General features: G+C 60.9%; 54 protein-coding genes and 1 tRNA gene (1 of these 55 only partly in view). 24 read left to right on the top strand and 31 right to left on the bottom strand.

The features are described from left to right. Positions 1-680 carry the 3' portion of a DNA glycosylase AlkZ-like family protein gene (locus FNU79_RS08800; RefSeq protein ID WP_185974654.1) on the top strand. The gene continues 412 nt to the left of window position 1, outside the view, so 680 of the gene's 1,092 nt are visible here — the last part of the coding sequence; its start codon lies off the left edge, out of view; its stop codon occupies positions 678-680. Continuing rightward, the gene (locus tag FNU79_RS08795) at positions 658-1,845 is read left to right on the top strand and encodes a S41 family peptidase (protein ID WP_143720485.1); all 1,188 of its coding nucleotides are present in this window, start codon (positions 658-660) and stop codon (positions 1,843-1,845) included. Before FNU79_RS08800 ends, FNU79_RS08795 begins: the two co-directional genes overlap by 23 nt. A gap of 127 nt (positions 1,846-1,972) precedes the next feature. On the opposite strand, the gene FNU79_RS08790 is transcribed toward FNU79_RS08795, so the two are convergent. Next, the gene (locus tag FNU79_RS08790; RefSeq protein WP_143720484.1) at positions 1,973-2,779 is read right to left on the bottom strand and encodes a GNAT family N-acetyltransferase; all 807 of its coding nucleotides are present in this window, start codon (positions 2,777-2,779) and stop codon (positions 1,973-1,975) included. Positions 2,780-2,938: 159 nt separating this feature from the next. Here FNU79_RS08790 and FNU79_RS08785 point away from each other — a divergent pair, with 159 nt between their 5' ends. Then, complete coding sequence (locus FNU79_RS08785; protein ID WP_143720483.1) at positions 2,939-3,280, top strand: nicotinamide mononucleotide transporter; 342 nt, start codon at positions 2,939-2,941, stop codon at positions 3,278-3,280. On the opposite strand, the gene fni is transcribed toward FNU79_RS08785, so the two are convergent. The 4 genes from fni to FNU79_RS08770 form a co-directional block, all read right to left on the bottom strand. Then, positions 3,205-4,212, bottom strand: coding sequence for a type 2 isopentenyl-diphosphate Delta-isomerase (gene fni / locus FNU79_RS08780; RefSeq protein ID WP_143720482.1), 1,008 nt, complete (start codon positions 4,210-4,212; stop codon positions 3,205-3,207). The two genes, FNU79_RS08785 and fni, sit on opposite strands and share 76 nt — an antisense overlap. Next, positions 4,209-4,397, bottom strand: coding sequence for a hypothetical protein (locus FNU79_RS08775; RefSeq protein ID WP_143720481.1), 189 nt, complete (start codon positions 4,395-4,397; stop codon positions 4,209-4,211). Before FNU79_RS08775 ends, fni begins: the two co-directional genes overlap by 4 nt. Positions 4,398-4,518: 121 nt before the next feature. Further along, positions 4,519-4,692, bottom strand: coding sequence for a hypothetical protein (locus FNU79_RS19090; RefSeq protein ID WP_164473415.1), 174 nt, complete (start codon positions 4,690-4,692; stop codon positions 4,519-4,521). A gap of 127 nt (positions 4,693-4,819) precedes the next feature. Further along, positions 4,820-7,075, bottom strand: coding sequence for an alpha-amylase family glycosyl hydrolase (locus FNU79_RS08770; RefSeq protein WP_404825778.1), 2,256 nt, complete (start codon positions 7,073-7,075; stop codon positions 4,820-4,822). Positions 7,076-7,291: 216 nt separating this feature from the next. Between FNU79_RS08770 and FNU79_RS08765 the strand changes: the two genes are divergently transcribed. Beyond that, positions 7,292-10,087, top strand: coding sequence for a M16 family metallopeptidase (locus FNU79_RS08765; RefSeq protein ID WP_225429981.1), 2,796 nt, complete (start codon positions 7,292-7,294; stop codon positions 10,085-10,087). 106 nt (positions 10,088-10,193) lie between these two features. Here the strand turns inward: FNU79_RS08765 and FNU79_RS08760 are convergent, their stop codons facing one another. The 3 genes from FNU79_RS08760 to FNU79_RS08750 all read right to left on the bottom strand — a co-directional run bounded on the left by FNU79_RS08760 (position 10,194) and on the right by FNU79_RS08750 (position 11,815). Further along, positions 10,194-10,778 carry an SCO family protein gene (locus FNU79_RS08760; protein WP_143720480.1) on the bottom strand — a complete coding sequence of 195 codons (585 nt, stop codon included), beginning with the start codon at positions 10,776-10,778 and terminating at the stop codon, positions 10,194-10,196. Between the two features lie 59 nt (positions 10,779-10,837). Then, positions 10,838-11,275, bottom strand: a complete 438-nt coding sequence (locus tag FNU79_RS08755; protein ID WP_143720479.1) for a hypothetical protein — start codon at positions 11,273-11,275, stop codon at positions 10,838-10,840. Positions 11,276-11,344: 69 nt separating this feature from the next. After that, a complete protein-coding gene (locus FNU79_RS08750) occupies positions 11,345-11,815 on the bottom strand; it encodes an Lrp/AsnC family transcriptional regulator (RefSeq protein ID WP_143720478.1) in 471 nt (156 codons plus the stop codon). A 147-nt stretch (positions 11,816-11,962) separates the two neighbouring features. On the opposite strand from FNU79_RS08750, the gene ald reads away from it, so the two are divergent. After that, a complete protein-coding gene (ald, locus tag FNU79_RS08745) occupies positions 11,963-13,087 on the top strand; it encodes an alanine dehydrogenase (RefSeq protein ID WP_143720477.1) in 1,125 nt (374 codons plus the stop codon). An 88-nt stretch (positions 13,088-13,175) separates the two neighbouring features. Here ald and FNU79_RS08740 read toward each other — a convergent pair whose 3' ends face one another. The 3 genes from FNU79_RS08740 to FNU79_RS08730 form a co-directional block, all read right to left on the bottom strand. Continuing rightward, entirely contained in the window at positions 13,176-13,571 is a 396-nt protein-coding gene (locus tag FNU79_RS08740) for a carboxymuconolactone decarboxylase family protein (RefSeq protein ID WP_143720476.1), read from the bottom strand. A gap of 65 nt (positions 13,572-13,636) precedes the next feature. Next, complete coding sequence (locus FNU79_RS08735; protein ID WP_143720475.1) at positions 13,637-14,140, bottom strand: OmpH family outer membrane protein; 504 nt, start codon at positions 14,138-14,140, stop codon at positions 13,637-13,639. A gap of 148 nt (positions 14,141-14,288) precedes the next feature. Next, positions 14,289-14,783 carry an OmpH family outer membrane protein gene (locus FNU79_RS08730; protein WP_143720474.1) on the bottom strand — a complete coding sequence of 165 codons (495 nt, stop codon included), beginning with the start codon at positions 14,781-14,783 and terminating at the stop codon, positions 14,289-14,291. 92 nt (positions 14,784-14,875) lie between these two features. Between FNU79_RS08730 and FNU79_RS08725 the strand changes: the two genes are divergently transcribed. Next, positions 14,876-15,499 carry a CBS domain-containing protein gene (locus tag FNU79_RS08725; protein ID WP_143720473.1) on the top strand — a complete coding sequence of 208 codons (624 nt, stop codon included), beginning with the start codon at positions 14,876-14,878 and terminating at the stop codon, positions 15,497-15,499. A gap of 101 nt (positions 15,500-15,600) precedes the next feature. Here the strand turns inward: FNU79_RS08725 and FNU79_RS08720 are convergent, their stop codons facing one another. Next, positions 15,601-16,299 carry a TrmB family transcriptional regulator gene (locus FNU79_RS08720; protein ID WP_143720472.1) on the bottom strand — a complete coding sequence of 233 codons (699 nt, stop codon included), beginning with the start codon at positions 16,297-16,299 and terminating at the stop codon, positions 15,601-15,603. 148 nt (positions 16,300-16,447) lie between these two features. Further along, positions 16,448-17,761 carry a S41 family peptidase gene (locus tag FNU79_RS08715; RefSeq protein ID WP_225429980.1) on the bottom strand — a complete coding sequence of 438 codons (1,314 nt, stop codon included), beginning with the start codon at positions 17,759-17,761 and terminating at the stop codon, positions 16,448-16,450. Between the two features lie 234 nt (positions 17,762-17,995). Between FNU79_RS08715 and ftsE the strand changes: the two genes are divergently transcribed. Genes ftsE through FNU79_RS08700 form a run of 3 tightly spaced genes read left to right on the top strand, consistent with a single transcriptional unit; the run spans position 17,996 to position 21,134 of the window. Further along, entirely contained in the window at positions 17,996-18,679 is a 684-nt protein-coding gene (gene ftsE, locus FNU79_RS08710) for a cell division ATP-binding protein FtsE (RefSeq protein ID WP_124868670.1), read from the top strand. Beyond that, positions 18,676-19,539, top strand: coding sequence for a cell division protein FtsX (locus FNU79_RS08705; protein WP_124868668.1), 864 nt, complete (start codon positions 18,676-18,678; stop codon positions 19,537-19,539). Before ftsE ends, FNU79_RS08705 begins: the two co-directional genes overlap by 4 nt. Further along, positions 19,536-21,134 (top strand): murein hydrolase activator EnvC family protein, encoded by a 1,599-nt coding sequence (locus FNU79_RS08700; RefSeq protein ID WP_143720471.1) that lies wholly within the window; start codon positions 19,536-19,538, stop codon positions 21,132-21,134. Before FNU79_RS08705 ends, FNU79_RS08700 begins: the two co-directional genes overlap by 4 nt. Positions 21,135-21,159: 25 nt before the next feature. Here FNU79_RS08700 and ubiE read toward each other — a convergent pair whose 3' ends face one another. Next, on the bottom strand, positions 21,160-21,933 hold the full coding sequence (gene ubiE / locus FNU79_RS08695) for a bifunctional demethylmenaquinone methyltransferase/2-methoxy-6-polyprenyl-1,4-benzoquinol methylase UbiE (protein ID WP_143720470.1): 774 nt from the start codon (positions 21,931-21,933) through the stop codon (positions 21,160-21,162). A 391-nt stretch (positions 21,934-22,324) separates the two neighbouring features. Here ubiE and rny point away from each other — a divergent pair, with 391 nt between their 5' ends. The 3 genes from rny to FNU79_RS08680 all read left to right on the top strand — a co-directional run bounded on the left by rny (position 22,325) and on the right by FNU79_RS08680 (position 25,241). After that, the gene (gene rny / locus FNU79_RS08690) at positions 22,325-24,016 is read left to right on the top strand and encodes a ribonuclease Y (protein ID WP_124868662.1); all 1,692 of its coding nucleotides are present in this window, start codon (positions 22,325-22,327) and stop codon (positions 24,014-24,016) included. Positions 24,017-24,144: 128 nt separating this feature from the next. After that, positions 24,145-24,630 carry a hypothetical protein gene (locus tag FNU79_RS08685; RefSeq protein ID WP_143720469.1) on the top strand — a complete coding sequence of 162 codons (486 nt, stop codon included), beginning with the start codon at positions 24,145-24,147 and terminating at the stop codon, positions 24,628-24,630. Positions 24,631-24,689: 59 nt separating this feature from the next. Further along, positions 24,690-25,241 carry a hypothetical protein gene (locus FNU79_RS08680; protein ID WP_143720468.1) on the top strand — a complete coding sequence of 184 codons (552 nt, stop codon included), beginning with the start codon at positions 24,690-24,692 and terminating at the stop codon, positions 25,239-25,241. 33 nt (positions 25,242-25,274) lie between these two features. Here the strand turns inward: FNU79_RS08680 and FNU79_RS19890 are convergent, their stop codons facing one another. The 4 genes from FNU79_RS19890 to FNU79_RS08660 all read right to left on the bottom strand — a co-directional run bounded on the left by FNU79_RS19890 (position 25,275) and on the right by FNU79_RS08660 (position 30,823). After that, positions 25,275-26,639 carry a S41 family peptidase gene (locus tag FNU79_RS19890; RefSeq protein WP_143720467.1) on the bottom strand — a complete coding sequence of 455 codons (1,365 nt, stop codon included), beginning with the start codon at positions 26,637-26,639 and terminating at the stop codon, positions 25,275-25,277. Positions 26,640-26,764: 125 nt separating this feature from the next. Beyond that, positions 26,765-27,772 carry an ABC transporter permease gene (locus tag FNU79_RS08670; protein ID WP_143720466.1) on the bottom strand — a complete coding sequence of 336 codons (1,008 nt, stop codon included), beginning with the start codon at positions 27,770-27,772 and terminating at the stop codon, positions 26,765-26,767. Positions 27,773-27,823: 51 nt separating this feature from the next. Next, positions 27,824-28,852 (bottom strand): ABC transporter permease, encoded by a 1,029-nt coding sequence (locus tag FNU79_RS08665; RefSeq protein ID WP_124868652.1) that lies wholly within the window; start codon positions 28,850-28,852, stop codon positions 27,824-27,826. Between the two features lie 234 nt (positions 28,853-29,086). Next, positions 29,087-30,823: an ABC transporter substrate-binding protein gene (locus tag FNU79_RS08660; RefSeq protein ID WP_225429979.1), complete on the bottom strand. Its 1,737-nt coding sequence runs from the start codon at positions 30,821-30,823 to the stop codon at positions 29,087-29,089. Between the two features lie 428 nt (positions 30,824-31,251). Here FNU79_RS08660 and FNU79_RS08655 point away from each other — a divergent pair, with 428 nt between their 5' ends. The 3 genes from FNU79_RS08655 to FNU79_RS08645 all read left to right on the top strand — a co-directional run bounded on the left by FNU79_RS08655 (position 31,252) and on the right by FNU79_RS08645 (position 33,900). Then, positions 31,252-32,211 carry a D-alanine--D-alanine ligase family protein gene (locus tag FNU79_RS08655; protein WP_404825780.1) on the top strand — a complete coding sequence of 320 codons (960 nt, stop codon included), beginning with the start codon at positions 31,252-31,254 and terminating at the stop codon, positions 32,209-32,211. 69 nt (positions 32,212-32,280) lie between these two features. Continuing rightward, positions 32,281-32,904: a hypothetical protein gene (locus FNU79_RS08650; RefSeq protein ID WP_143720464.1), complete on the top strand. Its 624-nt coding sequence runs from the start codon at positions 32,281-32,283 to the stop codon at positions 32,902-32,904. A gap of 78 nt (positions 32,905-32,982) precedes the next feature. Continuing rightward, complete coding sequence (locus FNU79_RS08645) at positions 32,983-33,900, top strand: phosphatase domain-containing protein (protein ID WP_143720463.1); 918 nt, start codon at positions 32,983-32,985, stop codon at positions 33,898-33,900. Here the strand turns inward: FNU79_RS08645 and FNU79_RS08640 are convergent. From FNU79_RS08640 to ddrC, 6 genes are all read right to left on the bottom strand, one after another. Further along, a complete protein-coding gene (locus FNU79_RS08640) occupies positions 33,886-34,485 on the bottom strand; it encodes a mycothiol transferase (protein WP_143720462.1) in 600 nt (199 codons plus the stop codon). The genes FNU79_RS08645 and FNU79_RS08640 overlap by 15 nt on opposite strands. Positions 34,486-34,582: 97 nt before the next feature. Further along, entirely contained in the window at positions 34,583-35,671 is a 1,089-nt protein-coding gene (recA, locus tag FNU79_RS08635; RefSeq protein WP_143720461.1) for a recombinase RecA, read from the bottom strand. After that, positions 35,668-36,609, bottom strand: coding sequence for an RNA 2',3'-cyclic phosphodiesterase (thpR, locus tag FNU79_RS08630; protein WP_143720460.1), 942 nt, complete (start codon positions 36,607-36,609; stop codon positions 35,668-35,670). The genes recA and thpR overlap by 4 nt, the downstream gene beginning before the upstream one ends. Beyond that, the gene (locus FNU79_RS08625) at positions 36,606-37,889 is read right to left on the bottom strand and encodes a CinA family nicotinamide mononucleotide deamidase-related protein (RefSeq protein ID WP_225429978.1); all 1,284 of its coding nucleotides are present in this window, start codon (positions 37,887-37,889) and stop codon (positions 36,606-36,608) included. The genes thpR and FNU79_RS08625 overlap by 4 nt, the downstream gene beginning before the upstream one ends. A gap of 201 nt (positions 37,890-38,090) precedes the next feature. Beyond that, positions 38,091-38,576, bottom strand: a complete 486-nt coding sequence (locus FNU79_RS08620; RefSeq protein WP_143720459.1) for a (4Fe-4S)-binding protein — start codon at positions 38,574-38,576, stop codon at positions 38,091-38,093. Positions 38,577-38,672: 96 nt separating this feature from the next. Next, complete coding sequence (gene ddrC, locus FNU79_RS08615) at positions 38,673-39,422, bottom strand: DNA damage response protein DdrC (RefSeq protein ID WP_143720458.1); 750 nt, start codon at positions 39,420-39,422, stop codon at positions 38,673-38,675. 164 nt (positions 39,423-39,586) lie between these two features. On the opposite strand from ddrC, the gene FNU79_RS08610 reads away from it, so the two are divergent. The 4 genes from FNU79_RS08610 (at position 39,587) to FNU79_RS08595 (ending at position 44,371) form a co-directional block, all read left to right on the top strand. After that, positions 39,587-39,663: transfer RNA gene (locus tag FNU79_RS08610), tRNA-Arg, on the top strand. 329 nt (positions 39,664-39,992) lie between these two features. Next, complete coding sequence (locus FNU79_RS08605; protein WP_143720457.1) at positions 39,993-43,598, top strand: ATP-binding protein; 3,606 nt, start codon at positions 39,993-39,995, stop codon at positions 43,596-43,598. Positions 43,599-43,895: 297 nt separating this feature from the next. Further along, complete coding sequence (locus FNU79_RS08600; RefSeq protein ID WP_143720456.1) at positions 43,896-44,093, top strand: hypothetical protein; 198 nt, start codon at positions 43,896-43,898, stop codon at positions 44,091-44,093. Positions 44,094-44,170: 77 nt separating this feature from the next. Next, entirely contained in the window at positions 44,171-44,371 is a 201-nt protein-coding gene (locus tag FNU79_RS08595; protein ID WP_185974653.1) for a hypothetical protein, read from the top strand. 12 nt (positions 44,372-44,383) lie between these two features. On the opposite strand, the gene FNU79_RS08590 is transcribed toward FNU79_RS08595, so the two are convergent. Then, entirely contained in the window at positions 44,384-44,800 is a 417-nt protein-coding gene (locus FNU79_RS08590; protein ID WP_143720454.1) for a pyridoxamine 5'-phosphate oxidase family protein, read from the bottom strand. Positions 44,801-45,075: 275 nt separating this feature from the next. On the opposite strand from FNU79_RS08590, the gene FNU79_RS08585 reads away from it, so the two are divergent. Next, positions 45,076-45,585, top strand: coding sequence for a hypothetical protein (locus FNU79_RS08585; RefSeq protein ID WP_143720453.1), 510 nt, complete (start codon positions 45,076-45,078; stop codon positions 45,583-45,585). Between the two features lie 108 nt (positions 45,586-45,693). Here FNU79_RS08585 and infB read toward each other — a convergent pair whose 3' ends face one another. The 4 genes from infB to rimP form a co-directional block, all read right to left on the bottom strand. Then, positions 45,694-47,499, bottom strand: coding sequence for a translation initiation factor IF-2 (gene infB / locus FNU79_RS08580; RefSeq protein ID WP_143720452.1), 1,806 nt, complete (start codon positions 47,497-47,499; stop codon positions 45,694-45,696). A gap of 85 nt (positions 47,500-47,584) precedes the next feature. After that, positions 47,585-47,914 carry a YlxR family protein gene (locus FNU79_RS08575; RefSeq protein ID WP_225429977.1) on the bottom strand — a complete coding sequence of 110 codons (330 nt, stop codon included), beginning with the start codon at positions 47,912-47,914 and terminating at the stop codon, positions 47,585-47,587. Positions 47,915-47,919: 5 nt separating this feature from the next. Next, positions 47,920-49,113: a transcription termination factor NusA gene (gene nusA / locus FNU79_RS08570; RefSeq protein ID WP_124868606.1), complete on the bottom strand. Its 1,194-nt coding sequence runs from the start codon at positions 49,111-49,113 to the stop codon at positions 47,920-47,922. A gap of 60 nt (positions 49,114-49,173) precedes the next feature. Then, on the bottom strand, positions 49,174-49,659 hold the full coding sequence (rimP, locus tag FNU79_RS08565; RefSeq protein WP_143720451.1) for a ribosome maturation factor RimP: 486 nt from the start codon (positions 49,657-49,659) through the stop codon (positions 49,174-49,176). 218 nt (positions 49,660-49,877) lie between these two features. Here rimP and ispG point away from each other — a divergent pair, with 218 nt between their 5' ends. The 3 genes from ispG to FNU79_RS08550 all read left to right on the top strand — a co-directional run bounded on the left by ispG (position 49,878) and on the right by FNU79_RS08550 (position 52,122). Beyond that, positions 49,878-51,113, top strand: coding sequence for a flavodoxin-dependent (E)-4-hydroxy-3-methylbut-2-enyl-diphosphate synthase (ispG, locus tag FNU79_RS08560; protein WP_143720450.1), 1,236 nt, complete (start codon positions 49,878-49,880; stop codon positions 51,111-51,113). 170 nt (positions 51,114-51,283) lie between these two features. Continuing rightward, positions 51,284-51,724: a hypothetical protein gene (locus FNU79_RS08555; RefSeq protein ID WP_143720449.1), complete on the top strand. Its 441-nt coding sequence runs from the start codon at positions 51,284-51,286 to the stop codon at positions 51,722-51,724. Beyond that, the gene (locus tag FNU79_RS08550) at positions 51,721-52,122 is read left to right on the top strand and encodes a DUF4259 domain-containing protein (protein ID WP_143720448.1); all 402 of its coding nucleotides are present in this window, start codon (positions 51,721-51,723) and stop codon (positions 52,120-52,122) included. The genes FNU79_RS08555 and FNU79_RS08550 overlap by 4 nt, the downstream gene beginning before the upstream one ends. A 238-nt stretch (positions 52,123-52,360) precedes the next feature. Here the strand turns inward: FNU79_RS08550 and FNU79_RS08545 are convergent, their stop codons facing one another. Beyond that, entirely contained in the window at positions 52,361-53,074 is a 714-nt protein-coding gene (locus tag FNU79_RS08545) for a protein-methionine-sulfoxide reductase heme-binding subunit MsrQ (protein ID WP_143720447.1), read from the bottom strand. Between the two features lie 4 nt (positions 53,075-53,078). Further along, positions 53,079-54,053, bottom strand: a complete 975-nt coding sequence (gene msrP / locus FNU79_RS08540) for a protein-methionine-sulfoxide reductase catalytic subunit MsrP (RefSeq protein ID WP_143720446.1) — start codon at positions 54,051-54,053, stop codon at positions 53,079-53,081. Between the two features lie 272 nt (positions 54,054-54,325). On the opposite strand from msrP, the gene map reads away from it, so the two are divergent. Next, complete coding sequence (map, locus tag FNU79_RS08535; RefSeq protein ID WP_124868592.1) at positions 54,326-55,087, top strand: type I methionyl aminopeptidase; 762 nt, start codon at positions 54,326-54,328, stop codon at positions 55,085-55,087. The last annotated feature ends 104 nt before the right edge of the window (positions 55,088-55,191 follow it).

The raw sequence follows: 55,191 nt of genomic DNA, 5'->3' as shown, positions 1-55,191 counted from the left end.
CTTGGGGCGGCCAGAGCAGTGCCAGCACCCGCGCCCTCGACGGCCTGCACTATCAGGGCCTGCTGAGAATCTCGCGGCGAATCAGCGGCGTGCGGCTCTATAGCCCCGCGCCGCATCTGGCTGAGCTGCGGGCCGCGCCCCCCCAAACCGAGAGCGAGCGTGCCCGCGCTGTCGTTCGTTTGCTGGCGCAGCTCTACGGGCCACTGCCGCAGGCTAGTCTCAGCTATTTACTCAGTCTCAGCGGTTACGGCCTGCCGCACCTGCGAAGCGAACTGCGGGCGGCACTCAAATCGGCTCTGGATGAAGAACTGAGCAGCGCCAGCATCGACGGCCTCAAGTACGTCTGGCTTGCCGGCACGGATTTAGAAGCGTGCGTGCCCAGCGGCGTGCGAATGGTCGGTCCGTTTGATCCGTTGGTGTGGGATCGCCGCCGCTTTGCTCACCTTCACGGCTGGATCTACAAGCTTGAAGCCTACACGCCGCCGGCCAAACGGGTGCTGGGCTACTACGCTCTGCCGCTGTTTTGGAATGAGCGGGCGGTGGGCTGGGCTAACCTCAAGGTGGAGCAGGGCGAACTGAAAAGCGAACTCCATTTCGTGAGCGGCGTGCGGCAAACGGCGGCGCTGAAAAGGGGAGTGGCGGCGGAGTTGGAGCGCTATGAAAGCTTTCTACAACTCTAAAGGCGTACTTGATCATCACCGCCTCAAACGAAATCTAAACAGTCCGATGGGAGTGTATATGCAGAGAAAGCGAATAGTATTTGGCATAACAACAGTGTTTTTCGTGGGTACAGTCGCTTTCGGTCAAACGCCACTTTCGTTTGGGCTGAGAGCACTGAGTATCATAAAGACTAGAGCGCTTATGTCTGAAAATGTGAATTGGGATGCTCAAAGAGCAGAGTTGATCAGAAATAGCGGAAAAATGAAAAGCGATCAGGATATTCTTCCATATTTGGGCGAGATACTGCTCAAACTCAATGATAATCACAGTTTCTATATTTTGGGTCACGGAAAGGTAAATTTATATCAACTGGCGATGTTTTATAAGGTAAAAGTAGATTCTTCAGGTTTGGTCACTGTATTAGACCAACGCTTTCCAACTGGTCTGAAAATTGGAGACAGAATCCTAAATCTCGGAACGACCTCTGGCGTGACTTTGGATGTCCAGCGAGCGGGTGCAGATATTCAGGTTCGACTCCCCGATCTACCGTTGGGTAATAGTAGTGGGTTTTCTGTAGATGACGAGAATGGAGTAGCCTCTCTGAAAGTACCCAATCAAATGGATAGTCGTAACTTGGACACTTATTATGAGTCTGGAATAGCTGCTATTAAAAATCACGGCAAATCCTGCGCCTGGGTGATTGATTTGAGAGATAACACGGGCGGCAATCTCTATGCGCTCATTGCGGCGCTTTCGCCACTCTTGCCAAATGGTGAGCTTTTATCACTGCAGGAAAAACAGGGACAACCTATAGCAATCAGTATTGATGATAGGGGAGTTGACTTCGGTGATAACAGAGCTATTGAGTTCAAAACCCGGCGATATATTTCCACGACTCAAAACATTTCATTGATCGTCAACAGAAATACCAAGAGTGCTGCCGAGATGATGGCGCTGATCTTCAAAAAATTGCATCACCGACTCTATGGAGAATCAACTTTTGGAGCGATAGGCTACCAAACAATCATTCAGCTCAATCAGCAGACTTCTTTGGAGTTGGTGACTGGCGGAGCGCTCAACGAGAGCGGACAGGTACAGGAAGGGGCTGTGATTCCCGATGAAGAAGACAACTCTCTCCAGAGCGTTCTAGCTAAAATGAGCCAAAAGGGAAGCTGCCAAAAGTAGTCGGTATTCGTGAGCGGCGTGCGGCAAACGGCGGCGCTGAAAAGGGGAGTGGCGGCAGAGTTGGAGCGCTACCGGGCCTTTCTGGGTTTAGGAACGTAGACTCCGCAAGTAATTTCAGTCAACCGCTTCAGCCTTGCGCTTTTTTGAAATACATCTGCGTGCTGGTGTGGCGCGATCCGTTCTTGGCGAAGACGCGGCGCATAGCGTGGTTGTCCGCTTCAGTGCCGCCGCCATGATGGCTGTACTGCTCCGCCGCCACGCCCAGCAGATGAGCATGCAATCGTGTTCCCAGACCTTGCCCACGCGCCTGAGACTGAACACCGATCAAATTGATGCTGGCCCAGCCCGGGCGTCCGCTTGGGCCCACCGCGCCGAGGGCGGCCAGTGAGCCGCTGGCGTCCGGTAGGCCAATCAGCGTCCAGCCTTCAGCGAGCTTTAACTCTGCTTGCCCCAACGCGCCGAGCAAGTCGCGGACATCGGGGCGATCAGCGTCCACCATCTGCGCCAGCGGATCGGGCGGGGAGGGGCAGGCAACCAAATCGGTTTCGTAGACCATCTGATGATCGTCCAGCAGCCACCCGGCAGCCTCCAACGGAGCCGGTTGGAGCGGCGCGAGAGCACCATCCAGTAAAAGGAGTTGCTGCGGGGCGGCCCGCTCATGAAGGGCGCGGGCTAGGGCAGTCACGGCTTCCGGCGACGTGTCTGCCCGGTAAGTCGGTATGAGGGGAACGCGGGAATTGCTGGGCAGAATTATGCTGCCTTCCACACCGCGCTCCGAGCGCAGCAGCAAGGTCTGTTTCAGGGTCAGCTGCCCACTGGCGAGGCGTTCTTTCAAAGCGGTCAGCCGCGTTGCGGCGTCCACTCGGTCGTGCAGCAGAGCCAGCAAATCCGGCAACGTCTCGAGGGTGGCGGGCTGAAGGGTGAAGGTGTGCAAGTTGGGACCTCCCCGTCGTCTCACCTGTCAACCGGGACCAAGTTGAGTGAGGTTGGCGGGAGCGTATCAGCAACAGAAGGGCTATTTCTGAAGTTCTTTAACCCGCTTTTGACAGCATTTTGACGCCCTCCCCACTAGCCTACGCCGTGAGGTGAGGGTGTGAATGCAGCTGTCTGGCCGTACTGGTCCTGGGTTTTGCCGATTTTGGGCGTCACGGCGCTGTGGGCCAGTGGCTCAGGCAAGCGCTGGGGCTGGTTGGTGGGCTTCGTCGGTCAACTGCTGTGGGTGGCGTACGCCCTTGCCAGCCGTCAGTACGGCTTTTTGCTGAGCGCCTTGGCTTTTGCCGCCATTTACGCCCGCAACTACTTGCACTGGCGCGGCGACATTCCCGCCCGGAGGCTGAGCGGCCAGCCCTGTTTGCCGGCTCAGTCCGCTGACTTGCCCGACACCGCCGCCACGTCCTTAAAGCCCCCCACGAACAAAGCCACCCGCAACTCGTGAATGAACTTCTCCAGCCACGCCTCCACCGCTTCGGCGCTGATGAGGGCAGGCTCCAGAAGAGGCCGCGCCACTGCCACCACGTCCGCGCCGAGCATCAGGGCCTTGGCGGCGTCGAGTCCGGTGCGAATGCCGCCCGAAGCGATCAGCGGGATCTGCGGCGCGGCGGCGCGAACTTCACGCAGCGCCTGAGCCGTTGGAATGCCGATCTCGCACAAATCCAGCGTGCGCACCTCGCCGCAGCGCACCAGTTCTTCTACCCTCGCCCAACTGGTGCCGCCCGCGCCCGCCACATCCAGCGCCGCCAGTCCTGCGCCCAGCGCCATTCGGGCCACCTCGGCGCTCAGACCGTGCCCGACTTCTTTGAGCAGCAGCGGATACGGCACGGCCCCCACCACCTCGCTCAGCCGCGCCGCGATTCCGGCCCAGTGGGTATCTCCGCCGAGTTGCAGGGCTTCTTGCAGGGGGTTGGCGTGAATGGCCAAGGCGTCCGCGCCGATCAGCTCAATGGCCCGCGTGATCTGATCCGCGCCGTAACCCTTAAGGAGTTGCGCCGCGCCCAAATTGCCGATCAGCAAGACGTCGGGGGCAAACGGGCGTACTTCGAAGCTGCTCAGTGCGGCGGGGTGTTCCAGCATCACCCGCTGACTGCCCAGCATCAGCCCCACGCCGAGGCGCTGTGCCGCCTGTGCCAGATGCCGGTTGATCAGCGCCGCTTTCTCGGCCCCACCGGTCATCGCGCCGATCAGCAGGGGCGCTCGCAGGGGCTTCCCCAAAAAGGTGGTGGACAGATCAACCGCGTCCAAATCCAGTTCCGGCAGCGCATGATAAGGCCACACCACATTTTCTAGTCCGGTCGTGACCCGCTGATACTGGCTCTCTGGGCGCAGGCAGGCCTCAATGTGGCGCAGCTTGCGGGTTTCGAGGGTGCTCACTGGCTTGGCTCCGGCTGGACTGGCCTGAGCTGAAAATTATGACTCAGCAGCGCGGAGTGGTCGGTGTGTTCAGCGTAGTGGCCTTCTTTGGGTTCGCCCAATCCTGCGCTCCACACGTTGCAGACCAGCCCAGCGTGGTCGGTGATCGGCGTGCCGAATGGGTTGTTGAGATCCGTGATGAGCATGGTCAGTTCTGGGCCCTCGTTGCCCCGTTTGCCGCCGCAGCGCTTAAAAGTTCTGGCGAAGCTGCCCTGCCGTCCAATTTGCCGCCGTAAGCTTCGCCTATCCGTAGCCTGAACACCACGCTCAGCGCGGCTTGGACGCCCGAATGGCCTGCATCAGGCGCTGCAAGGCGTCGGCGACGTGCACGGCTTCCTCGCGGACTTTGGGATCTTTGCTCAGTGCGCCTAGGCGGGCGGTGGCCACTTTCGCCAGTTCCAGCACGGCGGCGGTGGGCAGCTTCAGCGGTTTACGGGTCATACTCGCTATTTTGCCGCTAAATACATTGAGAAATGCGAGTCGTCCCCACCGTTGCTCACGCGCTCCAAGTGGAGGAACCAAAAAAACGCGCCCAAAGCTGGACGCGCTCTTGGCGTTGGGCTTGCTTTCAGTGCGCTTGCTCGATCAGCCAGTAGGCCCCGTAAGGCTCCAGAGCCACTTCTTCATTGGTGAGGTTCCACTCATGCCCGCTGATGGCGTCGCGGGGATAAGCGCCGACCACCTCACGCAGTGCCCAGGCCGGCAGCGCCTGAAATTCATTTGTGAAGTTGTAGACGGCCAGCATATTGCCTTGCGGATGGGTGCGGCGCAGCAGCAAAGTATGCTCGTTAGGACTTTTGATGACCCGCGACTCGATGCTGGCGTGCAGGTGCGGCAAGTGCTGCCGGGCCTGAATCAAGCTTCGCAGCGCGGCAAACATCTTCCCGGCGCTCGTCTGGGGGTCGCGCCGCTCCTCGGTCTTGTCCCAGTCCATCTGCGGGCGGTGCATCCAGCGGTTATCTAAGGCGTGTTCGGGGGCGCTGGCGTAGCTGTAATCGTTCATCAGCGCCAGTTCGTCGCCCATATACAGCAGCGGCACGCCGCCGTAGCCGATGGTGACGGCGTGCAAGAGGCGCAGACGCCTCAGTGCCGATTCCACCTCGGCCCCGGTTTCAGCGGCTTCCAAGCCCGCCAAGCTGGCCGCCGAGCCGCTGATGCGCCTATCTCCGGTGCGCGGGTTGGCCTGAAAAACCTGACCGCGTGCAAAGCTGCCCGCTGCCTCACCACTGTAAAAGTCGCTCAGGAAAGCGCGGTGGCCCCAGCCGACCGTTCCGGCCATCCCCGCGTCATGGTCGCTGATGGCCCAGCCGATGTCGTCGTGGCAGCGCACATACATGCCCCAGGTGGTGTTGGTCGGTTTAGGCGGAAAGGCCAGCAGGGCCTGCTCAAACAGCCGGGTGCTGCGGCTCGCTAAGCTGCTCCACAGCTGCACCATCAGCGAATTGTGGTAAGCCATGTCCGAGACTTTGCCGTGGTGGTCGCGCTGCCCCAAATAAGCGATCAGGTCGCCGGGAGCCACAATCGCCTCGGCCTTGAACGCCACCGCCGGGGCCACGATCCGGGCGGCGGCCCTCAGTGCGCGGGTCAGGTCATGCACTTCGGGCTGGTTTTGCGAGTCGGTCCACATCCGCTTCCAGATGAAAGCAATCGCGTCGAGTCTAAAGATTTCTACGCCTTGATTGGCCAGATGCAAGATGATGTCCACGAATTCCAAAAAGATGTTCGGGTTGGCCCAGTTCAGATCCCACTGGTAGCTGTTGAAGGTCGTCCAAACCCAACTGTGGGCCGCTTCGTTCCAGGTGAAATTGCCGGGCGCAAAGTCAGGAAAGACTTCGGGGAGGGTGCGCTCGTAAAGGTCGGGCTGCTCTCGGTTTGGGAACATCAAAAAGTAATCGCGGTAATTGCCGTATCCCGCCTTGGCTTTCACGGCCCAGTCGTGTTCCTCGGCCACGTGGTTCATCACCAAGTCGAGTTCCAAGCTGATGCCCCTGGCCCGCAGCTCGCCGGCCAGAGAGCGCAAATCCGCCATGCTGCCCAGATCTTCGCGCACCGCTTTGTAATCCTGCACGGCGTATCCACCGTCATTCTCTCCAGCTCTGGGCTTCAGGAGCGGCATCAGGTGCAGGTACTTGATGCCCAATTCTTCAAGGTAACTCAGGTGCTCAGAGACGCCCTTCAGCGTTCCGGCGAAGCGGTCGGCGTAGGCCACGTAACCGATCATCTCCGGCGCTTGCAGCCAATCGGGGCGCAGCAAGCGGGCTTCGTCCAAGCGCCGGAGTTCGGTGGGACGCTCGCCAAAAGAGCGTTTCAGCAGCGCTTCGAGGCGCGGCCAGATGGCGTCGACCTGATCGCCGTAGACCCGCCGCAAGCTGCCTTCGAGGTCACTCTGGTAGCGCTCCATGCGGATGTCAAAGGTCTGCTGCTCCGCTTCGCTGAGTGCGGGCTGGGGGGCTGGACGCTCGGTGCCGGTTTCCTCGGCTTTCTCGGTTGGCTGCGGAACTGCCTTTGCCTTGACCTTTTTAGGCTTGGCTTTGGATTCTGCTCTGGCCTTGGGCTTTTGCGGTTGGGGTTCTGCGGTCAGCGGGTCAGGAGAGAGGCCGCCTGTTACTTCCCCCAGCTCAGGGAGAGATTCAGTTAGAGGGAGCTCAGCAGTGGTGCGGCGCGGCTTGGCGGCTTTGGCCGGTGCCTTAACTTTCTTGGCTTTGACCGGCTTGGCTTGGGGAGTCATCTCGTAGGGCTGGGCTTCAAGCGTCGGCGTGGTCGCCGGCTGGTCGGCAGGAGTCGGGGCAGACAAAAGAGCATCGCGTTCAGGCGGCTTGGTCATTCTTCCAGCATAACGGCAGGCGGTGGGAACGGTTCCAATCTGAGCGGTGCACCTTAAGTGTATGCCGCTTCCCTGTTGCGCCTTTACCCACTGGGTCAGTGCCAGAGTCCTTAACCTGCTTTCACCTTGCCGTGTTCCGGGCGCTTGGGATTTGGCGCTAGGCTAGGGCGTCCCTCTTTTTGTTCTCTTCCATCCCATCCGAGTTTTGGAGGCTTCATGAAACGAGTTCTGAGCGCAACCTTTGCCCTGAGCGCCGCCCTCGCCACTTCCACGGTGCTGGCCGCCGTCGTGGGGGGCAGCAGTACACCTGTCACCGCCGCGCCCAAGCCCGCTCCGATTATGGCAGCGGGCAGTGAATTTAGCCTGACCCGCGACGTCAAGCGCACCGTGCTGAGCAACGGCCTGACCGTGCTCACCAAAGAAGTGCGCGGCGCTCCGGTGGTCAGCGTGCAGGTGTTTTACAAAATCGGCTCGCGTAACGAAGCTCCCGGCGTCAACGGCATTGCCCACCAACTCGAGCACCTGATGTTCAAGGGCACCACCGACAGGCCGGTGCAGTTTGGCCGCCTGCTCGGCGCACTCGGAGCCGATTTCAACGCCTTTACCTACTACGACCAGACCGCTTATCACGAAGTGGTGGAGCGCGAAAAAGCCGGCGCGGCGCTGCAACTCGAAGCCGACCGGATGGTCAACGCCAAAATCGATCCGGCGGCGCTGAACAGTGAGCGCAACGTGGTGCTCTCCGAAATTGAAGGCGACGAAAACGATCCGGCTTACCGTTTGGAAAGTGCCGTGCAGGCCGCCGCCTTTCCCGGTTCTCCTTACGGCCTGACGGTGGGCGGCACCCGCAAAGACATCGAGGGCTTTACCGCCGACGAAGTGCGCTCCTATTACCAAAAATACTACTCGCCCGAATACGCCACCCTCATCGTGGTGGGCGATTTCAGCACGCCGCAGATGATGCAGCAGATCACGGCAGCGTTCGGCAAGCTCGGCAAGGCGGGCACCGCTCCGGTGGCGTCCAGCGCTCCGCTGGTGCCCGGCGGCAGCGAGGCCACCCTCGGCAAGACGCCGCCCAAAGCGCCGATTGTCCTCAAGGAAGCGGGTTCCACGCCGCTGCTTAGCGCCGTTTATCCGCTGCCGGACGTGAACAGCCCCGACGCTCCGGCCCTCAAGGTGCTGGATTATGTGCTGCTGTCGGGGCGCACCAGCAAGCTGTATCAAGCGCTGTTCGAGTCGGGTTTGGCCGCAGACGGCGGAACCGCGCCATATCAGTTTTTGCGCGGCGGTTGGTACTCGTTCAACTTCACGCCCACGCCCAATACCGAGCTGGCCAAGTTGGACGCCGCCCTGCTGTCCACGCTGGCGGACGTCCGCAACACCCCCGTCAGCGCCGAGGAAATTGCGCGGGCCAAAACCAGCATCAGCACCAGTACTTTGCTGGATACCCGCTCGATCGACGCGCAGGCCACCAGCCTCGGTATGGACGCCACCACCGCCGGCGATTACCAGTACACCGACAAGTTTCTGGCGGCGCTGCAAAAAGTCACGCCCGCCGATGTGCAGCGGGTGGCCCAGAAGTACTTGCAAGAAGCCAGCCGCACGGTGGGTTACTTCGAGCCGATCAAAGCCGAAGCGGGCGCGGGCGGCGGCGCGAGTGCGGGCGGAGCCACCCAAGAAGCCTTTAACGCCGGGCCGCCGGTTGACCCCGCCGAAGTTGCCAAGTATTTGCCTGCATTTACGCCTTCGGGACAGGCCAAAATTACTTTGCCAGAAAAAATCACCCTCGCCAACGGCATGACGGTGATGCTGCTGCGCGACACCTCGACGCCCACCGTCAGCTTGGCGGCGAGCGTCAAGGCGGGCCGCGAATTCGACACCGACGCCAAAGCCGGACTGGTGGACTTGGTGGCGGGTAACCTGCTCTCCGGCACCAAGTCCCGCGACGAACTGACGCTGGCCAAGCTGCTCGACGATGTGGGCGCTCAACTCGCGCCAGTTGCCAACCGCTTCGGGGTGCAGATCGGCGGGGCCAGCCGCGACAAGGACTTGCCGGTGCTGCTCACCGCGCTCTCCGATATCCTCCAAAACGCCACTTTTCCTGCCGATCAATTCAAGCGCTCGCAGGCCCGCGCCGTGCAGGGAGCCGTGCAGGCCAACGACGACCCCGGCAGCGTCGCCATCAAAATTTTCCGCAAAACGCTGTATCCGGCGGGCAATCCCTGGCAGGTGTTCAGCAGCCCTGAGAGCATCGGCGCACTGACCCAGCAAGACGCCACCACCTTTTACAAAACCTACTACCGCCCCGACGCCACGGTGCTGACCTTGGTGGGTAACTTCGATCCGGCGAGCGTCAAGGCCCTGCTGAACCAGAAGTTTGGCGATTGGAAAGCGGCTGGCCCCGCGCCCAAAGTGGTGTACCCGGTCATTGGCAAACCTGCTGGCATCGTCACGGCGGGCGGCGACTTGCCCGGCAAAACGCAGTCGGTCACCTATCTGGGATACCAGAGCATTGCCCGCTCTGATCCGCGCTACTACGCCTCGCTGGTGCTCAATGACGTGCTGGGCGGTAGCACTTTGTCGAGCCGCCTCGGCACCGAGCTGCGCGACAAAGAGGGCCTGACCTACGGCGTAAGCAGCGGCTTCGCGGCGCTTCAGCAGCCCGGCGCGTTTACCATTTCACTGCAAACCAATCCCAAAGACACCAACAAGGCCATCCAGGGAGCGCTCAATATCCTCAGAGATATCCGCGACAACGGCCTGAGCACCACCGAAGTGGCCACTTCCAAAAACGGCCTGCTCAGCAGTTACATCGTCGGGTTGTCCAATCCCGCTGCGCTGGCCTCTACCTTCACCGGCCTCGTCTCGGACGGTTTGCCGCTGAGCGAACTGACCGACTATCAAGCCAAAATCAACGCGGTCACGCCCGCAGCGGTCAATCAGGCCGCCAAAGAGTTGCTTGATCCCGACAACATCGTGGAAGTCACGGCGGGGCCGGGGGCTGGGAAATAGCGCCCAATACGTTCTAAAAGAGTAAAAAGCAGGCCACCCTCATCAGAAGGGGTGGCCTGCTTTCGTTGAGAGGTCAGTTTGAAAATTTGCACCTTTAGCCGCTCGCTCAGTACACCTTCAGCAACTGCGGCAGATCATTGGCCAGTTCGCCGCTGCCCAGCGATTCGCTGTTGTAGACGCGCCGGAAGCGGCCCTGGCGGTCGAGCACGGCCACCTGATCGCCGTGCAAGATATTGCCGCCCGTAGTGGTGCTGAGAATGAAAAAGGCGTTGGCGGCAGCTTTGGCCTGCGCGGGTGTGCCGGTCAGGCCGCGAAAGCTGGCGTCAAAATTATCCAGATACGTTCTGAGGATTTTGGGCGAGTCGTGCTGAGGATCGACGCTCACCAGCTCGACTCGCAATTTGCGCTGCTGCTCAGGGCTGAGTTGCCCATACAGCTTGGAGAGCCGCCCCAGCGTCAGCGGGCAGACATCCGGGCAGCGGGTGAAGCCGAAAAAGACCAGCCGGACTTGCTCGGCGGGGCCGCCCAGATCGGCGGGCTGGCCGTTGTCGCCGAGCATCGGCATGGCTTTGATGCTTGGCGAGGGGTCGAGGGCGGTGCCGCCAAGAGCTTCGGCAGTGTTGCCGCGCACGAGCAGCAAGCCGCCCAGCACGGCGGCGACGGAAAGGAGAGCAGCGGTTAACCACTTCATGAGGCCTTACTCTAGGCCTCCGGCGTGGGATGGGTGTCCCCAGCGCCCCCGCCACAACTTCAGTCGGCGGTTTCGGGGTAGCGCGTGACCACCAAACCGATGCGCAGCTTGGCCATCAGCACCAGCAATTCCGGCGGAAAGTAACTGGTTTGGGTTTCATCTTTTTTCCAGTGCAGCGGGCAGTCTTCGATGCCGAAATCCAGCAAAATCGCTTCCACGCCAGGACAATCGGCCAGCGCCGAGAGGGCCGCTTCGTGCCGCCGCAGAAAAAAAGTCGCGTCGCTGACTTGCTGCGCTGTCTTGCGGAACGAAGCCGCACTGGCCAGCGCCGCGAAGCCGGATTGCCCATGCTTTGGGGAGGCCGCCCCGGTTTCGTCGGCGGATTTGGCGCTGACCCGGTCGCCGCGCCGCCAGACTTTCAGCGGTGAAAATCGGCTGCGCCGCAAAAAAGCGTCGACTTCAAATTCGGCTCCAACGGCCCTCAAGACACATGACACGCCCAGCAGTGTAGCGCCGAACCTCTGCCACAACCCTGACTGGAGCAGACCGCCTGAACCTGAGTGCGCTCAGTCCAGCGGCAAACTGGTCGTGCTCTTTTCATGCTTGACGATGATGGTGCTGTTGGTATTTCTGACGCCCGGAATGGCCGCCAGCACGTCCACCAAAAAGCGTTGGTAAGCGTCCAGATCCGGTACGCAGACTTTTAAGAGAAAGTCGCTCTCGCCCAAACAGAGGTAGCATTCCAGCACTTCGGGGCGGCGGCTCATGTGCTCGGCAAACGTCTGAAAGCCGGGCTTGGTTTGCTTATCGAGGCTGACATTCACGAATACCGTCAGGTCGCGCCCGACTTTTTTGGGGTCGAGCAGAGCCACGTAGCGCCGGATGATGCCTTCTTCCTCCAGCCTGCGCACCCGCCGCAGCGTGGGCGCAGGCGTCAGGCCCACCTCGTCGGCGAGTTCGGTGTTGGCGATGCGCCCGTCGCGCTGCAAAATACCCAAAATGCGGCGATCTACGGCGTCAAGTTCGGCTTGAGACATTTTTGAAGTCTAGCGCTTATTTTGGCGCAATGATATTGCCAGAACGCCTGATTTCTGGGCTATCTTCGGCAATCTTCGGAGCGCTGAGAAGATTAGTATAAGGGCGCATTCAAGTTGAAATCTGTAGAGCCACTGCTAAGGAGCGTCATGAAAATAGGTCTTCCCAAGGAAATTAAGGTTAAAGAAAACCGCGTGGCCCTCACCCCCGGCGGCGTGGGCATGCTGGTGCGGCGCGGCCACCAAGTCACCGTGGAGCGCGGCGCGGGCGTGGGCAGCGGCATCCAAGATCAAGACTACCGTGATGCCGGCGCGGAACTCGGCAGCGTGGCCGAAGCGTGGGCCGCCGAGATGGTCGTCAAAGTCAAGGAGCCGATTGAAGCCGAGTACGGCTACCTGCGCCCCGATTTGCTGCTGTTTACTTATCTGCACCTCGCCGCTGACCGCGCCCTCACTGAGGCGCTGCTGTCTTCCGGCACCACCGGAATCGCTTACGAAACCGTGCAGAGCAGCGACGGCAGCTTGCCGCTGCTGACGCCGATGAGCGAAGTCGCCGGACGCCTCAGCGTTCAGGCCGGAGCCTACCACCTCCAAAAGCCGCAGGGCGGGCGCGGCGTGCTGCTCGGCGGCGTGCCGGGCGTGCAAGCGGGGCATGTGGTCATCATCGGCGGCGGCGTGGTCGGCACCAACGCGGCCAAAATGGCGATGGGACTCGGCGCGAAAGTTACCATCCTGGATGTCTCGCACCGCCGCTTGACCTACCTAGACGACGTGTTCTTCGGCAAACTCACCACCATGATGAGCAGTGAGGCCAATATCCGCGCCCTGCTGCCCGAAACCGATCTGCTGATCGGCGGGGTACTGATTCCCGGTGCCCGCGCTCCGCACCTCGTCACCCGCGATATGTTGCCGCTGATGCAAGAAGGCAGCGTCATCGTGGACGTGGCCGTCGATCAGGGTGGCTGCGTGGAAACCATTCGCCCCACCACTTACGACGATCCGGTGTACTTGGTAGAAGGCATCATCCACTACGGCGTGGCCAACATGCCCGGCGGCGTGCCGCGCACCAGCACCTTCGCGCTGACCAACCAGACTTTGCCGTTTGCGCTGCAACTGGCCGATCACGGCGTGAGTGCGCTGCTGGGCAATGAGGCGCTGAAAAAAGGCCTGAACACCATGAACGGCAAGCTGACTTTTCAGGGCGTGGCCGACGCGCTGGAATTGCCCTACACCCCGCCGGAAGATGCGCTGCGGATGCCGGCCAACTCGGCTTGATTCTTTTTTAAATTCTTTAACGTTTTTCTCTGAATCGTCTTCTGAACAGTGCGCCGCCCGTAAAATTGGGCGGCGCATTGTTGTTTCCTTATTCTTTCTGCTTCTCCAGCAAGCTCTGAAGTTGTCCAAAAGCAGCCACCACACGCGGAAAGCCCAGGTACGGAATCATGAACAGCAGCGCTTCACGCACTTCGGTTTCACTCGCTCCGGCCCGCAACGCGCCGCGCAGGTGGGTTTTGAGTTCGCTCTGTGCGCCCAGACCAATCAGCAGGGCGCAGGCCAGCAGCTCTTTGGTCTTGAGATCGAGTCCGGCCCGCTGATACACCGTGTCGTAGGCAAATTCACGGATATAGCGGGCCAAATCGGGATCGAGTTCCTCCAAGCGCCCCTGAATGCGGTCGTGCTGCTCACCGAAGATGAGGTGGCGGGCCAATGGAGTCTCGGCTTCAAGCGTTTCAGGTTCCGTTTTATCCGGTTCAGTCATAGCTCCAGTATAAAAAGCTGCCCACCCTCCAGCAAAAATGGAAGGCGGGCAGGTAAAGAGCGGCTTTACTTTTTAAGTGCTTTTTGTGCTGCCGCTGTCAGGTCGGTGGTTTGGCTGTTGGCATAGATGATAACGCCGCTGGCCGCCGCCTTGCGCTTATCGAGCACCACCGTGTAGCCCTGCGCTTTAGCCGCCGCCGCCACCGCCGCGTTCACCGCCGGGGCAATCGGGGCGAAGGCTTTTTGGCGCTGAGCGTCGTAGGTTTTGCTGGCGGTTTGGTAAGTGGTTTGGGCTTTGCTGAGCGTCTGCACATCGGCGGCGCTGGCTTTGCCGCTGCTGATCTTGTTTTGCAGCGTCTGAATGGTCTTGACCTGAATCGCCAGGGCCGAGTCGGCTTTTTTGTTGATGGCCGTAAAATCCGCGCCGCCTTTGCTGCTGGCAATCACTTGCTGCACGTCAACCAGCCCTAACTTGCCCGCTTTGATGGTGGCCGCGCCCGCCAGTCCGGTGATGAGGACGGCGGCCAGCATGGTGGTTTGTTTGGCGCTCAAATTCAACTCTACCTTCACGTCGCATCTCCCTGCTCTGAATAGTGGATAGAAAGCTCAGCGGCTTCTCCACTCAAAAGGCGGCTCAAACACTGTTTGTCGGGCCGCCTGTCGAGTTGTTGGAATATCAAAGTGCTGAATGGAAGTCTGCTGACTTATCTGCGCGGCATTATTTCTTGGCGACTATGGTTTTGACCGCGTCGGTCAAATCGGTGCTGGGATCGGCAAAAACCACCAAGCCCTGAGCCGTCGCTGCGTCCATCACCACGGCCACGCCGTTGGCTTTGGCAGCCGCGCTCACGGCGGTGTCGACCGCTTCGGTGATGGGCTTGACTTTAACCTGAATTTGGCTGTCGTAGTCTTTGGCTTTGCTGCTGATCGTCGCGCTGAGCTGGGCCAGCTTGTCTTTGTCGGCGGCGCTGATTTTGGCTCCCTGGGCCTGAAGCGCCTGAATCTGGTCGCTCAGCGGCTTGAGTTCGGCGTCGGCCTTGGCTTTGAGTGCCACTACGGCGGCGTTATCGGGGTGGGCTTTAAGAACCTGGGCCACATCGACAAAAGCGATTTTTTGCGGCGCAGTTTGGGCGTGGGGCGTGAGGCTGCCGAGAGCGAAACCGCCGACGAGGAGGGCGGGAGCGAGCAGACTGAGCTTGAGGGTGCGCTTCATGAACAGCAAGCTAGCATGGTCATTTTTGAGCTTCGTGAAGGTGTGAGTCAGCCCAGCGTCACTTGCCCGGCCCGCCCTCTAGAATGCTGGGTATGTTGGTGCGCGATTGGATGACCCCCGACCCCTTCACCGTGCTGCCCACCACCCCGGTGATGGAAGCCCTCAATTCGCTGAGCCAGCGCGGCTTTCGGCGGCTGCCGGTGGTGGACGAAGGTGGCGGTCTGATCGGTATCACCACCCGCAAAGACCTCAGGGACGCGGTGCCCAGCAAAGCCGCCACTCTCAGCATTTGGGAAATCAATTTTTTGCTCAGCAAACTGACGGTGGGCGAGATGATGGCCAAGCCCGTCTTGACGGCCCAAGTCGGCGAATACATGGAAGACGCCGCCTTGCGGATGCGCCAGCGCGGCGTCGGCGGCTTGCCCGTCTTGGACGACCGGCAGCGGCTGTGCGGCATCCTGACGGTGGGCGACGTGCTTGAGGCCTTTACCCACACGCTCGGCCAAGACGAAGGCGGTCAGCGGCTGTATCTGCGCTTACCGGACGTGCCCGGCAGTTTGGAGCAAGCCGCCCGGGCGGTGCAGCCCAGCAACATCATTTCGCTGGCCACCAGTGGGGCGGCGCAGGGCCAGCGCGAATTTGTGATGCGGGTGGTGGGTGAAGCGGCCAGCAGTGCGGGCCAGCGCCTGCGGGATGCGGGCTTTGAAGTGGAGTGAGGGCCGCAGCTTGTAAGACAATGGCGAGATCAATTGATCTTCTCGCGCTTCTCGCATTTTCCTGCACTGCCCATCCATCAAACGCTGTACTCAATTGAGGTTTATTCTTTCTGTACGTCCTTACTCTTTTTCGCTCGTCCCTGATGCTGCTCTGCCAAATGCACGTAGCCTTCGATCAAATGCACGATTACCGGATTATGGGTGTGAACGCCGTGCGCCTCACCGATTTCGCCGTCTTCAATGAAGTGGGCGATGATGGCCGCTTCACCGTCGCGGGCCAGCAAGAAGGCGCTCTGCCCGGTGGCGGCCACGCTCGGCAGGCCCACCAGTGACGCCTGACTGACCTTGACGCCGCGCGGAGTCAGGCGCTCTAAGCGCTCCAGCAGCGCCGCGCTGCCCGCCATGATGACGCTGGCGCGGGCGTTGAGGGTCAGGTCTTCGCAGATGGCGGTAATCGCCGCTTCGCCGTAGAGGTGATAGACCGCTTCGGGCGCGGGGTCGGGTGCGAGGCGCGAGAGATCGCGGTCAAGTGCGCCGAGCCGGTCATCAAACGATCGGCGGGCGCGGGCCAGATACTCGCGGGCCGAGAGGGGCGCGTATTCCAACGGGTTTTGCCCGACTTTGGTGGCCAGGCCACGCCCTTCTAGGCGCTCCAAGGTTTCGTAAATCTTGGGCCTCGGGATACCGGCTTGCCGGGCCACGCGGGCAGGCACCGCCCGGCCAAGCGCCAGCAGCGCAGTGTAGGCGCGGGCCTCGTATTCGGTCAGCCCCAACGCTTGCAAGTGAATAACGGCGCTCATGTGCCGCTCAGTGTACGTGATTTTGCGCCGCACGGCAGAGGGCTGCTCAAAATGAAGCGCCGCCCCGTGCTGTGGGGGCGGCGCTTGTTGCTGGGCTGAGCTTAATGGAGAGGAAGAGGGCCAGGGAGGTCTTCCTTCAGATTCCCCTTTACTTAAACTGCTTGAGGGCCGCCGCCAGCTCGGCGTCCTTGGCCGGATCGACCACTGCTACGCCTTGCTCGGCACTGCGGGTCTGCGGAGCAGGCGGGGCGATGTAGGTAAACTTGCCGTCTTTGTCGGCCACCACGTCCACCGGCTTGCCGCTGACATTCAGCGTCAGCTTGGTGCCGGCCTTGACGCCGCTGCCAGTAAAGTTGAGCGGAATGGGGCGGCGGTTGTCGTCCACTTTGATGTCCGGCGTGATGCCTTTTTTCTGAATCTGGCGGCCATTGGGAGTCAGCCACTCGTTGGCCACGATCCTGACCTCCGCGCCGTTGACCAGTTGCACGGGTGTCTGGGCCACGCCCTTGCCGAAGCTGGTTTCACCGACGATGGTGGCCCGCTTGGTGTCCTGTAAGGCTCCGGCCACGATCTCGCTGGCCGAGGCGCTGTTTTTGTTGATCAGCAGCACCAGTTGGCCGGTGTAATCGGTGGGCTGGGCCTTGGCGGTGTCGTAGACGGTGGTTTTGCCTTTGCCGTCGCGCAGTGAGACAATCGGGCCTTTTTGCAAAAATTGATCGGCCACGAACACGCCCGACGAGAGCAGCCCGCCGCCGTTATCGCGCAAATCGAGAATCAGTTTCTTGACGCCTTTTTTGTTCATGCTCTGCACGGCCGCCGAGAACTGCTCGTTGACCTTCTCGCTGAAAAAGGTGTTGAGCGCGATGTAGCCGACGTTATTCGGCAGCATAGTCTGCTCCACGCTGATAATGGTGACCGGCTGACGCTCCAGCGCCACGGCGTAAGTGGATTTGCCGCGCCCAAAGGTGATGTTGACTTTAGTGCCTTTTTCGCCGCGCACCAATCTCACCACGTCGTTCAGGCTCATGGCCGTCACGTCTTTGTCGCCAATTTTAAGGAAGATGTCGCCGGTCTGCACCCCACCCTGAATGGCCGAGCCGGTCTTGAAGACGGTATCGACTTTGGCTCCAGTGCCGTCGGTGTTGGCGGCAGTCAGCTGAATGCCGATGCCAAAAAACTCGCCGCTGAGGTTTTCCTGACTGGTCTGGTTGTCCTGCGGCTCTTCGTAGTAGGTAAATTCGTCGTTCAGTGAGGCGATCATGCCTTTTATGGCTCCGCTCATCAGCTTGCCGTCGTCCAGCGGCCTGAGATACAGCTGGTGAAGTGCGCCGAACAGTTGCACGAAGGCTTTGCCGTCGGTGGTTTTGGTGATGTCGGCGGTGGTGTAGGTCGCAAACTGCGCGTAGCCCACGGCGGCGGTGGCGGCAAGTGCGCCTGAGACGAGTAAAATTCGTTTTCTCACCCACTCAGCATAGCGGCAGCAGGTGAAGTTTGGCTAAGCTAAAGGTGACATTGATGCCGGGTTTGGAGCGGCTCTGTAGCCTGCAATGGTATTGGCGGCGCGGCTGCCCGGCGCTCTCATGAGCCGCGTTTCGGTCACATTCATCTGCTCTTAAGCTATGCTGTGCGCGTTTATGATCCTTCCTCCACTCAAGTACTTCACGCCTGACTTCACTGCTGGGCGGCCCGTTTTCCGATGATTGAATTTCGCAGCGTCAGTTTGGAATACCCCGTGACCCGCACGCTGGCGCTCGACGACGTGCACCTGTTTGTGGGCAAAGGTGAGTTCGTCTATCTGGTCGGGCAAAGCGGCGCGGGCAAGAGCAGCTTTATGAACCTGATTATCAAGCGCCATTTGCCCACACGCGGCGAGGTCTTGGTGGCGGGCGAGGCCCTCAACCGCTACAAGGGCGGGCGCACCTCCACCCTGCGCCGCCGCATCGGGATGGTCTTTCAAGACAATTTGCTGCTGCCGCACCTGAGCGCCCAGGACAACGTGGCGTTCGCCCTGCGCGTCACCGGAGTGCCGAGGCGCGAGTGGGCCACACGGGTCGGCGGAGCGCTCAGGACGGTGGGCCTTGAACACAAAAAGCACGCCCTGCCGGTGCAACTCTCGCAGGGTGAGCAGCAGCGCGTCGCGATTGCCCGCGCCATTGTCGGCGACCCGCCGCTGCTCTTGGCCGACGAACCCACCGGCAACCTCGACCCCGACAACAGCCGTGAAGTGCTCAAGGTCTTGCAAAATGTCAATTTGCGCGGCACGACGGTGCTGGTCGCCACCCACGCCCGCGACCTCGTGGAAACGTTTCGCCACCGCACCCTGACCCTGCGTAGAGGCAAACTGGTGCGTGACGACCCTTACGGCGGCTACGCGCTATGAGCTTTCATTTGCGCGAGGCCCTGCTGCAAATGCGCGGCAACTTCACCGCCACCCTCTCCACCCTGATCACCATGACCCTGACGCTGCTGATGCTGGGCTTCGTGGTGCTGCTGACCCTCAACGTCGACCGCACGCTGGCGCAGCTCGAATCGCAAGTGGAAATCGCCGCCTTCCTGAGTGACGGAGCCGACACCGCCGCGCTGACCAAAGCCGTGCGCGATCAGCCGCAGGTCACTGAGGTGCAGCTCGTCAGCAAAGCCAAAGTGCTGAGCGAAATGAGCCGCGACTACCCGTATGCCGAGGAAGCCGCGACGCTGGCGGGCAATCCGTTTCCCGATACCTTGCGGCTCCGGGTTGCCCGAGTCGAAGACTCGCGGGCGGTGGCCGAGCAAGTTCGCGCTCTGCCGGGAGTCGTGGACGTGGAATACGGTGCGGGTTACGTGGATCAAACGGTCAAGACGCTCAGCGCCGTGCGCGGGGCCGGATACACCTTGGTGGGCCTGCTGCTGATCGGTACCCTTTTCAATATCCTCAGCGCCGTGCGGGTCGCCATCTATGCCCGCCGCAGCGAAATCTTCGTGATGCGCCTCTTGGGAGCCACCCGCGCTTTCATCCGCGCTCCGCACCTGATCGAGGGCGTGCTGCTGGGCTTGCTGGCGGGCCTGATCGCCTCGGCGCTGCTGGCCCCCAGCTACTTGCAACTCTCTCTGCGGGTGCAGGAGCTGGTGCCGGTGCTGCCGATCATCACCGATCTGCCCACCGTTTCGCCGGTGCTGATCGGCCTGCTGCTGCTGGGCGTGCTGGTCGGGCTGGCGGGCAGCGTGTTTGCCACGCAGCGCTATCTGCGGGAACTGGAATGAGCAACCGGCCCGCCGCCGTTGCCGCGCTGCTGACTGGCTTGGTTTTGGTTCAAGCTGGGCTGAGTCAGGGCACGGCAAAGAACAGTCCGGCGGCGAAAAACAGTCTCGGTTCGCCTGCTGCTGTCCAGCCGTCACCGCTACTCTCTGCCCAGCCGCTGCCCACGCTGCCCGATCCCTACAACTTGGGCCTGTCCACCACCAGCCAAAAGTTGCAGCGTCTTCAGCAGCAGCTTTCCGGCCAGAAGCAGCTCAGCGCCGACCAAAAAAAGCAGCTCGAAAGCCTGCGCCAAAACATCGCCTCGCTCAGCGCTCAGCAAAAAGATGTGCTGGGCCAAATTGACCGCCTAGAAAACCAAATCGCGGGGCTGCAAAACCAGAAACTCAAGCTGGAACAAACCATCCGGGCGGCCATTGCCGACTTGGCGCAAACCAAAACGCAGGTTTCGCGCACCTCCGAGCAGGTGGCCCGCTTGCAAGCCGATGTGCGCCAGCTCCTTGAGCTGCTTTACCGCGAGCGCAGCGGCCAGTATTTGCGCTTGATCAACCAAGCCAACAGCTTGTCAGATCTGGTGATTCGCGCCCGCTACGCCAACATGAGCGGCCAGCACAACGTGGCGGTAATTGAAGAACTCAGAAGCCAGCGCCTGAGCTTGCAAGCCCAGCAAGCCGAACAAGCCGCCCAAACCGCCCAGCTGCAAGATTTACGTGCCCAGCAACTCGCTCAGCTCACCAAGTTGCGTGACGCCCGGAGCCAGCAGCAAGCCCTGGTGGCGCGGCTGCAACAAACGCAGGCGGGCAAGCAGGCGCTGGCGCTGCAAACGCAGGCCCAGCAAGCCCTCACCGCCCAGAGCATCAACAGTTTGGTGGGCAATATCGTCTCGGAGCGCAGCCGCATCGAGCAAGATCGGCGGCGGCGCATCGAAGCCGAGCGCGTGCGCCGCGCCGAGGAGCTGCGCCGCATCCGTGAAGCGCAGGAACGTGCCCGTCAGGAAGCCGCCCGCCTCGCCGCTATCCGTGAAGCCCAGAGGCAAGAAGCTCTGCGCCAAGCTGCTCTCCAGCGTGCCCAGGCACAAGCGGCGGCGCAGGCCTCAGCCGCCGCTGAGCAGCGGGCCAGCCAGCAGCGGGCGGCGGCCAACGCGCAGGAGCAAGCCAGCTTGCGAACTCGGGCCAGCCAGATTCAGGCGCAGCAGCAGCAGGCCAGTATTGAGCTCGCGCCGCTGCCGCCCGCCAGTGGGCCGCTGGGCTTTCCGCTTCCGGGCGGGGTCGTGGTGGCCAACTTCTCGGTATCGGTGCCGTGGACAGTCATCAGCGCCCCGGAAGGCAGTCAGGCGGTGGCCGCACAGGGCGGCAACGTGCTGGCCGTCACCAATTACGCCAGCCTCGGCTGGGTGGTGCTGATCGAGCACAGTGCCAGCTTGGCCACCGCTTACATCGGCCTCGACGCTCCCAGCGTGGACGTGGGCGCGAGGGTCGTGCGCGGGCAAGCGCTGGGCACCATCGGCGGCTCGCCGGTTTTCGGCGCGGGCCGAATGGCCTTTCAGGTCAACCGCATCGCCGCAGACAACAGCCGTCAGGCCGTGCCGCCTACATTCTGAAAAAGTTTACGTCTGCATTTTTGGCTTAGATTTTTGTGCCCACGTGAATGGCCGCGATGCCCCCGCTGAGCAGGCGATAGCGCACCCGGAAGCCGGTGGCGTGCATCAGCCGCGCCAGGTGGGGCGGGTCGGGAAAAGCCAGTACGCTTTCGGGCAAGTAGGTGTACGCGCCGCCGTTGCCGCTGACCACTGCTCCGATGCGCGGCAAGATGTGCTGGAAGTAAAAGCGGAAAGCCAATCCAAACAGTCCCTCGGCAGGTGGCGGAAACTCCAGAATCACCAATCTGCCGCCGGGCCTAAGAACCCGCCAAAACTCGGCGAGGCCGCGCTGATAATCGGCGAAGTTGCGGAAGCCGAAAGCGCAGGTCAGGCTCTCGAAGCTGGCGTCGGGGTAGGGGAGATTGAGAGCGTCGCCTTCCTCAAAGCTGATCTCGAGGTGCTGGCCGCCCGCTTTTTTGCGTCCGATCTCCAGCATTTGCGGCACGAAATCCGAGGCGATCACCTCGGTGTGCGGCGAGCGGCGCTTGAGCTCCAAGGCGAAGTCGCCGGTTCCGGTGGCCACGTCGAGCAGCCGCGCTGGATGGAGCAGCAAAGCTTCGCTGGCCGCCGCCCGCCGCCAACTTTTGTCGACGCCCAAACTCAGCACGCGGTTGAGCAGGTCGTAGCGCGGGGCGATGTCGGCAAACATCCGCTGCACGTCGGCGGCTTTGTCCTGCTTGTCACCGACAAGGGGGATTTCGGTGTTCGGGCGGTTGGGGCGTAAGCGGGCCGCAGCGAAGTCGGAGTCAGCAGGCGTCATGGCCGCATGATAGCGGGCGGCCACTAAGCAGCACCGGCTGATCTACAGCAAAGCCCGGTTCGTGTGCAAGTTGTGTAACGCTCGGCGGGGGGGCAGCCTCAATCCGTACTAGACTGCTCTCTGAGTCCAGTTCCCTTTTTGTTTGGACTCGCTTTTCTCAAACCAGTTTAAGGCGCTCTTCGCCGGAGCTGACCGCTTGTTCAGGGAAGGCAGCAGTGAGAAGCGCCGCAGGAATGTCTTCGGTGGGTTTGTCCACTTCGCCGCTCAAATTTCGCTTCTTTCCACTCAGGACTTCGTTAAGAGAGGGGCCGGTGGGCCGCGCAGTTGAATGCAGGAGGAAGGCCGAAAAACCCGCCGCAAGGCAGCAAGGCAAAATCCCAAAGGAGCCAGTATGACCTTGATGTATGTCATTCTCGGTGTCTTGGTGGGTTTGTTTGGCGGCTACGTGATTGGATTTCCGCGTGGTCGGCAGCAGCGTCAGGCGCTTGATAACAGCGCCGTGCAAGAAGCCAAGGTAGAGGCCGAGCGCGTTCGCAGCGCGACACTGGCCGAAACCGGACGCCTGCGCCAAGACGCCGAGGCCGAGGCCGCCCGCAGCCGACAAGACGCCGAGCGCCAGCGCAGCGACGCCAGCAAAGACGCCAGCAAACTCGTTCAAGACGCCTCCGACCGCGCCGCGCAGATGGTGGCTCAGGCCACGACCCAGCGCGATCAACTCATTCAGGACGCCGCCCGCGAGCGCGAGAGCCTCAAAGTCGAGCGGGCCGACACCCGCCGCGAGCGCGAGGACTTGGGCCGCGAAATTGAGCGGCTCAACCGCCGCGCCGAGCAGCTCGACGCACGCGGCGACAAACTCGATCAGCACGAAGAGCGGCTCGAACACCACCAGCAGCGCCTCGACGCCGACGAAGCGGCCCTCCAAGACAAAATCAGGCACGCCGAGCTCAAGCTCTACGAGGTCGCGGGCCTCAGCGAAGAGCAGGCCAGAGAGCAAATTCTCACGCACCTCGACGCCGAGTTGGAAGAAGAAAAAGCCATCCGGGTCAAGGCCATGACCGAGCGGGCCAGCTTGGACGCCAAGCGTACTGCCCGCCACGTCATCGCGCAGGCCATTCAGCGCAGCGCCTCCGAGACTTCGGCGGCCATGAGCGTCAGCGTGGTGCCGATTCCGTCGGACGCCATGAAAGGCCGCATCATCGGGCGCGAAGGGCGCAACATTCGCGCCTTTGAAAGCCTGACCGGCGTAGACCTGATCATTGACGACACGCCCGAAGCGGTGATTCTCAGTTCGTTCAACCCGGTGCGCCGCGAAGTTGCCAAGCACGTCCTCGAAGGCTTGGTTCAAGACGGGCGGATTCACCCCACCCGCATCGAAGAGATGGTGCATAAAGCTCAAGATGAAATGAAAGCCTTTATTCACACCCAAGGCGAAGAAGCCGCTATCGAAGCGGGTGTGGTCGGCCTCAAGCCCGGCATCATGCAGCTGCTTGGGCGGATGTATTTCCGCACCAGTTACGGCCAGAATGTGCTGAAGCACTCGGTACAGGTGGCGCACCTGACCGGCATCATGGCCGCCGAGCTGGGCTTGGATGCGGCCCTGGCCCGCCGCGCCGGACTGATGCACGATGTGGGCAAAAGCATCGACCGCGAGATCGAGGGCACCCACGTCGAGATCGGTGTCAATTTGGGCCGCCGCTTCTCGGAGCCTTTGGAAGTCATCGACGCGATTGCCCACCACCACGACCCGGAAAACGGCGAGACGCTTTATTCGGTGCTCGTCGCCGCCGCCGACGCCATCAGCGCGGCCCGGCCCGGTGCGAGGCGCGAAGAGCTGGAGAGCTACATCAAGCGGCTTGAAGCCTTGGAGCAGATCGCCGTGTCGTTTCCCGGAGTCAACTCGGCCTACGCCATTCAAGCTGGGCGCGAGGTGCGCGTGATCGTCGAACCAGACCGCGTGTCGGATGCCCAAGCCGTCTTGCTGGCCCGCGAGATTGCCGGGCGAGTCGAGCAGGATATGGAATATCCAGGACAAGTTCAGGTGACCGTGGTCAGAGAGTTGCGGGCCACCGAGTACGCCAAGTAAGCTCGAAAGAGAACTGAGCTTGACCAGCAGAGCCTGCCACCCCGGTAGGCTCTTTTGTTGTATTCAGCTCATTCGTCTTGAGCCATAAACTCATCATACTCAAGTGAGTATCTTGCTACTCTAAGAGTGTGCTGAGCCAGGAGGAGAAGCGGCAAATTCTAGCGGAGGAAACGGCCTTGGCTGACGCCGAGCGGGCTGAGCAGGAGCGCGTGGCCCACCAGCAAGCACAGGCGGCTTACCGCGCCGAAGTGCGGGCGGCTCAGCGGGCAGGGACGACGCGCTGGGGCTGGCTGCTGGCGGGGCTGGTGGTGTGGGCGGGGGCCTCAGCGGTTTTCTTGGTCTTTCGGCAACCCGCTGCCCCCGATGATCTGTCGGGCGGCGTCGCTTCCAGCGCCTTGATCGAGCGCTGTAAACATGAGCTGCTTAATCAACTCGGCCAGCTCGCCGCCCAGTTTCCCGCCGACGCCGAAGCGGCCCAGCAAATCACCGCCAACACCGACGGCAAACGCTGGGACGGCTGGGTGGAGTCCAGCTCCAATTTCTCTGGCCGCGCCGAGTTCAGTTGTCAGTACAACCCGCCCACCGACACAGTGGAGGCTCAACTCATCCGCTAGCAGTCAGTAACAATCCACTTTCTGAACACTGACTCACTTTCCGAACACTGAGGAGTGCCATGAATAAACCTGCTCGTCTTTGGCTGGCCGCGTTGCTGCTCACGCTCCTGCCCACCTCGGCCCAAGCCGCCACCTTCACGGTGCCCCGCGAAAAAATCAGCTTGGTGTGTACCGACAGCTATTTCAAGGCGATCCGAGTGGATTTCGTGCTGCCCGACGAACAGTACAGCCAGTGTAAATTGCTTCTGCCTCTGGCGCTGCGTGAGCGCTGGCCGGGCCGCAGAACTTTTTTTGTGATTCCCCGCGTCTCGGCCAGTTTGTTTGTCAAGGAAGCGGGCGTTAAGGACGGTGGAAAAACCCAGTGGCTGCCGCTCGCACCGCTGGTCAATCCTGGCGCTGACCCGCTGCATTTGGCCGTGGATTCAAAAGGCTACGGCCACCTCGAATTGGTGGCCAAGTTCGTCAAGCTCTCTGATCTGGCCGGCGAAAAGGTGCCCGACACCCTCGGCGCGGGCGGCAAGTTGACCGTCTGCGCCGCGCCCATCTACGCGGGTGAAGCGCCCTGCGTCACCTTTGATCTCACCGCCCGTTTCAAAGTCTACAAGCGCTGAACTGCCCAACCACTGCCCAAATACTCCTCCTGCTCAGTTGCTAGTGGTGGTGTCGGTGTCATTGCCCGCGACCAGCACCGGGGCCGTTTTAAGGGTCTGGGCGGCGGCACTGAGCAAAGTGTCGCTGCCCCTACTCAGCGCCGCGAGATCAGTGCTGCCGCTCACGTCGGGCTTGACCCGCACCGGATAGGGCGTGCCGTCGGGTTTGGTGTAGTTGAGGATGGTCAGTTGCAAGCCCGCGCCGCTGCCCAAAGGAAAGACGCGGGTGGCGGTGTTGCCCACGCCCGCCGTCGCTTCACCGATGATGGTGGCCCGCTTGGCGTACTGCATCTCGTAAGCAAAAAATTCGCTGCATGACGCGCTGCCGCTGTCGACCATCACGGTCAGGGGGCCAGTCCACAGCGCCGGACTCTGCACGCTGCTGCGGATGCGGCCGTCGTCCAGGCGTGCTCCGCCGCGCACCACCGTGCGGCTCGAGCCCTGCGCCAGCTTGGCGAGGCGGGTAAAGGTCGGCACAAAGGCGCTCACCGAGCCGTCGCACTCGCTGAGGTCGCCGCCGGTGTTGCCGCGCAAATCCACGATGATCCCGGCTGCTTTTTTGGCCTGCGCTGCCCGCACCTCGTCGTGAACGGTCTGGGCCACGTTGCCGCCCGACAAAAAGGTGGGGATTCTCAGCAGGGCGATCTGACCGCTTTGGCCCTCGGGCGCGGGCAGGTAGCTCAGGCGCGGCAAATCGCGTGAGCTGCTTTCACGCGAGGTCAGCGTAACGGTTACCGGCTGGCCCAGCCGCTCCAAGTTCAAGGTGGTCGGCTTGCCGGCTTCCTTGGCGGCTTTCAGGCCCGCGAAGGTGTACGGCTGACCGTCAATAGTTTTGAGCACGTCGCCGCGCATCAGGCCCGCGTCTTGGCTGGCGCTGCCGGGAATCACGTCCAGCACCAAACGGCTCTCACCGTCGAGGGTGGCCAGACGCACCCCGAATTGCAAGCGGTTGCCGCCGGTTGCGCTGGTCACGAAGTCACCGAAATCTTCGGGGGTTTCAAAAAAGCTGTGTTCGTCGCCCAGTGCATTGACTTCTGCCGACAGCACCGGAAAGGCTTTCTCGGCGGCGCAGCTTCGCGGATCAGGAGCGCAGACGGCCTCTAAGCGCAGCTGATACTCGGCGGTGAGGGCCGGGCGGTCTACAGTGCTAAGGCCGCCGTACTGCTGCTGAATCAGGTCGTTGACGTCGTTGAACAGGTTCTGGGCCTCTGAGGGCGCATCGGCGTGTCCCGCTGCCTTGGGCGTCGACACATCACGGCTGGACGGACTCAGTGACGCCGCCGGGTGCGCCGTAGATTGCGAGAGCGCCACCGAGGAAGCACTTAGGGCCAGAGCCAACAGCAGCAAGCGGGTTTTCATTGCCGACATTCTGCGCCGTCCATGTGCAGAATTGATGTGGGTTTTATGTTGTCTGACACATCAAAAAACCCCCCTACGTTGGGGGGATTAGTGACAATCTTGGTAGGGCAGTTTGGGCGCTTTCTTCAGCGGGTGCGCGGGTCAAAAGCGTCGCGCACTGCGTCACCAAAGAGGTTCCAGCCGAGGCTGAACAAAATGATGAACACGGCGGGCAGCACGGTCACGTACCAGTATTGGTTGTCCATCCAGGCCCGGGCAAAGCTCATGAACTGGCCCCAGTCGGTGTAGCCGATCGGCAGTCCGATGCCCAGAAAGGACAGCGCGGCGATGCTGAGCGGAATGGTGCCCAAGTCCAAAATGGCGATGGTGAGCACCGAAGCCAGCGAGTTGGGCAGCACATGCTTGAAGATCAGCCGAAAGTCGCGTGCGCCCAAGCTGCGGGCAGCGTCTACGAATTCGAGGTTGCGCGTTCTGAGAATGTCGCCGCGCACGATGCGGGCGTACTGGGTCCAGCCGGTGAGGCAAAACGCCAGAATAATGCTGCTGATGCTGGCTCCCAGCACGGTAATCAGCACGATGGTGAGCACCAAGGACGGCAGCGAGAGCATCACGTCAATGAAGCGCTGCACCACGTTGTCGATCCAGCCGCCGTAATAGCCGCTGATCGATCCCACGATGATGCCGGTGATCAGGGTAATTGCCACGATGACCAGGCCCATTTTCATCATCACGCGGGTGCCCCAGATCATGCCGTAAAAGATGTCGTAGCCCTGCGAAGTGCCGAAGTAGGCTTCCTTGCTCGGCGGCGTGGGAATCGGCGAAAAGCTCTCGCGCTCGGTGTGGTAGCAGCTGTCCGGCGCGGCGAACAAGATCTTCCAGAAGGCCCCGCTCGCCGGATTGTAGATTTGATTGGTCTGTGAGATGCCCAAGTCTCTTAGACAGTTGCCGCCCGCCGCTTGGCTGGGCGCAGCGATAAACGGCGCAAACAAAGCCACCATCAGAAAAATAAAAGTCATGATCAGGCCGACGACGGCCAGCTTGTTGCGGCGCAACTTGACAACCGGACGTGAAGTGAAAAACGACTTGAGGCGGCCCGGCGTGGCTGCGGGTTTGGGCGCGGGGATGGTTGTCATAGAGTTGCCGCCTTACAGAAGTTTGGGTGGGTTGGTCTTAAGGGGAGCAGCTTAGTCAAAGCGCACACGCGGATCCACCACCCCGTAAAAGAGATCGGTGAGGGTGCTGATGACCACTACGATCACGGCGGAGAGCAGCGCGAAGCCCATCACGGCGGAGATGTCGAGGTTGCGGGCGGCGTCCCCGACCCACTGCCCCACGCCGGGATAAGCGAAGATCGTTTCGGTGATGATCGCGCCGGCCAGCAAGTTGATGGCCACGAAGCCGGTCAGCGTCACGATGGGCAAGAGCGCATTGCGCCGGGCGTGCTTGAGGTTGACCGCTTTGCTGCCCAGCCCCTTAGCTCGGGCAGTCCTGACATAATCGCTGGTCAGGGTTTCGAGCATCTGCGCCCGCATCACCTTGAGGATATTGGCGCTGAAGATAATCACCAGTGTGAGCACTGGCATCACCAAGTGGCGCAGCACGTCGCCCGCCACGGCCCAGCGGCCATTGAGCATGGCGTCGATGCTGAGCATGCCGGTGTAGTGCTTGAAGGTCGGGTCGAGCACAGCGAACTGGTTGAGCACGTCCACCTGCCCCGGCCCCGGCAGCCAGCCCAAAGAACCGTACAGAAATTTAAGCAGCACGATGCCCAGCACGAAACTCGGTAAGCTGGTGCCCAACACCGCGATGACCCGCAGAAACTGATCGACGAAGCGGTCTTTGTTGAGCGCCGAAAGGGTGCCCAGCCAAATGCCCAGCAGCACAATCGGGATGCCGGCGTAGAGTGAGAGCTCGATGGTGCTGGGCAGCCGCTCCTTGATAGTGTCGAGAACCGGCTTGCTGCTGGTGCGTGAGAAGCCCAGGTCGCCCTGCACGGTGGAGGCCAGCCATTTGCTGTACTGAATCGGAAAGGGCTTGTCGAGTCCGCGCTGGCGGATGATGGAGTCCATCTGCGCGGCTTGCTGCTCGCTGCGGATGTAACCTGCTGCCCGCTGCTCGGGCGTGAGCTGAAAGATAATCACGAACAGCAGCAGTGAGAGGGCCAGCATTACCAAAGGGATCTGAGCGACGCGCCGAATAATGAAATTAAGCACCGCTGCTCCTTAAGCCGGTCGGCTTTTTTGAGAAATCATCCATAATTGCTCCCTAACGTACGCCTATTTGCTCAATGTGCATAGAAGAACACGGGAAACTCACGCCGATGTGAAGGCCACACCGTCTACGCCTCGCGCCGTTTCACGCACCAAAAAGAGTCATACACCAAAAAGGAGGAGCGGCGGCTCTTCACCGTCCGCTCCCCTTTAACCTTAAAAATCTAAAAGAGAGACTTACTTTTTGCTGAGAACTTTCCAGGGCGAGCCGTTGTAAAGGGAGCTGGAACCGAGCATCGGGTTGTAGTTGGCTGCCGTTGCGCCGACGAGGTTGTCGCGCACCGCGAAGACATTGACGCCTGCGGGCACCAGCAAGTAGGGGGCCTGCTCATAGGCGCGGTTGGCGACCTGCGAGTAGAGCTTGTTGCGCTCGGCGGTGTTGACAGTGGCGCGGGCCTGATCGAGCCACTTGTCCACAGCGGCGTCTTTCCAGTTGCTGCGCGGGAAGTAGTAGCCGTTGCTGGAGTAGAAGGTGTACATGAAGTTATCGGCGTCGGCGTAATCAGGTGCCCAACCGATAATGATCATCGGCTCTTTACCCTGCTTGGAGTCGTTGAGCATTTCCGACCACTGCTTGGCCTTGATGTTGATCTTGAATTTGGGGTTGAGCGCTTCCACGTTCTTCTTGAGGATTTCCATGGCCGTTTGTGCGGCCACGCTTCCGGCGCGGTAATCGGCGTTCAGGGTAAAGCCGGTCTTCCAGACATTGCCGCCCCAGGCTTTTTGGAAGTAGCTCTTGGCTTTGGCCGCGTCGTAGCTGTAGGTTTTGATTTTGGCGTCGTAGCCGGGGAACGAATCGGGGAGCAACATGGTGCGCTGCTTGCCCTTGCCCTGCTGCACGTCTTGGATGTACTGAGCGTAGTTAAACGAGTTGGCAAAGCCCCGGCGCAAGTTGGCGTCGCTGAAGAAGTTGGCGGGAATGCCGTTGCCGTCGAGCTTGCCGCTGCCCAGCGCGTCACTGGCTTTGATGTTCTCGTTCATGAAGATGCCGGTGGCGGTGGTGTTGGGCAGGCCGTCCACGATGACCACACCGGGCTTGCCTTTGAGCTGCTCTTCGATGTTGGCGCGGCTGCCGGCTTCAATCAAATCGGCGTCGCCGCGCAGGAAAGCTTGCTGGCGAGCGGCGAGTTCAGGAATCTTTTGCACGATCACGTTCTGGATGGCGGGCTTGCCACCCCAGTACCCGGCGAAGGCCTTGAACAGCAGGGCGTTGGCGTCACGGTTGACCAGCTGGTAAGGGCCGGTGCCGCTGGGGTTCTTGGAGAGGTTGCTGCCCTGAACGTCCTTGCCGACCCAGTCTTTCCAGGTCTTCTCGGTGCCGTCCCATTCGCCCTGCTTGATGGCCCACTGCTTATCGAGGATGCTCTGACCCGAGAAGGCCAGCTTGGCGAGGAATGCGGGGTCGGCTTTGGGTAAGGTGAAGACCAATTGGCCTTTGCTGTTGCAAGCGACTGCTTTGTTGATCTTGTCCCAAGTCACGGTCTTGTCGTCGTTGGCGTTGGACTGGGTGCCGGTCAGCGCCTCGGCCAGAAACCAGTTGCCGGATTCAGCGCTGTTGGTCACCAGATTGCGCTCAAAGGTGTACTGAGCGTCGTCGCAGCTAAAAGCGTTGCCGGAGTGAAACTTGACATTCTTGCGCAGATCAACCGTCAGCGTTTTGCCGCCGTTGGTAAAGGTGGGCACTTTGGTGGCCAGCAGCGGCGTGAATTCGCGCAGGCTGTTGCCTTTGTAAGTCCAGAGGGTTTCGTACATGTTCTCGATCATGTTGGCGCTGCCGGTGTCGTAATTGGCCGTCGGATCGAGCGTGGGGGTGTCGTTGGACTGCTGGAGTACCAGCGTGTCTTTGGGCGTGGCGGCAAAAGCAGCCGAGCCGAGTAGCAGGGCCGTGAGCAACATGGTGTGCTTCAGTTTCATGTGTTCTCCTCCAAAATAGGGGCTGATCTCTCCTTTGATTCACCGCAGTGAGTGACCGAGGTGAGGAGTGAAGATCATGTGTAGACCCGCGCATCATAACCCAACATCTAGACGAATGTATGATGGTGAACTCAGTCCAAGATGAGAAAGCCCGCCGAACGCTGATGCCTGCCTGACACGTCCGCAGCCCGTGTCACGATTGGCATGTGTGTCATGAGTATGAGGAGCATGATACACACGATAAGCTCAGACGAAACCTTGCTCAGTTGATGTCGGCACGCCGTTGCGCTGCTGTGCGGCTCCAAACTGGCATACTGCCGGGCGTGAGTGTGCCTCCCTTTTCCCCCCAACCTGAAACCACTGCCCCCCAAAAGACTCGCGTCCTGCTGCTGTGCGGCGGCCAAAGTGGTGAACATGCCGTCAGCTTGATGAGTGCCCAGAGTGTACTGGCCGCTTTGCCGGCGTCACACTTTGAAGTGACGCCGCTGGTCATTGACGCGGCAGGCCGCTGGCTGGGGCGGGCAGACACGGCGCGGGTGCTGGGCGGCGCTCAGGACTCGGCGGCTCCGGTTTCAAGTGAGCTGCGCCCTTACGAAGTGGCGGGCTTCGATGTGATCTGGCCGCTGCTGCACGGCCCCAACGGCGAGGACGGCACGGTGCAGGGCTTTTTGACGTTGACTGGCGCGGCCTACGTGGGCTCGGGCGTGCTGGGCAGCGCTGCCAGCATGGACAAGGTGATGACCAAACAGGTGCTGGCTTCGGTGGGCGTGCCGCAGGTGGAGTACCGCCTGGTGACCCGTCAAGCGTGGCGCAGCGCTCCCGAAAGTGTGCGGATCGCCGCAGGGTCGTTGGGCTACCCCCAATTCGTGAAGCCCGCCAACTTGGGCAGTTCGGTGGGCATCAGCCGCGCCGCTGGCCCGGAGGACTTGGAAGCGGCTCTCGATCTGGCTTTTTCCTTAGATCGCCGGGTGATTTTGGAAGCCGCCGCCTCCCACAAGCCGCGTGAACTGGAAGTGGGCATCTTGGGCAATGACGCTCCGCAGGCCAGCCCAGTCGGGGAGCTGCGTTTCGAAGCGCTCTTTTACGACTACACCACCAAATACACCGAGGGGCAGGCCAGTATGCACATTCCCGCTCCGGTGCCTGCTGAAGTCGCCGCCCGTGTGCGTGAGTTGGCTCTCACCGCGTTCAAAGCACTCGACTGTGCCGGACTGGCCCGCATCGACTTTTTCTACGTCGAAGAAACTGGGGAGCTGTACCTCAACGAAGTCAACACCATGCCGGGCTTTACCACCACCAGCATGTATCCCAAGTTGTGGGAAGCGGCGGGCCTGAGCTACGCCGAGTTGGTGACGCGCTTGGTGGATTTGGCGCAAGAAGAGCGCTGAATAAATCGGGGGCGCTGAGGATGAGGGAGTGGACACCCGTACCCCACCCGCCGCGCTAGCTTAAGCCTCATGACTTTGCTGCGCCCGCCCCGCCCGTCTTACCAGCTTACGCTGGCTGGATTTTTGCTCGGCTCACTGCTGTATCTGGTGGTGAGGACGGTTGGATACGCGCTGCTGCCGGCCTGTGAGGGCCATACCGTGCTGGCGCTGTTGCCGCCGCTCATTTTGGGGCCGGGGGGCATTGCGCTGGCAGCGCAGCAGATCAGCCGTCAGCGGCGTCCGGCATTGGGGTTGGGGCTGGCGATTTCTTCGCTGTTTCCGGCGTTGGGGCTGGGGGTGCGCGATATCAGCGAACTGCGTACCGTGGGCTGCGCGGGCGGTTATGTGGTGTTCGGCACGCCGTCGGGCGGCAGACTTCCGGAAGTGACGCTGCGGCCCGGCCAGACCATTGAAGTGACGGTGCGGCCCGGCGGTTTTCAAGCGGAGCTCGGCCCCGTCAAACTCAGTGCCCAGCTGCTGCCCAGCGTGCTGAGCGCCGTCATCGCGCCGCAGGAAGTGGTGGCCAACACCACTGCCACCATGCGGCTCAGCGCTGCGGCCAACACGCCCACGCAGCAGTACACCGTGGACGTGTTGGCCCAGCAAGGCAAGCGCGGCGCAGACGGCCAACTGACGGTGACCGTACATCCGTAAGTGCAGTGTTTGGGCGGGTAGGCTGAAACTGTTTGGCCTGCTTTACCGTTTGGTTCCTTTGGCCCTTTAAGCTGAAGCATGATTCGCGCCGCCGCTTTGCTCTGCTTGTCCGTATCTGCTTTGTCTCTGCCTGTTGCCCTCGCCGCGCCTGCCCACACGTTGTCGGTGGCGGGCTGGGCCTCTACGCGGGCCACCCACCTCAGTATTCAGGTGGACGCTTACGACGCTTGGCGCGGCGGTGGGCCAGCCGTGCTGCAAAACATCGCCCGTTTGCTGCCTCAGGGCGCGGCGGGCATAGGCGTGGTGTGTCAGGTGGGCGAGCAAAGCCTCAACGTGATCACCGATCAGGGTGGCCACGCCCGCTGTGAACTGAAGGCGACTGGAGCCGTCAAAGTCAGCTTGGCGAGTGGGGAAGAGGTGACGCCCAACATTCCCAGCTTGTCCGACGCGCCTGTGACGGTGATCAGCGACCTGGACGACACGGTGCTGATCACTGGGGCAGGGAAGCGAAGTTCAGTCTCCACTTTCCTCGGAGCCACCGTCAGCAACCGGGCAGCTTTCCCCGACATCGCTCCGCTTTACAACAGTTTTGCGGCGCGGGGCTACTCTCTCGTTTACCTCTCCAACAGCCCTCTGGGCCTCAGCGATTTTTTGCGCTCGGTGCTGCCGGCGCGGGGATTGCCGGAAGGCCCACTGTTGCTGAGGGCGCTGGACGCTCAGACCTTGCTGCACTCCACTCAACACAAAACCCAATCGCTCAATGAGTTGGCCGCCGACTTGCCCGGCCAGTTCTTGCTGATCGGCGACACCGCCCAGAAAGACCCCGAAGTGTATACCGCCTTTGCCAAGTCGCACCCCGGCAAGGTGCTGGGCATCGCCATTCGGGACGTGTCGGGGCCGCCGCGCAGCCAAGACGTCGCTGCACTGCTTTACACAGCGGGGGTGCCGGTGATCATCGGTGCCGACGCGGCGGCGTTCGCCTCACTCATTCGCTAAATCTGGCGGGCTTGCTTCAGTAGTCTGCGCCCGCAAGATGGCTTGCCGCAGCAGGCGAATCTGGCCCCTGTCGCTGAGTTCTTCTTCCAACACGTGAAACCAGACCCAGTGGTGGTTCATATCGGTCATTTCGGGCAAACTCAGGCGCTGACTCAGCCACGCGTCATCGCGCTTGCCCAGCTCGCGCAATGTTTCGGCACGGACGTCGGCCAGTTCATCCAGCAGTTCTTTGAGCTGAAAGCGCCGCACCGCGAGGCCGTGTTCGCCAAACGTCATCGCGCCGAGGTAGCGGTCATAAGCCGGTACGTCGCCCGCGAAAGGGTCCAGATTCTCAAAGCTGATGTACTGATAAGCCCGCTCCACGGCGGCCAGGTGGCCGAGCAGCATGGCGATGGAGTGCGGAAAGTCGTCGTAAGTGGTGTCCAAATCCTGCTTGTCTAGGCCCTCCACCGCTTGCAGGGTGGTCAGGCGGGTGTAGCTCAGCATTTCCACCAACGCCCCGATGTGCGGTGTGTAGGGCGGCTGCGGGTCAATTCTCAGGGCGCGTGCCCAAGCCTCGGGCGTTAGGGTGGCTTCAGGGGTCATGGCAGCAGTTTAGCGGCCCTCTGGCCAGCCGACAAAAAAAGAGCAGCGACTCGCGCCGCTGCCCTTTTCCTTTAACTTTTTTACTCTGACACTGCTTTTACTCCGCCACTGCCAATTCAGCTTCCGGTGCGGCGGGCTTGGCCACTTCTTTGGTATTGCCCGCTTTAATGGCCGCCGTTACGCGCTCACGGATTTCTTTTTCGAGTTCAGGGCGCTCGGCAATGTAAGCAATGGCTTTTTCCTTGCCCTGCCCGATGCGCTCTTCGTTGTAGCTGTAAAAGCTGCCCGCCTTTTTCACGATGTCCATATCGGCGGCCAAGGTAATGAGGTCGGTGAGCTGGTCAAAGCCTTTGCCGAACACCAGCGACAATTCCACTTCTTTAAACGGCGCGGCGACTTTGTTTTTAACGGTCTTGATTTTGACGGTGTTGGCCACCGCGTCGTTGCCGACTTTAGTGGGCTGGCCGATTTTGCGGACATCTAAGCGCACCGAGGAGTAAAATTTGAGCGCCCGCCCACCAGTGGTGGTTTCCGGATTGCCGTACATCACGCCGATCTTCTCGCGCACCTGATTGATAAAAATGGCGGCGGTACCGGTCTTGGATAAAATGGCCGTCAATTTGCGGAGAGCCTGCGACATCAATCTCGCTTGCAGGCCGGGCAGAGAGTCGCCCATGTCGCCCTCGATTTCGGCGCGGGGGGTCAGCGCGGCCACCGAGTCCACGACAACCACGTCAATGGCTCCCGAGCGCACCAGCAGTTCCATGATTTCCAGCGCCTGCTCGCCGTTATCGGGCTGCGACACCAGCAGAGCGTCGGTGTCCACGCCCAGCGCACGGGCATACACCGGATCGAGGGCGTGTTCGGCGTCAATGAAGGCCGCCGTGCCGCCGGCTTTTTGGGCCTGAGCAATGATCGCCAGCGCCAAAGTGGTTTTGCCGCCGGACTCGGGGCCGTAAATCTCGGTGACGCGCCCACGCGGAATGCCGCCCACGCCCAGCGCCAAGTCCAAGCTGAGGCTGCCGGTGCTGATCACCTGGATGTCGAGCTTGGTGTTGGCTCCCAGCCGCACGATGCTGCCCTTGCCGAACTGCTTTTCGATCTGGCTCATGGCGGTGTCGATGGCTTTGGTGCGCTCGGCTTCGTTGTTGGGGGCGGAAGTCTCTTTGGGGTTTTCTTTGCTCATGGGGTGTCCTCCGGGGACAGATCGGTTGGCAGATCGAGTTGGCTTGGTGCAGATGCAATGTCGGCGGTTATGTCTGGAGTAGATTCAGCACTGGACATAATGGTAGCACGAAATTCGCCGCGCAACTTAAACATCGCCAAGTTCTCGTAGATCGGCCCAGTCTTTTGGAGGTGGCTGCGGTAAAGCGTCACCGCGCCCGCATCCCAGCCGAGGTCAAAAATTTTGGGCGGCAAGCGGGGAGCTGCGCCCTTCTTGCGGGCCAGGGTAATGTGGGCTTTGAAGGCGAGGTTGTCGGTGTCCACCCCCAGTTCCGTAAGGCCAAGGCGCAGCGCAGCGGCCAATTCTTCCAGCCCCTCGGCTTCCACTTTGACAAACCAGACGCGGGGGCTGCCTTCGTTGGGAAAATACCCGGTGCCGCGCAGCTTGAGGCTCAGCGGTGCGGTTTGTGCGGCCACTTGCTCGCCCAGTTTCTTGAGGGCGTCTATTTTGGCTGGGTCAACGCCGGGCAGATACGCCAGCGTCACATGCAACTGATCGGCCCGCACTGAGCGCCAATTGCCGCGCAAGTTCTTTTGGGCCGTGGCAAGCTGCTCGGCGACTTCCGGCGGCACTTTGAGGGCAAAAAAGAGGCGCAGGTTGGCTTGGTGGGTATCGTAAACGGGCGCGTCCCGAGTCGGTTTGCTGCGAGGACGCTTATCGCCGGCGGGCCCGGTTGGACGTGGTTTCTGGGCGGCTGGGCGCTCACTTCGTTCACTGCGCTGGGGTGGGCGGCTGGGCTGGCTGTGTTGAGGCTCGGGCGGCGTCTCTTTATAAGCGCTCGGTTCAGCAGCCTGGGATGCATTGGCCTGGGACAGATTGGGCTCGGCTGGGCGTTCAGTGGGGCGGCGTGGCGCGGCTCTCAGCTTCAGCGGTTGGCCTTTCTTCTGCGGCTTGCTCATCGCTGACCCGCCTGAGTCTGGTTGGCTTGGGTTTGGCCCGCTTGCGTTTGATCGGCTTCGGCTGCACTCAGCGCCCGAAATGCCAAGTTCAGCGCGGTGCTGGCGGCCCGCTCGCGGACTTGCCCGGCGTCGCCCGGCCAATTGACCGAGGCGACGCGCTCTAAGCCCTCGCCCACGATGGCAATCGCCACTTGGCCTTGCTGCTCACCCTCGGCGGCGGCGCAGACGCTTAGGCCTATCCCGGTTCCAAACCGCTCGCGTGCGCCGTGAGCGAGTTCCAGTGCGGCGGCTTCGCTACACGCTCCGTCTCTGGAAAGGGTGATCGGCGTCAGGCCGAGCGTCAGCAAAGTGGCGTGATCGTCCGAGATGGCGGCTCCTTTAAGAGCAGCAGCGCCGGCAAATTGAAGGGCCAAAGTGCCGCCGCTGCCTGCTTCCACTAAGCCGAGGCTCCGTCCAGCCAGCAGCTTGATGACTGCGCCCGCAAGGGTGGCGGGCGGGTCGCCGGTTTTTTCTTCGGCCCAAATGTAGCGGCCCAAAGCGGTGCGGGCCTGCGCTAGGACAGGTTCGGCCAGCTGCCGCGCTTCCTCAGCGCTCTTGGCACTGGCGGCCACCCGCACGTCGGTTCCGGTTTTGCGGGCGTAGGTAGCCACGCTGGGATTGGCGATTTTGGTCAGGTCGCCCAAATGGGTGGCCACATCGCTCTCACCGATGCCCGACGTGTGGAGCGTGACCGCGTAAAAGGCCCAAGTGGGAAGGTTCAGGCGGGGCAGCAGTTCTTCTCTGAACATGCGGTTCATCTCGCGGGGCGGGCCGGGCAGGGCCGCAATCCGTTTTCCGGCAAATTCGTGCCCCTGCGGCAGCGTCACAAACCAGCCCGGCGCGGTGCCGAGTGGGTTGGGCAGCGCTGAGGCCGAGGGAATCAGCCAGGCCTGCTTGCGGTTGATTGGGGCCATCGTGCGCTCGCGCGAAGTAAACAGATTGCTGAGCCAGGCCAGCAACTCGGGGTCTTCAGCAGGCGTCTCGTGGGCGACTGCGGCAATGCCCTCACGGGTCAGGTCGTCGTCGGTGGGGCCGAGGCCGCCGCCCAAAATCACCAAGTCGGCGCGGGAAAGCGATTCCCGAATGAGGCCGCTGATGCGCTCCAAGTTGTCACCGACGGTGGCTTTGCGCTGCAAGGTCACGCCGCGCAGCGACAGTTCGCGGGCCACGAACGCCGCATTGGTATCCACGATTTCGCCGAGCAGCAATTCGGTGCCGACGCTGATGATCTCAGCTTTCACAGTGACCGCAGGCGGGAAAAAAGAAGGGCAAGATGTTGAAGAGGCATACCCTACAGCATAGAGAAGCGCGGCGCGGCGCGTGCGGGTGTTGGTTTGTATTCCGTTTGGGAAGGCACTTGAAGGTTTTTAGAAGGCCAGATCACTCCGTCTGGTGAGGTGAGTAGGCCTATCGGTACCCAAACCACTCCCCAACTCCCGTCCTCAGCCTTGATTCAACTTCTCGCCGCCCGCCGCCTCAAACCCGCTGTTGCGGTGGGAGCCGTCGCAAAACGGTTTGTTGTGGCTCGCCCCGCAGCGGCACAGGGCCATGCGGGTGTCGTGGACGCTGCCCTGCGGCGCGGCCATCCTCAGATCACCGCGTACGAACAGCGGGCCTTTTTCGCAGACTTGAATGGTGGTGTCTTCCGGTTGCTCAGCGGGGCCACTGGCCAGGGCATAGTGCAGCGCTCCGGTGGGGCATCGGCGCACCACTTCGGCCAGTGCCCCGGCGGGCGCGGCGTCGGGCTGAATCCAGGGGCGGGCGTCGGTATTGAACACCTGCGGCAAGCCGCGAATGCAGGCGGCGAAATGAATGCAGCGTGCTTTGTCAAAGTAAACAGTGATGTCCGGCGCGGTGTAGGCACGTCCCCATTCGGGCGCGGCTGTAGTCGTCGGAACTGGCGGATTTGCGTCGCTCTCTCGGGTCATTGGCGGCTCCTTTGAACTTTGGGGAGCCTAACCCTGACAAGCGGCGGCCCCGCTGCATCTTCTCACGGGGTCACCCTTTTGAATTGAAAAACAAATTTAGCCTGCTCTATCCAGCCCGCCTGCCCAAGTCTGGCGCTCGCGCCCAGCAACTTTGCGGTGGAGTTCCAAAATAGCGTCGTTGCCCTGAACAGTGCCGCCTTCCAGCGCGGCGGCAGTGGCGGCGTCGAGGTACGACAACCGGCGCAACTCGTCGGTGCCCAGACCGTCGCGGGTCTGCTTGACGCCGCGCTCACGGCGCAGGGTGGCGCTGTCTTTGCCCAGCACGCTGCGGTTACTCACGCTGCCAAGCTGTCCAAAAATCGGGCCGTGTCCGCCGTGCTTGGCAGCGGCGCTCATCAAGGTGCGGCGGGCGTCTTGGGATTCCAAGCGGGCGTGCAGCCAACTGCGGGCCAGCGGTTCTGAACTGCGCTCGGCCACCTCGGCGGCCAGCCGGATGTCGCCCATCAAGCTGCGGGCGAAGGTGTCGGCCATTTTGCGCTGAAGGCGGCGGGCGGAAGTGGTTTGCGTCTGGGCGGCCAAGGCCACGAACTCGGCCACGCTGAGGGTCGGCTCCGGCCCCGCGCCGAAGTCGCTCAGCTCATGGCTTAGGCTGTGCATCTGTTCAAAAGCTTTCCAGTGCGGGCTTTCCCAGTCTTGCTGCGCCCACGCTGCTGCTTGACCGAGGCCCAAAAAGCTCAGGGCGCTGGCGGCGTGCAGGCGTCCTGCGTCACTCAGCGGCAAGCGGGCGCTGCCGATGGAGAGGGTCGGGGCCACCGTTTTAAGCGCTGTATCGATAGTCGCATTCATAGAAGTATTGTAGCATAATTCTGTTTATGACGTAATATATGAGCCAGGATGGGCAAGCAGTAAAGACCTTGTTTTGGCTGTCTGTATGCGGCTTGATCGGCTCGGGGTTGGCACGCGGCGCGGCAAGTGTTCTATACTGCTGGACGCAGGATTTCACCGCTCCCGCACTCGTAGCTCAGTCGGATAGAGCGGCCCCCTCCTAAGGGGCAGGCCACTGGTTCGATTCCAGTCGAGTGCACCACGTCCAGCACAGCAAGAACCCCTACCGGAGTGGTGGGGGTTTTGTGCTTTTGATACGGGAAAGGCGGAGTAATATTCAAGTTAGCGTCGCTGCTCGCTATGAGCCGTCTCAAAACCACGCAGCGCGGCCTCCAAAATATCCACTCGCCCGCCGGGGGCATCTGTCCTCAACTTAAGCGTCAAGCTGACACTATCCCTGACAACTGAATAGCTCCAAACAACTCAAAAAGCAAAGACGCTCCGCTCCACGCGGGGCGCAGCTTTGCTGACTGGGCTACACTAAAAGCGTCGAGCTTTTTTGCCCTCCGCCCTCCTCCAGAGGTAAGGCCTATGGCCCTTGAGCTGCTGCTGCTCGGCACTCCCCTGATTCGCTTCCAAGGTCAGCCGCTCGAACTGCCGGTTCGCAAAGCGGCGGGCTTGCTGGCGTATCTGGCGCTTGAAGGCCCCACGCCGCGCAGCCGCCTAGCCGGACTGCTCTGGGACGACGGCGACGAAGCGCGGGCACGCACCAATTTGCGCCAACTGCTGCGCCGCGTGCGCTCCGCCGTGCCGGAAGCCCTGATCGAAACGCAAGACGAACTGCTGTGCCTCAGCCCCGAGGTCGCGGTGGACGCTCTAGAATTTGCAGCGCTGCTGGACGTGGGCGAACGTGAAGCGGCGCTGGCCACCTACCGGGGCGACTTTTTGAGCCACACCGATTGGCCCGCCAGCCCCGACTTTGAAGACTGGGCGCAGGCGCAGCGTGAGCAGCTCTCGCTGCGCTGGCAAGCCGCCATGACGCAGCAAGCCGCCGACTGGGAAGCGCAGGGCGAGTATGCGCGGGCGCTGCAAGCCCACCTGCGCCTGCTGCAAACCGATGAGCTACAAGAAGCGCGGCACTGCGCCGTGATGCGCCTTTACGGTCTGCTGGGCGAACGCGGCGCGGCCCTGAAGCAGTTTGAGCGCTGCCGTCAGGTGCTGAGCGCTGAACTCGGCCTGACGCCGCTGCCGCACACGCTCCAAATCGCTGAGCAGCTTCGGCGCGGCGACCTCGAACAAAGTTACCTGACGCAGGCGCTCAGCCCGCCGCTGTCTGCTCCCTTGTCGGTGACGGCGCTCGAACTGCCGTTCGTCGCCCGTGACGCGGCTTGGCGGGCCGTGACGCGGCTGCAAGTCCCGCTGGTGCTGCTCACTGGCGAGCCGGGGGTGGGCAAAACCCGTTTGCTGGAAGAACTGGCCCGCTCACGCGGTAGGTATTGGGTGGTTCGCGCCCAAGAGCTGACCCAGTTCACCCCGCTCGCTCCGCTGCTGCCTTTGCTGCGCTCGCTTCTCGCAGAAAGCGGGTGGCCGCTGAGTCAGGCCGCCCGCCGAGAACTCGCCCGCTTGTTGCCGGAAGTGTCCGGCGGGGCAACAACTTCTGCGGCCAGTGCCAGTTCTGCGCCTCAGAGCAGTCCTCTTCTGAGTCAGTCTTTGCCCAGTCCACTTCCACTCAGCCCACTTGCTCCCAGCCAAAGTACGCCCAGCCAGATCGCGCCCAATGCCGCCGAGCGCACCCGCTTCGTGGAGGTCTTGAGCGAGGCCGTGCTGCTGCTGTTTGAATCTCCGCACCCCGCCAATCCGCTCATCACCTTACTGATTGACGACGCCCACTGGCTCGACGCCACCACCTTAGAAGTCATTGGAAACTTGGCTCAGCGTCTCAAGAGTCAGCCGCTGCGGCTCCTCGTCTCGGCGCGGGCTTTTGAACTCTCCGAGCGTCCGCACGCCCACGCCGCTTTTTCCGCCCTCGAGAAAGCGGGGCTGGCGCGGCAACTCCGGCTTGAACCCTGGAGCGAAACCGATTTGCTCTCGCTGATTCGTACCGTGTCAGGCAGCCGCCGGGGTGAGTATTTTACCCAGCGGCTGCATGAGGCGACGGGCGGCAACCCGCTGTTCGTGCAAGAAACGCTGCGCGGCCTGATTGAGGGCGGCAGTCTCTGGCAAGACGCGGCAGGCGGCTGGCACACGGTTTACGACAGCGTGAATCCCACCTACGAAGACATGCCGCTTTCAATCACTGTGCGCGGCACACTGCTTGAGCGTTTGGAGCGCCTCGGCCCCTCGGCCCGCCGCTTGCTGGACGCGGCGAGTTTGGCGGGCGAGGTCTTTGCCGCCGAGGATTTGGCCCAAACCACCGCTCTAGACGAGTGGACAAGTTTAGAACTCCTCGAGCGGGCTGAGCAAGCCGGACTCTTGCGGGCCGACCCACTGGGCTACCGCTTCGGGCACGAGCTGGTGCGCCGCGTGCTGGACGACGAGCTGAGGCCGTCCCGCCGCCGTTTGCTGCACCGCCGCCTCGCCGCCACTTTGCAGCGGCGCGGCAGCCCGCCCGCCCGGATTGCCCAGCACCTTCAGGCCGCAGGCGAAAACCGCGAAGCGCTGGCGTGGTGGCGCACGGCAGCGGCGGACGCCAAGCGGGTTTACGCTTACCGCGAGGCGCTGGCGCACTATGCGCAGGCATTGGCCCTCACCACTGACGCCCGCGAGCGGTGCTCTCTGCTCTCCGAGCGGATTACGCTGTGGCGCATTCTCAACGAGCAAGCAGGCTGGCAGCAAGACGCGGGAGAGATGCTGCAACTCGCCGAGCGCTTGGGCGACCTGACGCTGCGGGCCGAGGCCGCCACCAAGTTGGCCCGCCTGACCTTCCGCACCGGCAACAACGCCGAGGCGGTGACCCGCATGGAAGAAGTCCTGAGCTGGGTCGGCGTGCCGGATGAGCTGCGGGCCGAGGCGTACCTGATCGCGGGAATGGCCGCTAAGCAGTGGGGAAGACTGGCGTGGGCGCAGGAGCAACTCCACCTCGGTCTCGCCTGCAATCCGCCGAGCGATCTGAGTCGGGCGGGCATTCTGCATCTCACTTTGGCCGAATGCCAAGCCGAAAATGGTGATTTGCCCTCTGCCCGCGTCAGCATTCAGCAAAGCGTAGAGGTGATGACTCAGGCCAGCGATATAGACGGCCAAATTCGCGCCAAGTTTAACTTAGGATGGATCCTGCACTTGTCAGGTGAAACGCAACAGGCGCTGACAGCGTGGATGTGGGTACGCGAGCAGGCCAAAGCGGTAGGGATGACCTTCATTCAGATCGAGGTCTTGTTGCAACTCTTAGGACTTTATTTAGAAGAAGGCCAAGCAGATCTGTCATTGGAACTATGGGAAGAAATAGAGGCGTTTTCTAAGCTGACGGAGCCACGTATTGATGCTGCTAAAAAATATTATTGGCATCTTTACTACTTATTGATGGGAAATTTGGGAAAAGCACTTCAGAACCTCCTTCAGGCAATCAATCTGACCAGAAAGGCAAAATTAGAAAAACACGCTGCATATTTCAATATCGTTTTGAGTCAGTTCTGGCTGGACTTGGCAGATTATCAAGCTGCTGAACAAAACTTGGATACACAAATTGTGAAGACTCCTCAGTTTGAGCCGTATAGACTGTTTGAATATACAATCCAAGCCAAACTGAACTTGTTTAGAGGCGACTCAACACAGGCGCTCAGATGTCTTGAGTCCGGCGAACGTTGGCGTTCTTTGGCTGAGTTTCCTGAACAGACTCTGGCTGATCTCACACGTGGGGAGGTGTTATTTGCGCTGGGGCGCTCTTCAGAGGCCGAAGAAATCTTGGCCACTATCGGCCCAAGTGCGGCACCATCCCTCAGAGCGGACGCGCTGGCTTTGCAACTTTGGCAGCCTGATCCTCCCGCCGCGCTGATACCGGAGGCGCAGGCCCTACTGTCTAGTCGGCGCTTGAACGCTTTGACGGCTCTGCGCCTTCAATTCGCGCTAGCCCGCTTGCCAGATGCCGCGCCTGAACTTCATCTCAGGGCGCGGGACAGTTTGGCTACGTTGGCCCAGACGCTCACGCCGATTCAGGCCCAGCGCTTCACGGCTTTTTACCTCGCTCAACTCCCACCCGAGTGAGGGCCGGTCACGCTCAGGTCACGCAGCCCTTCTTATGTTGCCCCTGTGGAAAGATTCAAAAGGAGAACTATGAACAAGGTTCGTTGGTTGATCCCGGCTGTTTTATGCTTAACGTCGTCTGTCTTTGCTGAATCTATAACAACAGGAAAAGCGAACTTCACCAAAATACCATGCCAAAAAAGCTCAGGCTCGCCCTGTGGAGCTAACCTCAGCGGAGGGATTACGATCTGCGGAGGCTGTCACCTCGTCATCCACACCATTGCCCTGCGCGGTTCAAATCCGCCCCTGACCGTTTGGATGAATCAAGCCGCTTGGAACGCGCTGCCCTTAGACGGCCAGATCACCCTTAGAGACGGCTTTCTGTATGTGGGCAATACCAAATTTCCAGTCGAGTATCACAACGCGGCGGGCGTACGGGTGGATTTTAGAGGCACCATCAACATCACGCGCTCTTCACAATTGCCAGCGGCGAAGTATCAATTTGAGCAGCGCTGAGCGGTGAGATCAGTAGTTTAACTGTCACGCCCGCGTCACGCCTGCCCCGCTAACCTTACCGGCAGGAGGTAAATGGCGTGTTACAAGAATCCCGGAGCGTGACCTTAATTGTCAGAATCTGGCCCGAAAGCCGTCTCAAGTCGTGGCGGGCGCAGGTGGAATGGCCCCCCGTGACGGGAAGCAGCAGCAAAGGCAGACGCCTGTTCCTGCGCCCCGAAGACTTGCTGGATTTTTTGCGGCGAGCCGACGCCGAGCCGGAACAGGGCAATTTAAGCTAGAGCTGAGTCGGCTCAGAGTTTGACTTCGCCGTCGTCCTCGCCGTCCCAGTAATGAATGCGGGTGGCGTCTACCTGAATCATCACCAGTCCTTCAGAATCGATTCCATCTTTGAACCAGTGATCCAGATCAGGCGTCCAGTGTTTTTTCATTTCGGTTTTGTCCTGAATAAGCAAGGCTTCACCTTCGACGGCCACCAAAAAAGCCTTCGTGCCCTGAAAAGCCAGCGAGACTTTGGCATTCTTCCGAATGTCTGCTACCGTGCGCGATTTGTCATAGGTAAAGTAATACGGAGTGCCATCATATTCCACTTGGCCGTTGTTGCTCATGGGGCGTCCAGCAATTTCACCGCCTTCGGTATGTGTTGAGACCATGGCGATGTCAATGTCCTTCATAGATTTGGCGAGGTCGGCTAAGGTTTTAGTAGGCATGTGAACTCCAATGTAGTTTGCTGAGAGGCTGGATGTTTCAGAACGAACGAGAATATTCTGCAAAACAAGGAAAGTGCTTAAGAGCAGATTTGGGTGAATTCTTTTTTAGATTCGTGAAAAAGGGTAAGCAGTGTTACGTAAAATGTCTGTCTACTGGCTTAATCAGCTGTTGAGTATCTCTTGTGTTTTCTTGGTTTGACTGCCGGCCCGCCAGAGGATTCTTGAATCAGGCGTAATCCGCCTTGTTCCGGCAAAAGTTCGCTAGACTGCTGAGTATGAAAAAGTTCTCTTTGGTGTCGGTACTCAGCCTGACGGCGATGCTGAGCTCGGTTTCAGTGGGCGGGGCGCTCACTGTCAAGACTCTTATTCCCAATGCACCGCTCAACGGCTGCGCGGGTCAGTCGCTCGCTAACGGCGTGTGGAGCTTTAAAGTCACCGGACAGCAAGCGGGCGTCGGCAACCGCGAAGGCTTTTGGTTGGTCAACTTTGAGGCCACCAATCTCACCAAGCAGGTGCAGGACAGCGTCAATATCATCGACGAGAGCCGCGTGAGCGTGACCGACGGCGCGGGCAAGCTGGTCAAAGACGGCGCAATCGTCGCTATCGGTGGGAACGCCGATCAGTTGAGGTTGGCCCCCGGCGCAACCGGAAGCTTCACGCTGATGTCGCGGGTCAATGACGCTCAAACTCCCTGGTCAAAAGTTTTCGTGCCGATGAAGTCGGGCAATCCCAATTTGATGTTCGTGGCGTCACCGGATTTGACTTTTGATTTGACTTGTCCGTGAGTGCTGTTAGGTTGTAGAGGATGGAAACGGTGCTGGAAACCGAATGACGCCAAAAGAAAGCGGGCCGCCTCCAATTTGGAAAGCGGCCCGCTGAACGCTGACTAAACTTTACTGCTCGACTTCCACCATTTCGCTGGCTTCGATGATGTCGCCGATGATGACTTCATTCCAGTCGAGGTTGATACCGCACTCGTAGCCCTGCTGCACTTCGCGCACGTCGTCCTTGAAGCGCTTGAGGCCCACGATGGTGCCTTCGTACACGACCTGCTTGCCGCGCGTGACTTTGGCTTTGGCGTTGCGCTTGAACGAGCCGTCGGTGATGTACGACCCGGCGATGTTGCCGCTGCGGGGGTGGCTGATGACCATCCGCACTTCGGCGCGGCCCAGATACTTCTCCTCGAAGACGGGTTCGACGTTGCCCTTGATCAGGCGATCCACTTCGTCGATCAATTCGTAAATAATCCGGAAGCTCTTAAGGTCGACGCTCTTTTGATCCGCCACTTTCTTGACGCTGCCCGACGGCACCACGCTGAAGCACAAGATGGTCGCCTCGGCAGTGGAGGCCAGCAGCACGTCGCCTTCGGTGGGCGCACCGATGCCCGAGAGCATCACATTGATCTTGACGTCGTCGCTTTCCTTGCGGGCCAAAATGCCCTGCAAAGCTTCCAAGCTACCCTGCGTGTCGGCCCGCAAAATCAAGTTGACGGTGCGGATCTCACCGAGCGGCCCCATCATTTCTTCAAGGGTCATCTTGCGGCGCTTGCCCTGTTCTTCTTCGTCGCGGCGCTTTTGCACGCGGGCGGCGATGATTTCGCGGGCCTGATGCTCGTTCTTGGCGCTCTGCACCTTGTCGCCGCTGCTGGGGTTGTCGGAAAAGCCCAGCACCTGCACCGGCGTCGAAGGCCCAGCTTCCTTGATGCGCCCGCCGACCGTATCGGTCATGGCCTTGATCTTGCCGTAGTTCTCGCCCACCACCAAGAAGTCGCTGACGTGCAGTGTGCCTTCCTGAACCATCACGGTGGCCAGCACGCCAGCCTGCTTATCGACCTTGCTCTCGATGATGACGCCCGCGAACTCGCCTTTGGGATCGGCCCGCAGGTCTTCGAGTTCGGCCGTCAGCGAGATGTATTCCAGCAAGTCTTCAATGCCCTCGCCAGTTTTGGCGCTGACCGGCACGACCACCGTGTCGCCGCCGTACTCCTCCGGCACCAAATTGAGCTGGGTCAGATCGGTCTTGACCCGCTCCACATCGGCCTGCGGCAAGTCCATCTTGTTGATCGCCACGATCAGGGGAATTTTGGCAGCCTGGGCGTGCGCCACGGCCTCGCGGGTCTGCGGCATGATCGAGTCGTCGGCGGCCACCACAATGATGGCGATGTCGGCGACGTTGGCTCCGCGGGCGCGGATGGTCGTGAAGGCTTCGTGACCCGGCGTGTCGATAAAGACGATCTTGCCTTTGCTGGTCTGGGCTTCGAAGGCTCCGACGTGCTGGGTGATGCCGCCGGCTTCTTTGGCCGCCACCTTGGTCTTGCGGATGTAGTCGAGCAAAGAAGTCTTGCCGTGATCCACGTGGCCCATGATGGTCACCACAGGGGCGCGGGTGGGAAGGCCAGTTTGGGCCGCTGAGCCGTTCTCGGCGGGCCGCTCAGCGACGGCCACCGCTGCTGTGGGAGCTGCCGCCTCAGCGTGAGACGCGGTTTTTTCGGAAGCAGGCTCGCCGCTGGCGTTCTCAGTGGTGGGTGCGCCTTCGCCCTGCTCTGCGGCCACCAAGCCTTTAATCGTTTCCACGATGTCTTCTTCGAGGGTGCTGCTGACGCTTTTGTACTGCACGCCTAAGTCGTCGAGCATGGCCAGCATTTTGTTGTTGTCCACGCTGAGGTCTTTGGCAAGGGTATAAATTCGGACTTTTGACATAGCCTCACCTCCGGGTGAGTTGACTGCCTGCACGGTTGATTCAGGGAGTGGCAGGGCAGCAAAAAGAAAAGGAAGGGGTATTAATTCATAGATTCGCTGGGTGAATTTCTTGAGGTTGAGGATGTAATTGGGTTTGAAGGAGAAGGCTAAGGCTGGCCGCTTGAGCGCCGAAGGCCCGCCTCAGCCGCTTTTCGGCCCAGCAGCTCGGCGTATCCGCGCAGACGTAAGCGCCCCGGCCCGATTGGAGCTGGCCTGTTTTGTGCTTGCCCGCCAGCGTCCAGCCCGCCGTTGTGTGAATCAGCCGCACGAACTCGCCCTGAGGGCGCTTTTTGCGGCAGGCCACGCAACTACGCTCCGGCACGTGCCGGGCGGCTGATGGGGCAGTGGTGAATTGGACGCTGGCGGGCACGTTCACGCTGCTTACTCCTGTCCGCCCTCGTCGTCAGGCGAGGCGGTGGCCACCGAGCGGCTGTCACGAAACAGCGCATCGAAAGCGGCTTGCTGGCTGCTGCTGACCTCTCGGCCCGCTTCGCCTTCTTGCATGGCCTGCTGCATGGCCGCGTCGAGGTCGCTGATCGCCTGCGTTTCGCGCAGATCGATTTTGTAGCCAGTTAACTTGGCGGCCAGCCGCACGTTTTGCCCACCCTTACCGATTGCCAGCGAGAGCTGATCCGGCGTGACGGTTACGGTGGCCTCGCTGCGGTCATTGCTGACCTCAATCAGGCCCACTTTGGCCGGCGAGAGTGCGTTTCGGATAAATTCGCGGGTGTTGGCGTCCCACAAAATCACGTCCACCCGCTCGCGGCCTAACTCGCCGGTGACCGCCTGAATGCGGTTGCCCCGGTGCCCGATGCAGGCCCCGATCGGATCGACGTTGGAATTGTTGCTGTAGACCGCCACTTTGCTGCGCTGACCGGCTTCGCGGGCAATCGCTTTGACTTCCACGACATTGTTGGCAATCTCGGGAATTTCCTGGCGCAGCAGGTAATCGAGCAGTCTCTCGTCGGCGCGGCTGGCCAAGATGGTGGGGCCTTTGGGCGTCTTGCGGACTTCTTTGAGGTAGACCTTGACGCGGTTGCCGTTGAGCAGCCGTTCGCCGGGGATCTGCTCGCGGGGCGGCATAATCGCTTCGCCGGAACCGAGTTCGACGAAGTAATTTTGCTTGTTGTCCATTCTGACCACCGTCGCATTGATGACTTGGCCTTCTTTGTCTTTGTATTCGTTGTAGACCACGTTGCGCTCGGTTTCGCGCATTTTTTGGGTCAGGGTCTGCTTGGCGGCTTGCAGGGCGATGCGGCTGAACTGATCGCTGCTGACTGGAAACTCCATTTCCATGCCGAGTTCCACGTCAGGATCGAGTTCTAGGGCGTCGGCCAAAGAAATCTGGAGGTTTTCATCGTCCACTTTTTCGACGACTTCGCGCACGACCAACACTTCGAGGTCGCCCGTGTCGGGATCAAGGTGAACTTCAATGCGCTTATCGGGTTCGACATTGCGCTTGTAAGCCTGGGCCAGCGATTCTTCAAAGGCCTCGATCAGTTGCAGCTCGTTGATATTGCGGGCCGCCGCCACGTCGCGCAGCGCTTCGGCAAAATTCACTTCTGGTTGGGTCATCTCACTTCCTTCTGTTCTTTCGTTAAAATTGACTTTGTTCTGGGCCTAAGCTTTTAGGACTTATCGGTGTTCCGCTGGAAACTCGGCTAAGTTGGCCTGAAAGGTTCCGGCGCTCAGAGTCACGTCTTGGCCCAGCACGTCAAAGGTCACTTGGTCGCCGTCTACCGCCTTGATCGGCGCGGTAAAAGCGTGGCCGTCGCCGCGCACACGGGTCAGCAGGCCCAGCATCCGCTCAAAGTGGCGGGCACGCAGCAGCGGACGCTTCGAGCCGGGCGATTCCAATTCCAAGCGGTACTCGTCTTTGATCGGATCGAGTTCGTCAAGCGCTGCGCCGATGGTGCGGCTGCCCAACGTCAAGTCTTCTACCGATACCGGTTGCTCGTCTAAACGGTCAATTCGGATCAGCAAAATGGGACTGCGCCCCGAAGCATTTTGAAGTTGGACTTCCAGCACTTCCAGCCCCAGTGGGCTGAGGGCCTGCTCGGCGATGCGCGTTAAGTTGTCGGACTGAGTTTTACTGGGCTGGGTTGTTATTCGTGTTGTCATAAGTTGTATTCCCGCGCTTTTGCGGGCGTCTCACCACCTCCCTCATCAAGAGAGGGTGGGTCACCTCACCCACCCCCGCCAACGAGGACTTTCTGATAGCAGTATAACTCAAGGCCGCCAAAAGGGCATGGTGCGGCGTCACCTTCGCTGGATAGGCCGCCGGCGGCCCGTAAGCCCTCCTGCCATTTGCCCTGCCTCAAGCGCTCTAAACTGAGTGCATGACGCTTTCTTCTCCCAAACGCCGCCGTACCGTCACCGCCAACGTGGGCGGCGTGCTAATCGGTTCTGAGCATCCGGTGGCGGTGCAGAGCATGACCAACACCGACACCGCCAACGCCGAGGCCACCGCCATTCAAGTCGCCCAGCTCGCCCGCGCCGGGTCTGAGTTGGTGCGCGTGACGGTCAACACCCGCGAGGCCGCCGCCGCCGTGCCGGAAGTGATTTCGCGCCTCTCGGAAGTGGGCCTGAGTGTGCCGATTGTCGGCGACTTTCATTACAACGGCCATATTCTGCTGCGCGAGTTTCCTGAAACGGCGCGGCTGCTGGCCAAGTACCGCATCAACCCCGGCAACGTCGGCGCGGGCCAGCACCACGACGCCAATTTTGCCACCATGATCGAAGTCGCCAAGGAGTTTGATAAGCCGGTTCGTATCGGTGTCAACTGGGGCAGCCTCGATCAGCAGGTGTTGGCCCGCTTGATGGACGCCAATGCCAGCAAGGGTAGCCCCAAATCCGGCACCGATGTGATGATCGACGCGATGGTGGTATCGGCCCTGGAGAGCGCCCACTACGCCGAGGAACTGGGGTTGGCCCACGACAAGATCCTGATTTCGGTCAAGGTGTCCAGCGCTCCTGAGCTGTGGCAAGTCTACCGCCAGCTCGCCGCCGAGTGCGATTACCCGCTGCATCTGGGCCTGACCGAAGCGGGCATGGGCATGAAGGGGATGGTGGCGTCCAGCGTGGCCCTCGCGCCGCTACTGATGGAAGGCATCGGCGACACCATCCGGGTCAGCCTGACGCCCGAACCCGGAGCCAGCCGCAAGCTGGAAGTCGAGGTGGCCCAGCAGATTTTGCAGAGTTTGGGGATTCGGCAGTTTTTGCCGCAGGTGACGAGTTGCCCCGGCTGCGGGCGTACCACGTCTATTTTCTTTCAGGAACTCGCCCAGAAAATTCAGGACTACATCCGCGACACCATGCCGACTTGGAAGACCAAATACGCCGGGGTCGAAGAGATGCAGGTGGCCGTGATGGGCTGCATCGTCAACGGCCCCGGCGAAAGCAAGCACGCCAATATCGGGATCAGTCTGCCCGGCACTGGCGAAGATCCCCGCGCTCCGGTGTACCAAGACGGCAAACTGCTGACCACCCTGCGAGGCCCCCGCATCGCTGAGGAGTTTCAGGAACTGATGGAAGCGTATGTGGAGCGGCGGTACGGAGTGGGGGTGGAGGTCTGAGTGCTGCGCCGTATAAGGTCAAAACTACCGGCGTAGCGGGTGAACTTTGTTGGGTAAGGCTTGTGCGGGCCAGACGGTCAAGATTGAGCAGCCTGAGCCAACACTCATCCCGTGCAGATCACTACGCCCGAAGAGTTTGAGGCTTTGAAAGCCAAATTGGAAGTATTGCCTTGAATCCTGACCCCACTTGGATCACTCCCCAGCTTTCGCCGTTGCTGTGGCGCAAGGTCATTGGCGTCTGTTCAGCTGTCTTGAAGAACGCGGGCGTAACGACGCTGATTACTATGCATGGTTGGACAGAATCGGCATTCGAGGATCATCCGGAGTTTGAAACCTTGCAATGGGAAGATGTTCCAGTGCTTTTGGCGAAACTGCCCGCTTTGCTGGAACAGCGGCAGAAACTAGGTTTCACATTGGGTAAGGATGACTGGTGGTTGATGGGTCAAACAAATGTGCCCTTTGAGCTGCTGTGCTGTCACGAAAATGATCTTCATTTGAAAACAACAGATTTGAATCTGGCTGCTCAGTTTAAAACAGCCCTAGCTGTGCTGGGCGTCTTCCTCAATGCAGTGACAGCTACGTCCACGCCGCCGAGTACCATAGACGCATGAACACCTGGGGAACTGCCGCCTTTGACAACGACGCGGCCAAAATGTTTATTGGGGAAGTTTTGGAAGACGGCGCGTTTGCGCTTCAAGAAGCCTTTGAAGTCGTCCTCGACCCCGATACCGACTTCGTGGCCGAGGAGGAGGGTGCGAGGGCCGTCGCCGCCGCCGAGACTCTGGCTGCCCACCTCAGCGGTGACACGGCCACCATTTTTGACGCCGCCCTGCGCGACTGGCTCTCGGGCTTGCAGACCGGTGAGCTAGAGCCGATGCGCGAGCTGGCCAATGAAGCGCTAGGCCGTGTCGCTGGCCCCGACTCGGACTTGCCAGAATTTTGGACCAATACCGAAGGCGGCGAAGTTTGGTTCGGAAACGTGGCGCGGCTGCGGGAAGTGCTGGGGTAATACGGATTCCGGTTGAACAGTTATGCAATAACTGCGAAACCCGACCAGCGGTCAGGCCCGAGAGGTGCCGCTCTGACCAAGACAGCGGGAGTAGGAAAAAGTACGTATTCCAGAATGGAGTTAGCTTTCGGTGTTTTTTCGAAAGATAACAGAATGGCCGGAATACGTATAAGGGGGCCCGTGGGAACATCAAAAACAAAAGCGGCGCAAGCTTTCGCCCACGCCGCCCACCCGAATTTCAATTTTCGGGTGTTGCCGTTTTCCCCATGCCGCCTGCCTTCTTCTTACTCCTGAAGTCCTTGAAAATGACCCGGAGCGCCAACAGCGTGGCCGCCACCAAGCCGTAAATCAGCGGCTCGGTGTGGTCTTTTTTGACACCCCACCAGTAATGCACCACTCCTAGTGCCACCACGAAATACACCAGTTTGTGCAGCGTCGTCCAGCGGGCAAAACCGAGCTTCTTGACTGAACCCTTGAAACTGGTCAGTGCCAGGGGAATCAGCAGCAGCCACGCCGTGAAGCCCACCGTGATGAAGGGACGCTTGACCACGTCGTCTACTACGGTTGCCAGGCCGAAGTCGCCGTTGAGCAGGCCCTTGTCCACCAGATACACCAGCACGTGCAAAGTGGCGTACAAAAAGGCCAGCAGCCCCAGCGCTTTGCGCACGCGGGCGGGCCATGTCCAGCCGGTGACGAGCCTCAGCGGAGTGGCGGCCAGCGAGAGAATCAGCAGCGCCAGCGAGAGCACGCCGGTTTGCAGTTGTAAGCGCTGAACCGGATTGGCTCCCAGCGCTCCGGTCTGGGCGTCCCAGAGCATCACGGCCATCGGCACCAAGCCGCCCACCACGATGCCGGGGCCGAGGCCACCAAATTTACTGACTTTGCGGCGTGGCACGGGTCTGGCCGCAGTGGCCGCGCCGGAACTGGTGGGGGAGGGAGTGGCTTTTGACATGACGCTAGAAGTTCTTCTTCAAGTCGAGGCCCGAATACAGCGAGGCGACTTGATCGGCGTAGCCGTTGAACATCAAGGTGGGTCGGCGGCCCAGTTCACCGATGCGGCGCTCGGTGGCCTGACTCCAGCGTGGGTGATCCACTTTGGGATTGACGTTGGCGTAAAAACCGTACTCGTCGGGCGCGGCGATGCTCCAAGTGGTCTTGGGCTGCTTTTCGGTGAGGGTAATCTGCACGATGGATTTGATGCCTTTGAAGCCGTACTTCCACGGCACCACCAGCCGCAGCGGAGCGCCGTTTTGACCGGGCAAGGCCCGACCGTTCAGGCCCACCGCCATAAACGCCAGCGGGTTGAGGGCTTCGTCAATCCGCAAAGCTTCCATATAAGGCCAGGTCAGCACGCTGGAGCGCTGGCCCGGAAACTGCTTGGTGTCGAGCAGCGAAGTGAACTGCACATACTTGGCTTTGCCAGTAGGATCCATCCGGCGAATCAGGCCAGCCAGCGGAAAGCCCAACCAAGGCATCACCATTGACCAGCCTTCCACGCAGCGCATCCGGTAAATTCGGTCTTCCAAAGGAAACCACGACTGCAAGGTGTCGATGTCTACTGTCTGCGCCTTCTTGACTTCGCCGTCGAGTTTGACGGTCCAAGGGCGTGTCCTGAGGCTGGCGGCCATGCGGGCGGGGTCGGCTTTGTCGGTGCCGAACTCGTAAAAGTTGTTGTAAGTGGTGGCCTGTTCATACGGCGTCACCGCATCTTTGGCGTCATACGGCCCCAGCGGGCGCTTGGCTTGGCCGATCAAATCAGGCAGGGCCTGGGCTTCCGCGCCGGGCTTGCGGCTGAGCAGTTCCAAGCCGCCGCCGAGGGCCGCCACCGTGCCGGTGAAGATGCCAGCGCTGCGCAAAAACTCGCGGCGGGGGTTGGGGGTCTTTTCGCTCTCAGCGCTTTTGGGGGTTTGTTCAGGGGGCAATTTGGTCATGATCTCTCCTCGTTCGGTCTAGCCAGTGGGGTCAAGCGCTCTTCTCTAGATATACGCAGTCCGTAGGGGCTTTGGATTTACTTTGCGGCCACGTGCCTGCTCTGGGTTACTACTCCGGCTCTTACGCTCGTCTTTCCGAGTCTAAACTCACGCGGCACCGCGCACGTTTGCAAGCCTTACGGTTGATTCTGTGACTTTGGCGGTTACCAAGCCCAAACCAAAGGTGAAGAGGGCTGCGCCGAGCCTTTGGGGGCGTGCTAACTTGATCCGTTATGAGCAAAGTTGCCCTCAAATCCGCCCGCGAAATAGAACTGATGCGCCGCGCGGGGGCGCTCGTCGCGGAGACGTTCCGAGTGCTGGAGCCTTATGTGGTGCCGGGTGCCAGCCTCCAAGACCTCGACAAGATGGCCGAGGACTTCATCCGGTCACATGGAGCCATTCCGGCGTATGTCGGCTACGGCCCGCGCAACAATCCGTTTCCCGGCACCATCTGCGCTTCAGTCAACGAAGTGATCTGTCACGGCATCCCCACCCCCCGCAAGCTGAGGGAGGGAGACATCATCGGCGTGGACATCGGCGTCAAGATGAACGGGGTTTACGGAGATGCCTGTTACACCTACACGGTGGGCGCGGTGGCCCCCAATGTTCAAAAGTTGGTGGACGCCACCAGAGCCAGCCTCAGTGCGGCACTGGAAGTGGTCAAGCCTGGCGCGCGGCTGGGCGACATCGGCGCGATGATTCAGGCCACCGCCGAGCCGCGCGGCTTCTCGGTGGTGCGCGAGTACACCGGCCACGGCGTCGGCTACCGACTGCACGAAGACCCCACCGTGCCGCATGTGGGCCGTGCCGGAACCGGCATGAAAATCAGCGCCGGAATGGTGTTTACCATCGAGCCGATGATCAATATGGGCCGCCCCGAAACCAAATTGCTGGCCGACGGCTGGACAGTGGTGACGGCAGACGGCAAGCCCAGCGCTCAGTTCGAACACACCTTGGTGGTCACGCCGACCGGTTACGACGTGCTGACGCTCTAAGGAGCTGACGTATCTGATTAGCGGCTTGTAGAAGGTCAGCAGCGCAAGGACATCAAGACGTCGACGGGATCCTGACCCCGCAGACGGGCGGTTTCCACGGTGGA

It is taken from the genome of Deinococcus detaillensis, from assembly GCF_007280555.1.
Classification (GTDB): domain Bacteria; phylum Deinococcota; class Deinococci; order Deinococcales; family Deinococcaceae; genus Deinococcus; species Deinococcus detaillensis.
The sequence above is the reverse complement of the archived record's forward strand: the minus strand, read 5'-3'. Positions and strand labels throughout refer to the sequence as shown.

Excerpts from the sequence above, each read along its gene's own strand:
- infB (WP_143720452.1), bottom strand. The coding sequence starts at position 47,499 with ATGTCAAAAGTCCGAATTTATACCCTTGCCAAAGACCTCAGCGTGGAC.
- FNU79_RS08620 (WP_143720459.1), bottom strand. The coding sequence starts at position 38,576 with ATGACCCGAGAGAGCGACGCAAATCCGCCAGTTCCGACGACTACAGCC.
- FNU79_RS08550 (WP_143720448.1), top strand. The coding sequence starts at position 51,721 with ATGAACACCTGGGGAACTGCCGCCTTTGACAACGACGCGGCCAAAATG.
- ubiE (WP_143720470.1), bottom strand. The coding sequence starts at position 21,933 with ATGACGCCTGCTGACTCCGACTTCGCTGCGGCCCGCTTACGCCCCAAC.
- FNU79_RS08605 (WP_143720457.1), top strand. The coding sequence starts at position 39,993 with ATGGCCCTTGAGCTGCTGCTGCTCGGCACTCCCCTGATTCGCTTCCAA.
- FNU79_RS08645 (WP_143720463.1), top strand. The coding sequence starts at position 32,983 with ATGATTCGCGCCGCCGCTTTGCTCTGCTTGTCCGTATCTGCTTTGTCT.
- FNU79_RS08585 (WP_143720453.1), top strand. The coding sequence starts at position 45,076 with ATGAAAAAGTTCTCTTTGGTGTCGGTACTCAGCCTGACGGCGATGCTG.
- FNU79_RS08775 (WP_143720481.1), bottom strand. The coding sequence starts at position 4,397 with ATGCTCATCACGGATCTCAACAACCCATTCGGCACGCCGATCACCGAC.
- FNU79_RS08680 (WP_143720468.1), top strand. The coding sequence starts at position 24,690 with ATGAATAAACCTGCTCGTCTTTGGCTGGCCGCGTTGCTGCTCACGCTC.
- FNU79_RS08795 (WP_143720485.1), top strand. The coding sequence starts at position 658 with ATGAAAGCTTTCTACAACTCTAAAGGCGTACTTGATCATCACCGCCTC.
- ald (WP_143720477.1), top strand. The coding sequence starts at position 11,963 with ATGAAAATAGGTCTTCCCAAGGAAATTAAGGTTAAAGAAAACCGCGTG.
- FNU79_RS08770 (WP_404825778.1), bottom strand. The coding sequence starts at position 7,075 with ATGACCAAGCCGCCTGAACGCGATGCTCTTTTGTCTGCCCCGACTCCT.
- map (WP_124868592.1), top strand. The coding sequence starts at position 54,326 with ATGAGCAAAGTTGCCCTCAAATCCGCCCGCGAAATAGAACTGATGCGC.
- rny (WP_124868662.1), top strand. The coding sequence starts at position 22,325 with ATGACCTTGATGTATGTCATTCTCGGTGTCTTGGTGGGTTTGTTTGGC.
- FNU79_RS08740 (WP_143720476.1), bottom strand. The coding sequence starts at position 13,571 with ATGACTGAACCGGATAAAACGGAACCTGAAACGCTTGAAGCCGAGACT.
- FNU79_RS08670 (WP_143720466.1), bottom strand. The coding sequence starts at position 27,772 with ATGACAACCATCCCCGCGCCCAAACCCGCAGCCACGCCGGGCCGCCTC.
- FNU79_RS08640 (WP_143720462.1), bottom strand. The coding sequence starts at position 34,485 with ATGACCCCTGAAGCCACCCTAACGCCCGAGGCTTGGGCACGCGCCCTG.
- FNU79_RS08730 (WP_143720474.1), bottom strand. The coding sequence starts at position 14,783 with ATGAAGCGCACCCTCAAGCTCAGTCTGCTCGCTCCCGCCCTCCTCGTC.
- FNU79_RS08760 (WP_143720480.1), bottom strand. The coding sequence starts at position 10,778 with ATGAAGTGGTTAACCGCTGCTCTCCTTTCCGTCGCCGCCGTGCTGGGC.
- FNU79_RS08750 (WP_143720478.1), bottom strand. The coding sequence starts at position 11,815 with ATGTCTCAAGCCGAACTTGACGCCGTAGATCGCCGCATTTTGGGTATT.
- FNU79_RS08660 (WP_225429979.1), bottom strand. The coding sequence starts at position 30,823 with ATGAAACTGAAGCACACCATGTTGCTCACGGCCCTGCTACTCGGCTCG.
- FNU79_RS08655 (WP_404825780.1), top strand. The coding sequence starts at position 31,252 with ATGAGTGCCCAGAGTGTACTGGCCGCTTTGCCGGCGTCACACTTTGAA.
- FNU79_RS08705 (WP_124868668.1), top strand. The coding sequence starts at position 18,676 with ATGAGCTTTCATTTGCGCGAGGCCCTGCTGCAAATGCGCGGCAACTTC.
- recA (WP_143720461.1), bottom strand. The coding sequence starts at position 35,671 with ATGAGCAAAGAAAACCCCAAAGAGACTTCCGCCCCCAACAACGAAGCC.
- FNU79_RS19090 (WP_164473415.1), bottom strand. The coding sequence starts at position 4,692 with ATGACCCGTAAACCGCTGAAGCTGCCCACCGCCGCCGTGCTGGAACTG.
- FNU79_RS08590 (WP_143720454.1), bottom strand. The coding sequence starts at position 44,800 with ATGCCTACTAAAACCTTAGCCGACCTCGCCAAATCTATGAAGGACATT.
- FNU79_RS08720 (WP_143720472.1), bottom strand. The coding sequence starts at position 16,299 with ATGAGCGCCGTTATTCACTTGCAAGCGTTGGGGCTGACCGAATACGAG.
- ftsE (WP_124868670.1), top strand. The coding sequence starts at position 17,996 with ATGATTGAATTTCGCAGCGTCAGTTTGGAATACCCCGTGACCCGCACG.
- ispG (WP_143720450.1), top strand. The coding sequence starts at position 49,878 with ATGACGCTTTCTTCTCCCAAACGCCGCCGTACCGTCACCGCCAACGTG.
- FNU79_RS19890 (WP_143720467.1), bottom strand. The coding sequence starts at position 26,639 with ATGAAAACCCGCTTGCTGCTGTTGGCTCTGGCCCTAAGTGCTTCCTCG.
- FNU79_RS08545 (WP_143720447.1), bottom strand. The coding sequence starts at position 53,074 with ATGTCAAAAGCCACTCCCTCCCCCACCAGTTCCGGCGCGGCCACTGCG.
- FNU79_RS08765 (WP_225429981.1), top strand. The coding sequence starts at position 7,292 with ATGAAACGAGTTCTGAGCGCAACCTTTGCCCTGAGCGCCGCCCTCGCC.
- ddrC (WP_143720458.1), bottom strand. The coding sequence starts at position 39,422 with ATGAATGCGACTATCGATACAGCGCTTAAAACGGTGGCCCCGACCCTC.
- nusA (WP_124868606.1), bottom strand. The coding sequence starts at position 49,113 with ATGACCCAACCAGAAGTGAATTTTGCCGAAGCGCTGCGCGACGTGGCG.
- FNU79_RS08650 (WP_143720464.1), top strand. The coding sequence starts at position 32,281 with ATGACTTTGCTGCGCCCGCCCCGCCCGTCTTACCAGCTTACGCTGGCT.
- FNU79_RS08700 (WP_143720471.1), top strand. The coding sequence starts at position 19,536 with ATGAGCAACCGGCCCGCCGCCGTTGCCGCGCTGCTGACTGGCTTGGTT.
- rimP (WP_143720451.1), bottom strand. The coding sequence starts at position 49,659 with ATGACAACACGAATAACAACCCAGCCCAGTAAAACTCAGTCCGACAAC.
- thpR (WP_143720460.1), bottom strand. The coding sequence starts at position 36,609 with ATGAGCAAGCCGCAGAAGAAAGGCCAACCGCTGAAGCTGAGAGCCGCG.
- FNU79_RS08600 (WP_143720456.1), top strand. The coding sequence starts at position 43,896 with ATGAATCAAGCCGCTTGGAACGCGCTGCCCTTAGACGGCCAGATCACC.
- msrP (WP_143720446.1), bottom strand. The coding sequence starts at position 54,053 with ATGACCAAATTGCCCCCTGAACAAACCCCCAAAAGCGCTGAGAGCGAA.
- FNU79_RS08725 (WP_143720473.1), top strand. The coding sequence starts at position 14,876 with ATGTTGGTGCGCGATTGGATGACCCCCGACCCCTTCACCGTGCTGCCC.